This is a genomic window from Nocardia sp. NRRL S-836, from assembly GCF_001279525.1.
In the GTDB taxonomy this organism is placed as follows: Bacteria; Actinomycetota; Actinomycetes; order Mycobacteriales; family Pseudonocardiaceae; genus Lentzea.
The window spans coordinates 57672-115342 of record NZ_LGDY01000150.1 but is presented as its reverse complement, the minus strand read 5'-3'; the positions used below and the strand labels follow the sequence as shown (position 1 = coordinate 115342).

The window sequence follows — 57671 nt, the reverse complement described above, 5'->3', positions numbered from 1 at the left end:
TAGATGCCGGGGGTGGTGCCGAGGTCGGTGGGCCAGACCAGCCGGGCGACCTTGCGCGGGTGGCAGAAGACGTCGTCGCCGATCAGCGCCCGCATCACCGCGGTGAGAGCGGGCTGGTGCGGCAACGCGTGCAGGTACTCGATTTTCTGCGTCTCGACGTATCCGGGGAAGAAGTTACCGTTCTTGAAGTCGCGTGCCGGCGGCACCAACGGCGCGGTGCCCGGATCGGTTCCGGCACCGATCCACCCTTCTCGCTGCAGAGCGGACCTGATGTTCGCGGCGAGCTGGTCGATAGGAGCACGGTCGAGCAGGCCGCGGAAGAAGACATATCCGTGCTCGGCGATTCGGGCGCGCAACGCGGCGCCGTCGTTCGCGATGGGCGTGGAATCCACTAGCTCGCGCATGCTCGCTCCAGTTCGATCACAAATCGTCCGGCGATGTCGTTCGAAGAATTCGATTCGATGGGCCCGTGGCACCCCGCGCCGGTCAAATGAACCCAGGCCGCACCCGGAAAAGTTCCTGCTGGCCCGGCGCCCACTGTAGGGTCGTTCAGGGATCGTCTGGCAAGTTAGGGAAATCCCTGATGTGGTCGAAGTCTCAACAACATGTCGTCACGGTCCGTGGGACGGCTCGCCTGATCGGGTGATTTGTCTGCCGGTGCTTGCGTAAACGCCGGGTACAAACGGTAGACAGGTATCAATTGGGATGATGCTGCAATGGGGGAGAGTGTTAATGTTGATCGACGTGTGCGCACCGCCCTGCCCTGGCAAGGGAAATTCGGGAACCGCGTCGGTGTCCACGCCGACACGAGTACGCCAACGATGAGGGCGGGCGACGCCACCACCCGCACGATCTTCGGGCGGAGCAAGGAGCTGCGAGCGATCTCGCAGGTGGTCAAGGAGGTCAGCCGCGGTCTCAGCCGGGTCGTCGAGGTGGTGGGTGAGCCGGGCATCGGCAAGACCCGCCTGCTCGTCGAGTTGCACCGGGACGCGGCCGCCTCGCGGATGACGGTGCTCGCCGGCCGCAGCAGCGAGGCGGACCGGCACGTGCCGTTCGCGTTGTTCACCGACGCCATCGACCAGCACCTGGCCGGACTGCCCCCGGCGGAACGCGAGCGGCTGGCGGCGGACCCCGCCCTGGGCGCGGTGTTCCCGCACCTCACCGGCGGTCCCGCGCACCGGCCGGTCGACCGGCGGGAGTTCTTCCGCGCGGTGCGGGACATGCTGTCCGCACTGGCGGGTGGCACCGGGCTCGCGCTGGTGCTGGACGACGTCCACTGGGCCGACCAGGAGTCGGCGGAGCTGCTGGCCCACCTGGTGTGGCATCCACCGGCCGGTCCGGTGCTGCTCGCGCTGGCCCACCGGCCGAAGCAGGCGGTCCCGGCGCTGTCGGCGGCGTTGTCGCTGCTGGCCAGGCAGGGCCTGGTGCAGACGCTCGACCTCAAGCCGCTGGAACCCTGCGCGTCCGACGAGATGCTGGACGCGCTGGCCCCCTCGGCCGGACCCGGCCTGCGGGCCGCGCTGCACCGGGCGAGCGGCGGCAACCCGTTCTACCTGGAGGTGCTCGCCAGCCGGTGGAACGGCGACCAGCAGCAGCACGAGCCGGACGGGCCGTGCCCCCGGCTCACCGCGACGCTGCACGCCGAGCTGTGCGCGTTGCCCGAGCAGACCCGCACCGCCGCGCAGGCCGCCGCGGTGCTCGGCGACCCGTTCGACGTGGACCTCGTCGGTGAGGTCACCGGACTCCCGCTGGCCGCCGTGTTCACCGCCATGGACGAGCTCGCCGCGCGGGACGTGGTGCGTCAGCTCGGCACGTCGTCGCGGTTCGCGTTCCGGCACCCGGTGGTGCGGCACGTGACCTACCGGACGATGGGTGCGGGCGCGCGGATCGCCGCGCACGCCAAGGCCACGGCCGTGCTGGGCCGGCGCGGTGCGTCGAGCCGGCTGCTCGCGCCGCACCTCGACCGCACCGCCTCGGTGGGCGACGTGGCCGCGGTGGCGGTGCTGGTGGAGGCCGCCGAGTCGGCCGTGCACCGCGATCCGGGCATCGCGGCCCAGTGGCTGCGCACGGCGGCCCGGCTGCTGCCGGACCGGCGGGAGCACGTGGCGGACCGCCGCCGGGTGCTGCTGGCGTTGTCCGAGGCGCTGGCCCGTGACGGCAAGCTGGTGGAGAGCGAGTCGGTCGCCGCCGAGGTGGCGCCGTTGCTCGACGAGAGCGACCTGCAGGCGCGCGGCAGGCTGGCCCGGTTGCGCGCGGCCAACAGCAGGCTGCTCGGCGGACCGGCCCCGAACGCCGAGGCGGAGAAGCTCATCGCGGCGGTGGACGAGAGCGCGGTGGGCGTGGCCCTGCGGGTCGAGATCGCGATCGACGAGCTGCTGTCCGGTGCGCGGGTGGACCCCGCCGCGCTGGTGCACGTGCTCGACGCGACCGAACGCCTGGGCGACCAGGGCCAGCGCGCCACCGCGCTGGCGGCGGCCGGTCTCGCGGCCATCGGCGCGTCGATGTTCGACGAGGCGGAGCAGTTCGCCACGACCGCCTCCGAGCTGTTCGAGCAGCTGCCCGACGGCGAGCTGCTCACCTGGCTCGACGGCGTGGTCTGGCTGTGCTGGTGCCTGGTCTACCTGGGCGATCCCGTTGTCGCGCAACGCCTCGCCGACCGCGTCGTCGGCCTGGCCCGCACCTCGGGCCGCACCCCCGACCTGCCCCGGCTGTTCACCACGGCCTCGTCCGCGCACCTGGCCGCGGGTGCGGTGGGCACGGCGGCACGGCTCGCGGACGAGGGTGCCGAACGCGGTACGCAGCTTCCCGGCACCCGGCTCGGTGCCATGACGCTGACCGCCCAGTGCCGGGCGCTGACCTGGCAGGGCAAGTCGGAACGTGCCCTGGAGGCCGGTCTGGCCGCCACCCGGTCCGCGGGGTCGGTGCGCGAGCTGTGGCGGTCGTTCGCGTGGATGGCACTGGCGGAGGCACGGCTGCTCGCCGGTGACGCGCAGGGCTGCGCGGACGCGATCGACGCGGCCGGCTTCGCCCAGCTGTACCCGGCGCTGCGCGCGGAGGCCGCCGAGATGATGGTGCGCGCCTGCCTCCTGCTGGGCGACACGCACGCCGCACGCGAGTGGTCGGAGACCATGCGCGACAACGACGAGCGGTACGCGGGCCTGTTCGCGCTGGCGCAGGCCCAGGTGCTCGTGGACACCGACCCGAACGCCGCCGCGGCCCGCGCGGCCGCCGCGGAACAGGCGTTCCTGTGCCGCGGCAGCCGGCTGCTCGCCGGACGCGCCCGCCTGGTGGCGGCGAACGCGCTCGCCGCGGCGGGCAAACGCGCCAAGGCGGCGGCGGAGCTGTTCCGCGCCGAGCAGCTGCTGATCGAGTGCGGCGCGCTGCCGCTGCTCGACCAGGTGGCCGCCGACCAGCGCCGGCTCGCCCGCATCCGGCCCGCACCCGAGGCCGCCGGCCTGGACGCCCTGACCACCAGGGAGAAGCAGGTCGCCGGGCTGGTGACGAACGGTCACACCAACCGCCAGATCGCCCAGCGGCTCGGCGTGAGCGACAAGACGGTCGAGGCGCACCTGGCGCGGGTGTTCTCGAAGCTCGGCGTCGGGTCGCGAGCCGCCGTGGCCAGTGCCGTCGCGCGGTTGCGCGCGGTCGGCGGGCTGCTGGGCGAGGGCGCCTGAGCCGCCTGCCGCGGCCGTTCCCGTGTCATCCGAGGGGAGAGATGTGTCTTGAACGCGCTCGAAATGGCGCGCTGGCTCGCGCTGGGGTCGGGCGCACTGGCGCTCACCCTGGCCATCGCGAAGCTCGGTGACGTGGTCGCCAGGGCGGTCGGCCAGCCCGGTGTGGTCGGGGAGATCGCCTTCGGCCTGCTGGCCGGGCCGCTGCTGGTGTGGTGGGGCGGCGAGGGGCTGCGGTCGTTGCTGTTCGGCGAAGGCCGCCTGGACGTGTTGTCGCTGCTGTCGCACGCCGGCCTCGTGCTGTACCTCGTCGGCGTCGGCCACGAGCTCAAACGCGGTGCGCACGCTCCCCGCGCCCGGCCGCTGGTGTGGACGACGCTCGGCACCCTCGTGGTACCGGCGCTGACCGGACTGGCGATGGCCCTATGGGTGTCCACACAGGACTCTTATCTGCGCGGCACCGCGCCCACGACGTCGTTCGTGCTCGTGATGGTGGTGGCGCTGTCGGTCACGGCGGTGCCGGTGCTCGCCCGCATCCTCGCGGAGAACGGCAGGCTGGAGGGCCGCGTGCCCCGGCTCGCGCTCGGGTCCGCGTCGCTGGTGGACGTGATCGCGTGGATCCTGCTGGTGGTCGCGATCTCGTCCGGGTCGCTGCTCAACCGGCTGCTGGTGCTGGCCGGCGTCGTCGCGCTCGTGCTGGTGGCACGACAGGGACTGCGGCTGGAACCGGTGCGGCGGGCGGCGGCGGCCCGGCCGCTGGTGACGACGGTCCTCGCGGCCGCGGCCGCGCTGGGCGTGGCCGCGCTGGCGAAGACCATGGGCGTCAACGAGGTCGTGCTCGCGATCGCCATCGGTCTCGCGCTGCCCGCGGACCCGGTGTGGAGCCCGGTGGCCGAACGCGTCTCGCTCGCCGGCCGGCGGCTCGTGCCGGTGTTCTTCTTCGTCACCGGTCTCGGGGTGTTCGCCGCACGGCTCACCGGCGTGCCGTGGGCGGCGATCGCGCTCGTGCTGGTGCTGGCGATCGTGGGCAAGGTCGGCGGCAGCTACCTCGGCGCCCGGCTGGGCGGGTGCTCCCACCGCGACGCGCTGGAGCTGGGCGTGCTGCTCAACACCCGTGGCCTGACGGAGCTGGTGGTGCTGCAGGCCGCGTTCACCGCGAAGCTGCTGACCCCCGCGCTGTACCTGGTGATGGTGGTGATGACGCTGGTGACCACCGCGATGACCGGGCCACTGCAGAAACTCCTGGACCGGCGCGTTCCGGTTCCGGACGGAGAGAGGACCTCATGACGCAGGCAGCCGACTTCTTCGCCGCACGGGTGCGACTCGAACCGGTGGAAACCGCGCTCGCCGGCGTGCCACCGACCGGCGAGCTGACCGACTACTCACCGGAGGGCTTCGCGGCACGGACCGAGCTGATCCGCCGGTTCCTGCCGGGCGCCGGGCCGGCGCTGGCCGAACGCCTCGAAGCCGAGCTCGCCTACCACGAGGCCGGTTTCGCCGCGTCGCTCAACGTCGTGACGAGCCCGCCGGTGCTGCTGCGCGAACACCTCGCCCTGCTGCGCGGCGACGCACGCCGAATCGCCCTCGAAGGCCTCGGCGACGCGCTGGGCGGGTACCTGAAGACGTTGCGGGAGAACAGGTCCACGCGCCGGCAGGCCGAGTCGGTCATGTGGGCGGCACGCACGTGGGCCACGACCGAGGAGGGCATGGCACCGTACGGTCCGTTCGCGGACGCCCTGGAGACCGAGATCCTGCCGCAGGCCGTCGAGGACGACGCCGTCGGCACGGACCGCTACCGCGTCGCGGCCCGCTACCAGTTGGGCGTGGACGTCGACCCGGCGGAGTGCTTCGCGGTGCTGACCGACGAGCTGCGCGAGCTCACCGCGGCCGCCGACGAGCTGGGCGGCAAGCAGGCGTGCACCGACTACGACAACGATCCGTTGTGGAAGGTCGACCGCGCCGACCTGAAGATGTGGGCCGAGGAGAAGCTGGCCGCGGCACAGGACAGGGTCGGTGTCCCCGTCGGCCCGCTGGAGGTGGTGGTCCCCGCCGAGCACGGCCCGGTCCGCTACCGCCCCGCCGCCACCGACGGCTCGCGCGCCGCCCAGGTGGTGTGGCCGGTGGCGGCGCCGGAGCCGGTCGCGGTGTGGAGCCAGACCACGATGCTGCACCACGAGGGCGTCCCCGGCCACCACCTGCAACTGGGCCTGGGCGGCGGCGCCGACGCGTGGACGCGCCACACCGTCGTGGCCGGCAACTCCGAGGGCTGGGCGGTCTACGCCGAGGGCCTGATGCTGGACGACATGGCCGCACCCGAACGCCTCGGCTACGTCATGGGCCTGCGGCTGAACACCGCGATGGCACTCACGGACCTGGCTCTGCACAACGGTTTCCCGCTCGACGGCGCACCGTGGACACCCGACCGCGCGGCGGAGTTCATGGCCGCCCACTCGGTGTTCCCCGCGTCCGGGCTGTACTTCAGCGTGCTGCGGTCGGCGGCCTGGCCCGCCCAGGCGATCACCTACAGCTGGGGCGCACGCGTGTGGCGGGAGCTGCGCGCGCGGGCCGACCGGGCCGGTGAACGGCCGGCCGACTTCCACCGCCGGATGCTGGCGCTCGGCCCGTGCGGGTTGGCGGTGCTCACCGATCCCGCGGCTTCCGCGTGAGCTTGCGCTGGGTCCGGCGGCCCTGCGCCACCATGAACGGGATCGCGCGCAGCCCGAAGCGCGGAAACGTGTCGGCGAGCCGAGCCAGTGCGCCGCGCCACCGCGGAATGGTGACGACCGGTCTCGGCCGGTCGAGCACCGCGGCGACGGCGGCGGCGACGTCGGCGGGCTGCAGCAGCGTGCCGGAGAACGACAGCGCGGCCGCCGGGTCGTCGAGCTTGTCGTGCAGCATCGGGGTCCAGATGCCGTCCGGGCAGACGCACGAGATGTCGATGTCCCGGACGCCCGCCTGCCGGAGGTCGGCGAGGGTGCTGAGGCTGAAACCGACCGCCGCGTGCTTGGAGGCGGCGTAGACCGCTTCGCCCGCGACGGCCGTGATGCCCGCCAGCGACACGATGTTGACGACGTGCCCGCCGCCGCGGCCGCGCATGGCGTGGATCGCGGCGACGGTTCCGTTGATCGTCCCGAGGGCGTTGACCTCGACCATCAGCCTGCGGGTGGCGGCGTCCTGCTGCCACGCGGGCCCGGTGGCCAGCACCCCGGCGTTGTTGACCCAGACCTCGAGCCGCCCCGCACGGGCGACGATGTCGTCACGCGCCGCTGCCACGGCCGCCTCGTCCCGCACGTCGAGCACTCGCGCGATCGCGCCGATCTCGGCGGCCGTCGCGGTCGCGGTCGCCTCGTCGACGTCGGTGACCAGCACCGTGTAGCCGCGTTCCACCAGCATCCGCGCGACCAGCTTGCCCACACCGCGTCCGGCGCCGGTCACCACCGCGCCTGCTCTCGCCGTCATGACGGGAGTATCGCGCCCTGCTCGTTCAGGTGTCGCGCTGGTCCAGCGCTTCCAGCCCGTCCTGCCAGCGCTCCCGCCGCTGGCTCGCCGTCTGCTCCCACCACGGGGTGCCGCGCTCGCCGAGGGCGGTCTTCGCGAGGTGGACCCGTGCGCGGGCGTCCCGCTCCGCCTCGGCGTCGTGGGCGCGGAGGGCGGCACCGACGTCGCGGCGGGCCGCCATCAGCAGGCTGCGCAGCCGTGCCGCGGGCTCGGGCGGGATCTCGGGATCGGTGGCCCGCCACCGCCGCCCGTTGATCACCACGAAACGCCCGTCTGGCGTGTGCTCCGGCTCCACCACATCAGAATCGCACCGATCGGAAGACGGCGCCGGTCCCGGTCTGCCGTGCCGGTCGGTGGGGGTGATGATGGAGTGATGGCGGAGGGCGACAGCGTGGCGCGGATCGCGGCGCGGCTCGACACCGCCACCGCCGGCTCGTTGATCGTCCACAGTGACGTCCGGCACCCGCGCTTCGCCACCGTCGACCTGGCCGGGCAACGCATCCTCGAATGGCGTGCGCGGGGCAAACACCTGTTGTCCCGCACCGACGCCGGCCTGACGGTGCACTCCCACCTCAGGATGACCGGCTCCTGGTCCGTGCTGCGTCCGCACAGGAGGTTGCCCGCGCGGGTCATGCCGCAGCTGCGGATCGCGTTGGGCCTCGACGACGGCCGCACGGTCGTCGGGGTCGCGCTTCCGGTGCTGACCGTGCTGCGGACACGCGACGAGCACACGGTCGTGGGACACCTCGGCCCGGACCTGCTCGCCGACGACAGCATCGCCGCGGCGGCCGAGCGGGTCGCGGCAGCCGGCGAAGAGGCGATCATCGCGGCACTGCTCGACCAGCGCCGGGTGGCGGGGCTGGGCAACATGTGGGCGCAGGAGCTGCTCTTCCTGCACGGCATCAGTCCCTGGCGGACCGCCGCCACCGCCCCAGGTCTCGACGCGTTGCTCACCGACGCCCGGCGGCGGCTGCGGCACGCGGTCCACACGAACCCGGCGCAGAACACGACCGGCAGACCCACGCCCCGGCACTGGGTCTACGGTCGGGCACGACGACCGTGCTTGCGTTGTGCCACACCGATCGCGTTCCGCCCGGCCGAGCTCACCGCCCACGGCCGGGAGACGTGGTGGTGCCCGGTCTGCCAGGCGTGACGACTGCGCGACCACCCGTTGTCGGGCCGCGGCGGCCGGCCTGGGAGTGGTCGATTGGGAGGTTGGCGAAGCCCTTGGACCTGAACAACGCCTTGCCGTCCTCCTTGAACGGGTTGCCGCAGTTGACGAACGTGCTGCTCGCCAGTGCCGGGCAGTCGAGCAGCGCCTCGACGTTGACGATCCTCTTCGAGTTCAGGACGGTCAGCTGGACCAGGCCGGGCAGCGCCTGGAACACCGCGCAGTCGAGCTCGGCACGAATCCCGTTGAGGCGCACCGCCTCCAGCGCCGGGATCGCGGCGAGCCGCGCCACCGGGAAGTCGCGTCCGGTGCCCGCGATCTCCAGCACGCGCAGCGGCGCCACCAGGTGGTCGACGACATCGGTGTTCTTCACGTCCTCCAGCTCCAGGTGCCGCAGCGTCGGCAGCTCCGCGAGCTGACGCAGCACCGCGTCGTCCCCGGTCACGTTGGTGCGCAGGAACTCCAGCGGCGGCAGCGGATCGACCACCCGGGGCAGCCGCGGCGTGGTGTAGGAGGTGACCCACAGCAGCGCCCGCAGCCCCGGCACGGCGGTGCCGGCGAGCGGGGCCGAGGGGGGCCTGACCGTCGACGTTGCAGACCACGAGCGAGGTCAGCGTGGGGGCCGTCAGGTGCGTCACGAGCGGTGCGGGCAGGGTCAGCGACTCCAGGTTCACCAGGTCCGGCAGGTAGGCGGGCAGCACCGCCCTGCGCAGCTGGGCGGGCGTCGGGCACAGGGCCAGGCCGCGGATCCGCGTCAGGTCCTCGGGGCGCGGCAAGCGTCCCCACGGAATGCGGACGGCGCCGTCCTCCGTGTAGTGGTCGCACTCGTCGGCGTTGCCGACGCAGAAGATTCCGTCACTGTCGAGCGGGCCGAGGTACCGCTCGCGGCTCGTACCGAAGAGGTCGACACCCGTCATGCCGGCATCATCCAGCCTCGGCCGGCGCGTGCGGCACGGGGCCCGCTCAGGCGCGTGGTGACCGGAGCTCGCGGACCTTGTCCCTGACCAGGCCGGCGACGCGGGGCCAGTGGTCGGCCAGGTAGAAGTGACCGCCCGGAAGCACGTGCAGCTCGGTCGTCCCGGTGGTGTGCCGCTGCCAGGCGTGCGCCTCGTCGAGCGTCACCATCGGGTCGTCGTCGCCCACGACCACGGAGATGGAGCTGGTGATGTCGGGTCCCTCGGCGTACCGGTAGGTCTCCGCGGCCCGGTAGTCGGCGCGGACCGCGGGGAGCACCATGCGGAGGATCTTCTCGTTCTGCAGCAACGCGGAGCCCGTTCCGTTCAACGCCTGCATCTCGGCGATCAGGCCCTGGTCGTCCCGCTGGTGGACGCGTTCGTCACGCCAGCACGACGGCGCACGTCTGCCGGAGGCGAAGAGGTGTGCCGCGGAGGTGCGGCGGGCCACCTCGAACGCGAGCGTCGCGCCCATGCTGTGTCCGAAGAGGATGGTCCGGCGGTCCAGGTGGGGGGTGAGGGCCTCGGCCACCCGGTTCGCCAGCGTGCCGAGGTCGTCGATGCACGGCTCGTGCCTGCGGTCCTGCCGGCCCGGGTACTGGACGGCCAGCACGTCGGCGACCGGTGCCAGCTCCTCGGCGAACGGCACGTAGAAGCTCGCCGAACCACCGGCGTGCGGCATGCAGACGACCTGGATCTCGCTGTCGGGGTTGGGCGCGAAGCTGCGCAGCCAGGTGTCCTGGTCGAACCGGGTCATCGCTCGGCACCGCCCGTGGTCGCGGTTTCCTTGGCGGTCACGCGGGTGTCCGCGATGCGGCGTTTCAGGACGATGATGACCGGTGCCGCCATGAAGGTGGTGGCCAGGGCCATCAGGACCATGATCGTGAACAGGGCGGACGAGACCACGCCCAGCTGCACGCCCACGGTCAGGATCACCACCTCGGTCAGGCCGCGCGTGTTCATCAGGACGCCGATCAGCAGCGACTCCGTCCACCGGTCGCCGGTCAGGCGTGCGGCGAGCGAGGCGCCGCCGAGCTTGCCGGCGGTGGCGACGACGACGACCAGCAGCGCGGTCAGCCAGAGAGCGGCGGTGGTGAGCTGGTCGATCCGGGTCGAGAGGCCCACCAGGCCGAAGAACATCGGCAGCAGGAGCACGGAGATCATGCTCTCCAGCTTCACCTCCACACCGCGCTGCCACTCACGGTCGCGCGGCATCACGGCGCCGGCCAGGAAGCCGCCGAAGATCGCGTGGATGCCGATCTGGTCGGTCGTCCACGCGCTCAGGATCGCCACCGCGATCATCACCCACATCGACGGGTGGCCGAGCCGCCGCAGCAGGGGGCGGACGACGGCGAACATCACGACGAGGTAGCCGATCGACAGCACGAGCGTCCGCAGCACGTCCTCGGGGCCCGCCGACTTGGCCACCGCGACCACGACCGCCAGCATGATCCACGCGTAGACGTCGTTGATCGCCGCGCACACCAGGCTGATGACGCCCACGCGGGTGTTCAGCAGGTCGGACTCCTGCAACAGCCTGGAGAGCACCGGGAACGCGGTGATCGCCATGGCCGCGGCGAAGAACAGGCAGAACGCCAGCCGATCGGTCTGCGTTCCGAACCGGGGGTACAGCCAGAAGGCCAGTGGTACCGCGAGGGCGATCGGGACGAGCAACGACGCGTGGCTGATCAACGTGACCTTGCGTCCCTGCCCGCGCAACGACCTGAGATCGATCTCCAGGCCGATCAGGAACATGAACATCACCAGGCCGGTCTGGGCCAGGACGTTCAGCCCCGCGATCACCTGCTGCGGGAACAGGTAGGTCATCAGCCCCGGCCACACCAGGCCCAGCGCGCTGGGGCCCAGCAGGATCCCGGCGACGATCTCGCCGAGCACCCTCGGCTGGCCGATCTTGCTCACCGCCCAGCCGACCACCCGCACCGCCACCGTGAGCACGGCCATGGCGAGCAGCAGGCGGCCACTGACCGTCGCGGCGTCCAAGTTTCCCATGTGTCCACTCCTCATCGCCCCGACTCGAAGATCAAGTCACGCATGAGCTCACTCGCGCCGGCCGCGATGGTTCCCGCCATGGCGTCGCGGTACAGGCGGGCGGGCACGGAGTCGTCGAGATAGCCCCGTGCCCCGTGGTACTGCACGCACGCCTGTGCGGCGCTGACCGCCAGTTCGGTCGCCGTCAGCTTGAGCACGGTCGCGGCTTTGGTGTCCAGCCGGCCGGCGCAGTGGTCCTCCACCAGTCGGTGGGCGAACGTCCGCACGAGCTCGAACTGGGCGTCCAGGTCGGCGAGGCGGTGCCGCACCGCCTGGTTGGCGCTCAGCACGTCGCCGTGCACCCGGTGCGAGCGCACGAAGGCCCGCACCAGGTCGAGGCAGTGCCGGACGCCGCCGACCGCCAGCAGGCCCGCGACCAGCCGTTCGAAGTCCAGCGCCGGCATCAGGTACATCAGCGCCCGGTCGGGCCGGCCGATCACCCCGGCCGCGGCCACGCCGTCGAACGACACCCGGCACGTGTCCGAAGCGCGCCAGCCGAGCATGGGTTGCCGGTGCCGGGTGATGCCGGGGGAGTGACCGTCCACGACGAACAGACTCGCGCCGGACAGCACGCGGGTGGTGCCGCCGTCACGGGTCTTGGCCAGCACGACGAAGTAGTCCGCCGCGGAACCGTTGGCCACGTAGAACTTCTCACCCGTCAACCGGTAGGTGTCGCCGTCCGGTCTGGCCACAGTGGACAGTGACGACAGGTCTGTTCCCGCGTTCTGCTCGGTGATGGCCAGCGCGGCGATCTTGTCCGGCGCGAGCCAGGCCGCCCGCTGCGCCTCGGTGCCGTACCTGCGCAGGTAGGAGGGTGCCATGTAGGCGTGGACGCCGATGGCCGCGCGGACACCGGCGTACCCGGTGTTGCCGAGCTCCTCCAGGAACACAGCGCTGCGCCGGAACCCGGGACCCACGTGCGGCAGGGACAGCAGGCCGGACTCGGCCAGTGCGCGCCACCCGTCGGCCGAGATGCGCCCCTGCTGCTCCCACACCTCGGCGTGCGGCAGCACGACCGCGTCCAGGACGGACCGGATCTCCTGACGGACGTCGTCGGTCACGGCACGGTCCGCAGGGAGGACAGGAGGGCCTCGCGGTCCACTTTCCCGTGCGCGGACAGGGGGAGCGACTCGCGGACCTCGATCACGGCCGGAACCATGTACGGCGGCAGGCGGCGTTTCAGGTGGTCCCGCAGGACCTCGCTCGTGCCGTCCGACACGGCGAACGCCATGAGCACCCGTTCGCCGGTGCCGGTGACGTGCACGGTGACGAAGGCCTGGCGCACGTCCGGGTGCCCGGTCAGGACGTGCTGGACCTCGCCGAGCTCGATGCGATGACCGTTGATCTTGACCTGGTCGTCGTCACGGCCCTGGAACACGAGGACCCCGTCCGCCTCGAAGTAGGCCAGGTCACCGGTGTGGTAGAGGCGTTCGGTGACACCGTCGAGCACGTGGTCCACGAACCGGCGCGCGGTCTCCTCGGGCATTCCGGCGTAGCCGGGGGACAGGCCGGGACCCGACAGGCACACCTCACCCGTCTCTCCCGGCTCGCACAGCCGGTCGTCGCGGACGACGTGCACGCGGGTGTTCTGGATCGGCCGTCCGATGGGCAGCGGCCGGTCTTCCGGCTGCGGCCCGGTCAACGGGTAGTAGGTGGCGAACGTGGTGCACTCGGTCGGGCCGTACACGCTGACGATCCGTCCCGCGCCGTAGTGGGCCAGCGCCTTGTCCACGTGGGGCAGCGAATGCGCTTCGCCGCCGGTGAGGACGGTGTCGACGGTGCCGAGGGCGTCGACGTCCTCGTCGACCATCGTGTTGAACAACGCCGTGGTCAGGAAGACCGTGCTGACCGAATGCTGCCGGACCACCCGGCGCAGTTCGGAGAGCCGGATGAAACCTCCCGGGTAGAGCACGCACGTGCCGCCGTTGAGCAGTGCTCCCCAGATCTCGAACGTGGCCGCGTCGAACGTGACCGGTGCGAGGAACAGGGTGACAGTCTTTTCGTCGAGCCGGGTGTAGCGGGCGTCGTGGACCAGCCGGACGACCGACCGGTGCTGGATCGGCACGCCCTTGGGCCGCCCGGTCGACCCCGAGGTGAAGTTGATGTACGCGATGTCCGTGGCGAGCACGGTCACCGCGGGGTTCGCGGAGCCGTCACCGTCCGATGTGGACACGTCGATGACCCGGCGCCCCGGTAATCGGGGCGTCAGGTCGTCCGGCCTGTCGGTGACCACCCGGTCGCAGCCGGCGATGCCGAACATCACGTGCAGGCGCTCGTCCGGCCAGGACGGGTCGAACGGCAGGTACACCGCGCCACATTTGACGATGGCGAGCAGTGCGACGACGAGCTCGCACGACCGCCGCACGCACACGCCGACCACGTCGCCACGCCGGCAGCCCTGCCGGAGGAGGTGACCGGCCAGCCGGTTGGCCGCCGCGTTGAGCTGCGCGTAGGTCATCCGCCGGTCACCGTGCACGAGCGCGGTCGTCCCGCCGGCCCTCCTGGCACGGTGTTCGAACAGCTCCTTCATGCTGCTGTCCGCCGGAAAGGGCACCGACGTGTCCGCATTGGCCAGAGCGTGCACGGCGCGTGCTCTGGGACCGGCTGTGAGCCGTTTCATGCGCTTCCCCTCGACATCTGGCCCGCGGGTGGACGGCGCCGAGGGGTGACCCGGACGAACGCGCTGGGGTCACCCCTCGGCTCGGCGCACCTACGCGGGTGACGCGTCGACCTGCTGCCTGTTGCGGACGATGCTCTCCGCGATCTCACGGACAGCGCTGTTGCTGAACAGGTCCTCCGGCGGCAGCGCGTCCTCGCCGAAGCTCTCCTCGGCCCTGGCGATCAGCTTGACCGCGGTCAGCGACGAACCGCCGGCCCGGAAGAAGTCGGAGTCGTCGTCCACGCTCAGCCCGAGGTCCTGGCACGTGGCCACGACCCACGCCTGGATGGTGTCGATGTCGTCGTTCGCCATCAGGCCGGCACCCCGTCCCTGACGGGGAAGCGGTACCCGTTGACGGTGGTCTGGACGAACCTGTTGTGCCCGAAGTTGTCCCGGCCGGAGGTCAGCACGTTGCCGAACTTCTCCAGGCTGGCCGCGCCACCGAACTCGGCGAGCGCGTCGGAGTGCGGGTAGACCCGCACGGAGGTCGGCAGGTAGCGGCCCGCGAAGCCGAGTCGCATCTGGTCGGTCTTGCCCGCGTGCGGGTGCGACGCGTGCATGAGCGTGGACCAGAAGATGATGAACTGGCCCTGGCGCATCACCTGTGACACCGCTTTGGACTCGTCGGGAGACCAGTTGGGATCCTTCTGCAGCTGCCGGTAGTCGTAGCCGAAGAACCCGCGCCGCACCCCGGACTTCTCCTGGTTGTTGATCAGGTCCGGGTTGTAGTCCATGACCTTCGACTCGTCGTAGTTCATCGACTTGTGAGAGCCCGGAATGAACTGCAGGCAGCCCATGTCGATCGACGCATCGGTGAACGCCGTCCACACCGTGATGGTGCCGCCGAAGTCGGCGTCCTCCGGCCACACGATCTGGGGGTGCTTCGAGCCGGCCACGTTGGAGAAGTTGTCGGCCTGGTGCCAGTCCGTGCCCTCGTCACCGGGGTACTTGGGGAAGAACTCCGAGCGCCAGCACAGCGTGTCCGGACCGAGGATGCTGGACACCCGGTCCACGATCTCCGGCCGGGTGATGTGCTCGGCCAGGAAGTCGATGTCGAGGTGCCGGTCGTAGTTCGACAGGTTCGTCACGCCGGAGACGGTCTTGCCGCCGCCGTACACGGCCTTTTTCGTGTTGATCAGTTTCGGCCGCAACGCCTGCAAATGTGCGGCCATCTCCTCGGCCTCGTAGAGGTCGAATGGACCTATGTATCCGTTGCGGTGGAACTGTGCGAGTTCCTCGTCGCTCAGTGTGAACGCCTTGCCTTCGGATACCATGATTACCCCTGTCGTTCCGAAATTTGCACGCCGAATTTGCACGGAAGTGGCCGTGCTCGGGAAGAACCAATCGCACGCGGACAGCACGAATGAGGCCGGCCGGGACGGCTCGGCGTCAACTGTCGGTTACCGGAAGATCAACGGTCGCGTGCTACTCTGCCAGCGACGATCGGCTCAGGCCGAGGCTCTGCCGGTGGCGGGCCTGCGCGGATGTCTGGTATTTCCAGTTCGCGACAAAGTCAACCCCCCGGTCGGCCCCCAGAGCCTATTTACTGGGTGCAGCCCCCATGACGCTGAACCCGAAGCGAACGTAACCAAATCGGCGCAGGCGTGTCAAGGTTCCTCCTGACGTGCGCCGGATTAGCGAGGCTTGCCGCCCGTGTCGCGCGGCGGTAATACTGACAGGCGGGTACTGGGGTCTATTCGTGCAGTTCATACACGCACGGGTGTATGCCGATGCGCACATGAGTGTGTAGGCGTGCGTCCACAGGTGCGCGCGTACAGGTGTATGCGTGCACAGCTGTATGTGACCGCCGAGGAGGGAGCCGTCAATGCTCGGGGGCGGGCTTGGCAGGCCGGGAGAGTTGACCGGGCAGTCGGTCTTGAGGGGCAGAACGCGGGAGCTCGAGCTGTTCGACCACCTGCTGGGAACCCTCGGCGGGAGCTCCGCCAGGGTGCTGGAACTGGCCGGTGAACCCGGTATGGGCAAGACCCGCCTGCTGGCCGCTCTGCGGGAGCGGGCCGAACGCGCCGGCGCCCTGGTGGCGCACGGCGAGACCGTGGGCAAACCGCTGATGACGGAGTTCGCGGTGTTCGCCGACGCCCTCGACGACCTCCTCGCCGCGGGCGGTACCGGTCTTCTGTCCGGGATGGACCCGCGGGTGGCACTGCGGCTGCCCGAGATGTTCCCGGTCCTGCACGCGTCAGGAGCGACCCGGACACAGCCGCAGGAACGGCGTTACTGGGCCTGTCAGGGCATCCGCGCGTTGCTCGGGAAGCTCAGCGAGGAGAAACCCCTCGTGCTGCTGCTCGACGACGTGCACAACGCGCAGCAGAGCTCCATCGAGATGATCCTCAACCTGGTGCGCCGCCCGCTGGCCGCACCGGTGCTGCTGCTGCTGACCCACCGTCCCCGGCAGACGCCGGTGGACCTGGTCAGCGCGCTGGGCACGGCGGCCGAGACCGGCACGGCGCGGCGGGTCGAGCTGGGACCGCTGGGCCTGGCCGACTCGGCGCGGCTGCTCCCCGCCACCACGCGGCCGGGGCGGCGCAGGCTGCTGCACCGGCTCAGCGGTGGGCAACCCGGTCTGCTGAGCGCGCTGGCCGCCGGTGCGCACGACGACACGGCGGTCATCGACGACATCCCGTCGCCCCACCCGGTCGCGGCGGCCGTGGGCATGGACCTGCGGGCGCTGGGACCGGCCGGGCGGCTGTTCGCCCAGGCCGCCGCCGTCGTCGGTGACACGATCGACCCGGCGCTGGTGGCGGAGGTCGCGGAGCTCGAACACGACCGCGCGCTGGCCGGGTTGGACGAACTGATCGCGCAGGACCTGGTGCGCACCAGGGACAACCGGCTCGGCTTCCGCGACGGGGTGGTCAGGGCGATCTGCTACCAGCACGCGGGCGGCGGGTGGCGGATCGGCGCTCACGCCAGGGCGTACGAGGCGCTCTGGAAACGTGGCGCACCCCTCGCCGAGCAGGCGCACCACCTCGAACGGTCCGGGAAACCGGCGACCGAGCGGGACGCGGAGACCCTGCTGGCCGCGGTCAGGAGCACCGGTGACCGCATGCCCGGCGCGGTGTCGCGCTGGCTGCGGGCGTTGCTGGAGCGGCACGACCTGCACCGCGGGGAACTGGTCACCCGGCTCGCGAGGGCCACCGCACTCTCCGGGCGGCTGGCCGAGAGCCTTCCCGACCACCGGCTGGCGTGGCGGCACCACGACGAGCTGGATCCGGAGATGCTCACCGGCCTGGCCGAGTCCCACGTCCGGGTGCTGCGCCTGCTCGGCAGGTTCGACGACGCGGCGGAGGTGGTGCGCACGGCCGTCCGGCACGTCGAGGTGCCGCTCGCCCTCGCCGAGATCGCACTGGACAGCGGCGGTGACGTGGCCGGCCTGCTGGACACCGTCGCGGCGCTGGCGCAAGACGATCTCCGGGCGTCGGCCGTGCACAGCGCGATGCTCGCCACGCTGGGCCGGGGCACCGAGGCGGCGGCGGTGGCCGACCGCACGGCCGAGGCGCTGGACCAACCGGGTGACGACATCGCTTCGACGTGTGAGGCGTTCGACTGGCTGGGCTGGGCGAACATCTGGTCAGGACGCACCGAGCAGGCGCTGTTCCAGTTCACCCGCGGCCTGGAGCTCGCCGAGCGGCACCAGCAGGTCCACGTCCTGGGCCGGCTCAACCTGGGCCTGGCCACGGCGCACCTGCGCGACGGTGCGCTGGAACCGGCGGTGGAACACGCCGAGGACGCCAGCGCGCTCGCGGCCTCGACCGGGTCGGCCGGGCTGGCGGTGCGCACGAAACGGCTGTGCGCCGAGGTCCGGCATGTGATCACGAGCGGTGGCACGGCGTTGTCGGGTTCGTTGTGCGCGGTGCTGGCCGGACTCGGTGCGGCGGTGGGCCAGGCCGACGAGGCACGCTTCTGGTACGCGCTGGAGGACGAGCTGCTCTCGCGGCGAGATCCGGCCGACCAGCTGGGGCTCACCCTGCTGGCCGTGGCGTGCCTGGAGTCGGTGACCGAGCAGAAACCGGCACGGCAGCTGCTGCGTGCGGCAGTCGCCGTGCTGTCCGCTCGGTCGCACTGGGTGTTGCTCGCCGTGCTGCGGCTGGGCGGAGCGCCCGCGTGCGATGCCGGGGAAGCCGAGTCCGAGGACCTGGAGAAGGTCGTCGTGGAGCGGCTGAGCCTGTTGAGCGTGCGCGAGAACCAGGTGGCGGAGCTGGTGGCGAGGGGACGGACCAACCAGCAGATCGCGCGGGCGTTGACGCTGAGCCACAAGACGGTGGAGACCTATCTGCGCCGGATCTTCGACAAGCTGGAGGTCTCGTCACGCTCGGAGGTCGCGGCCATGACCGGCACCATGCGCCGGATCGCGTAGTCCTGTTGTCCTCCGGCCGGCGACCACCGCCGGCCGGAGGACGACAGTGTTCTAAGCGAGGGTGATGCGGGTGCCGGCGCCGTCGAGCGCCCGGCTCACGGGCGAGTCCGCCCTGCCGTCGGCGATGAGCACCGTCCGGACACCACTTTGCAGGGCCTCACGCGCGCCGATCAGCTTCACCGACATGCCGCCGGTCACGGTGGCCGCGCTGTCGCCGGTGAGCGCGCACGTGCTCAGCAGCGACGCGGGATCGCCCGGATCACGGAGCAGACCGGGTGCGGCGGTGAGGAACACCAGCGTGTCCGCCTTGAGCTCGGCAGCCACCGCGGCGGCCACCCGGTCGGCGTTGACGTTCACCGGACGGCCGTCCTCGGCGATCGCGGGCGGTGAGATGACCGGTGTGACACCGTTGTCCAGCAACAGGTCGAGCAGGGTTCCGGCCACGGACGTGATCCGTCCACTGTGGTCGTCGCGGACCAGGACCCGTTTGCCGTCCACCAGGGCGCGGATCGCGGTGCGGCGTTCGGCCCGCAGCAGACCGGCGTCCAGGCCGGACAGGCCGACCGCGCGGACGCCGCGCTCGCCCAGCGCACCGAGCACCGCCGGGCGGACCTGGCCGAGCAGCGCCAACTGCAGCACCTCCAGGGTGCCCGCGTCGGTGTGGCGGGTGGTGACGCCGCTGGCGGACGTGAGATGGCGTTGTGGCACGCCGAGCCGGTCCGCGAGGGAGTTGACCGTCGCCGAGCCGCCGTGCACCAGCACGACCCGCCGGCCGGCGTGGACCAAGGCCGCCACGTCGGCGCAGACCCCGGTGGCGTCGACGCCGGCCGCCCCGCCGACCTTGACCACGAGCACCCCGTCCATACCTCTCCTGCCTGTGTCAGATCGGGTGCAGCCCGACGAAGCCGAGTCCGGTGCGCTCGGGCCAGCCCATGCGGATGTTCAGGCACTGCACGGCGTTGCCCGCGCCGCCCTTGCCGAGGTTGTCCAGCGCCGCGACGGCCAGCACGCGGTCGCCGTCCACGGCGAACCCGACGTCGCAGAAGTTGGTGCCCGCCAGGATCTTCGGTTCGGGCAGCCGGTACAGGCCACGCCGCTGCGCCACGATCCGCACGAACGGTTCGTCCTGGTAGGCGGCGCGGTAGGCGCGGCGCAGGTCGTTCTCGGTGACACCGCTCGCCGTGGCGTGGCACAGGACCTGGGCCCCGCGCACCGCCTCGACGCCGGTCGCCGTCATCCGCGCCCGCAGGCCGGTCTCCTGCCCGACCTCGGCCTCGTGCCGGTGCCGGACCGGCGCGAAGACGCGCATCGCCCCGCTGCGCTCGGAGTGCAGGTTCATCCCGGTCGCGGTCGCGCCGGAACCGCTGGAGCCGATCTTGGCGTCGATGGTGACGTCCGGGTCAACCAGCCCGGCCAACGGCGCCAGCGCCAGGATCGCCGCGTTGGCCATGCACCCCGGCACGCTGATCCGCGACGCGGTCCGCAGCGCGTCCCGGTGGCGTTCCGGCAGTCCCGGGGTGAACCCGGCCAGCAGGTCCGCGGCCGGGTGCGCCGAGTCGTAGTAGGTCTCGTAGACCGCGGGGTCCCTCAGCCGGAAGTCCGCGGTGAGGTCGATGACGAGCGGTGCCGCCGGGCCGACGGCCTGGATCAGCTCGGCCGCCTTCCCGTGCGACACGGCGACGAACAGCACGTCGTGGGAGCCGAGGTCGTCCGGGTGCGTGAAGGTCAGCGAGGTGTGGCCGCGCAGGTTGGGGTGCAGGCTGTCCACCCGCTTGCCCTGCTGGCTCGCGGAGTACGCCCGCGTCACCTCGACCTCCGGATGACCGGTGAGCAGCCGGAGCAGCTCACCGCCGATGTACCCGGCCGCGCCGACGACGCCGGCGGAGATCGGCGCCACCTACTCGCCCCAGTCCTCGTCCATCTCGGGAGCCAGCGCCAGCACCAGCGGCTCGGCGGTGACCACCTCCAGCTCGACCATGCAGTCGGGGCACTCCACGATCTCGTTCTGCGTCAACGAGTTCGTGATCTCGATCGCGCCTTCACACTCGGGGCACGCCGTCGCGGTGGTCATGGCTTCTCCTCTGGTGTCCAGCCGATCATGTGGTCAGTGCACTGCCCCGAAGTAGTCCGGAGAGTCCCCTACAGCAGGTCCCGCGCCGCCGCGACGACGGCGTCCGGGCTCACCCCGGCGGCGGCCAGCAGTTCCAGCTCGTCGCCGACCAGGTCGAGGAACGACGTCGGGACGCCGACGCGCCGGACCCGGCACGGCACGGTCTCGGCGAGCACCTCGCAGACCGCGCTGCTCATCCCGCCCGCCAGCACGTGGTCCTCGACGGTGACGATGCCGCCGGTCTGCTCGGCCGCCGCCACGATCGCGTCCCGGTCGATGGGCTTGACGGTGTGCATGTCCAGCACCCGTGCGCGGATGCCCGCTGTGGCGAGCAGATCGTGTGCCTGTAGCGCCATCACGGCCGGGTACGGCCCGGTGGCGATGATCGTCACGTCGTCGCCGTCGCGCAGCCTGGTTGCCTTCCCGAGGACGAAGTCGGTGGCCGACTCGTGCACGAGCGGGGTGGCCGCCCTGCCCAGCCGCAGGAACAGCGGGCCGGGCAGGTCCGCGGTGGCCCACACCGCGGCCTCGGTCGACACCGAGTCCGAGGGCACGACGACCGTCATGTTCGGCATGGTGCGGGCGATGGCGATGTCCTCCAGCGCGTGGTGCGTGGGGCCGTAGTGGCCCGCGGAGAACCCGGCGTGCGTGACGACGATCCGCACCGGCAGGTTGTTGCCCGCGACGTCGATCTTCATCTGCTCGCACGCGCGGCACGCGGCGAAGGTGCTGATGGTGTTGGCGTACGGCAGGAATCCCGCGGAGGCCAGGCCGGCGCTGACGCCCATCATGTTCGCCTCGGCGATGCCGACGTTGGTGTACCGCTCGGGGAACCGCTCACCGAAACCGGTCTCCAGCCCGCCCATGTCGGAGTCGACGCAGAACACCCGCGGATCCCGCTCGGCCAGCTCACCGAGGACCCGGCGGTAGACCTCGCGGGTGGGCACCAGCACGCCGGGTGCGGTCTCGACGCTCACGGTGTCCTCCTCGCCCTCGCCCGCAGACCCGCCTGCGCCCTGGTGAGCAGGGCCGGCGTCAACGTGACGTGGTGGCTCTTCTTCTTGTCCTCGAACAGCGGCACGCCCTTGCCCTTGACCGTGCGCGCGATGACCGCCGTGGGACGGCCCGGTTCCAGCGACGTGAACACCTCGCGCAGCGCGTCGAGGTCGTGGCCGTCCACCTCGACCGCGGTCCAGCCGAAGCTGCGCCACCGGTCGGCGAGCGGTTCGAGGCCCAGGTCCTCGGTGCGGCCGGTGATCTGCCAGCCGTTGCGGTCCACGACGGCCACCAGGTTGTCCAAGCCCGCCGCGGGGGCGAACTGGGCCGCCTCCCACACCGAGCCCTCCTGCAGTTCGCCGTCGCCCATCAGGACGAACGCCCGGTACGCGTGCCCCGCCCGTTTGGCGGCCAGCGCGATGCCCGCGCCGAGGGACAACCCGTGCCCCAGCGAACCGCTGGGGAACTCGACCCCCGGCAGGCGGCGCAGCGGGTGGCCCGCGAGCCGGCCGCCGGTGGCGGCGTAGGTGTCCAGTTCGGACTCGGGCAGGAAACCGGCGGAGGCCAGCACGGCGTAGAGGGCCGCGCTGGCGTGGCCCTTGCTGAGGATGAACCGGTCCCGCTCCGGCCAGTCCGGCTCGTCCGGCCGCAGGGTGAGGACCTCGTTGTACAGCACGGTGAGCACGTCGACGCAGGAAAGGCTGCCGCCGACGTGCGTGCCGGACGGCGAGGAGCCCATCCGCAGGATCTGCTCCCGGTTGTGCAGCGCCTTGGCGGCGAGTGGGGTGGTCATACGGCCGCCTTCGACTGGTGATCCGCGGAACGGGCGATCGGGATCAGCGTGTCCAGGTGGTCCCACACCTTGCGGACCGCCTCGGCGCACCGCAGCAGCACCGGGCCGCTGTTCGGGTTGAGGTGCCAGCGTTGCAGCGTCAGCGACGACTCGATGACCGCCGTGGTCTCCGGGTACTCCCCGTCCCGGACGTCCCCGCCGAGCTTCCACGGGTACCCGCCGAACCCGGCGCGGGTGCGGAAGGCCTCCTGCATGGGCAGCGGAACCAGCTGGTAGGGCTGGACCGGGACGCCCTCGGCGCGCAGTGCGCGGTGCAGGATCGCCCGCAGCGCACCGGGGCGGACGTCCGGATGTCCCATCGCCGCCGGGTCGAAGCGGAACCGCAGGATGTGCCAGGCGTGGGTTCGGTCGGCGGGCACCTCCGGCAGCACGAGTCCCGGCAGCTCGGCCAGTGCGGCGAGCATCGCCTCGACGTTGCGCTTCCTGGCCGCGTCGTACTCCGGCAGGCGCGCGAGCTGCGCGCGGGTGAACGCCGCCTGGATGGCGCTGAGCTTCGCGTTCCCGGCCAGCACGCGCGAGACGTAGTCCCGTTCCCGGCCGCCCCGCAGGTCCTCGCCGAACTGCCGGCGCAGCACGACGTTGTGGTGCAGGTCGGGATCGGCCGTGGTGATCAGACCGCCCTCACCGCACGTGGGCAGGTTCTTGACCACGTTGAGGCTGAACGTGGCGATGTCGCCGAGCGTGCCCGTGCGCCGGCCCTGGTAGGTGGCGCCGTGCGACTGGGCGGCGTCCTCGACCAGCAGCAGGTCGTGCCGGTCGGCCAGCGCCCGCAGCGCGGTCATGTCCGCGGGCAGGCCGTGCAGGTGCACCACGAGGATCGCGCGGGTGCGTGGCGTGATCGCCGCCGCGGCCGCCTCCGGTGACATGTTGTACGTGACCGGGTCGATGTCGACGAACACCGGTACGAGCATCCGCTGCACGGCGCCCACCGCGCTGGCGATGAAGCTCAGCGCGGGCACCAGGACCTCCGCGCCCGGCTCGATCCCGGCCGCGGCGAGGGCCAGCTCGATGGCCGCTGTCCCGTTGACCACCGCCGCGCAGTGCGGGGCACCCACGAACTCGGCCCATTCCGCCTCCAGCGCGGCCACCTCGCCGCCGCCGGTGCTGTTGGACGTGAACTGCCCGCTGTCCAGCACCCGCCGGGTGGCCTCGTGTTCGGCGTCCGTGATCACCGGCCACCGGATCTGCTCGGGCGGGACGCTGCCCTTCCCGATCACCCTGGTGCCGCCGAACATCGCCAGCTTGTCGCTCATGCCGCGGCACCGAGGCCGAGCTTGCGGGCCACGAAGTCCACGTAGGCTCCGACCAGGTCGACCGACAGCACTTCGAGGGCGCCGTGGAACTCCGGCGTGTGGTTGACCTCGTTGACGAGGTAGCCGTCGTGCTCGGACTCCAGCACGTCGATGCCGAGGATGCCGTCACCCACCGCGTCGGCGGTCGCCCGCAGGAGCTTGGTGAGCTCCTCGTCCGGGTCGCAGCGCTTCGTCGTCCCGCCGCGGGCGGTGTTCGTGCGCCACTCGCTGGACATCTTGTAGATGACGCCGACGACCTCGCCGCCCATGACGTAGGCCTTGATGTCGCGGCCGGGTTTGTCGACGTACTCCTGCACGTACACGACCTGGTGCTGCGGGCTGGGCAGCGCGCTGCGGTGCTCCAGCATGATCTCGGCGGAGTTGCGGTCGGTGGGCCGTGCGGCCAGGTGCCCCCACGACCCGTTCACCGGCTTGGACACCAGCGGGAACCCGAAGCTCTCCAGGTGCTCCAGCGCGTGCTCCGGCGACAGGCTCACGGCCGCACGCGGCACCGGCAGCCCGGCGGCGTGCAGGGTGAGGGTGGTGAGCAGCTTGTCACCGCACAGCGCGACGACGTCGGCGCTGTTCACCACGGTCAGTCCGGAGTGCTCCAGCAACCGGGCCGCGTAGACGTTGCGGGTGTGGGAGATCTCGCGGCTGATGACGCCCGCGTAGCCCGGTTTCGGTGCTTGCACCTCGAACAGCACCCGGCGGGTGTCGATCACTTCGACCGGCACCCCGCGCCGGGCCAGCTCTGCGAGGATCAGCTTCTCCTCGAGACGGATGCGCGATGCCAGAACGGCGACAGGCAGGTCCATCAGGTCATCCCCTGGTCAGCTCGGTGACATCAGTTCGGTGGCGAGCCGGTCGACGGCGTCGGTCAGGATCGCCACCGCCAGCAGGTACTCGGGCAGGTCGACGTGCTCGGTGGGCGTGTGGTCCAGGTGCGGGTCACCGGGTCCGTACGTGGCGATCGGCACCTGCCACGCCGGGCCCAGGACGTTCATGTCGGACGTGCCGAGCTTCAGCTTGAACTCGGCGTCGCCGGTGTGCTCCCGCACCGCGGCGGCCAGCGCCCTGGCCACCGGATCGGCGCGGGACCTGCGGATCGCGGGCGTGGTTTCGAGCACCCGGAGCTGTGCGTCGCCGGCGAGCTGACGCACGTCGGCGAGGAACGCGGCGGTGTCGAAGTTCAGCGGTGTCCGGCAGGAGATGACGAGGTCGGCCCGGACGAGGTCGCCGCTCGTGCTGACGAGGGTGGGGGACAGCTGGTCGAAGACCCGGCCGCCGTCCACCGCGTACCGCGACCGCAGCGACTCCCAGAACGCCGCGGCGACCTCGCTCGCGTTGGGTTCCGGCGAGCTGGTGTGCGCCTGCGGCCGGTCGACGCTGTAGGTGAACCGCAGCACGCCCTTGTAGCCGACGACGATCGTGCCCACGCCACTCGGTTCGCCGATCACCACGGCGTCCGCGTGCTGGGTGACCGCGATGTAGTGCGCGCCGACGGAGTCGCGTTCCTCGTCGACGGCGCCAACGACCACGATCCGCGCACCCGCCGCTCTGGCCCGTGCAGCGGCGACGATCATGGTTGCGAGCGGGCCCTTCGCGTCCACGGAACCACGGCCGTACAGCTTGTCGCCCTCCAGCCGGACCGGTGGCCCGCCGGGCACCGTGTCCAGGTGGCCGAGGAGCATGATCGTGGGGGCACCGGCGGGGCCGATCACGCCGATGGCGTTGCCGACGTCGTCGACGTGTGCGTCGAAACCCAGCTCGGTCATGGCGCTCACGACGAACCGGGCCAGTTCGTGCTCCTGGCCGGACACCGACGGGATCGCGACCATCCGGTGCAGCAGGTCGACCGCCGTGCTGTCGGACACCGTTGCGGCGGGGGAGGTGCGTGTCATCAGCCCCGCCCTTCCGGGGCCAGCTCGGCGAGCTCCTCGATGGTGTGCCGGCCCAGCAGGACCTGCAGGGGGAAGTCCAAGCCGAGCTCACGGGTGCGCTGTAACAGGTTCACCGCGCGCAGCGAGTCGCCCCCGAGCTCGTAGAAGTCGTCCCGGATGCCGACCTCCGGTACCCCGAGCACGTCGGCCCACAGCTTCACCAGCAGCGTCTCCACGGGAGTCCTGGGTGGCACGCGGACCGACTCCGCCAGGTCCGCCGGTGGCAGCGGCAGCGCGGCCTGGTCGACCTTTCCGTTGGCGTTCACCGGGAACGACGGCACGGTCACGAACCGGCCAGGCACCATGGCGGCGGGCAGCCGATCGGCGAGGTGGCGCCTCAGCTCGTCCAGTGCCACGTCACCGTCCGCCACGAGGTAGCCGATGAGGCGCGGGGTGCCGTGGTGGTCCGGCCGCACGACCACGACCGCGTCGGTGACGGCGGGGTGCGAGCGCATCGTGCTCGCGATCTCCGCCGGTTCGACGCGCTGGCCGCGGATCTTGACCTGGTGGTCGGTGCGGCCGAGGAAGGTCAGCTGCCCGTGCGAGTTCCAGTAGGCCCGGTCGCCAGTCCTGTAGACACGCGTGCCGTTCTCGTGCGGGAGGAACGCGGCCGCCGTCGCCCGCGCCCGGCCGAGGTAGGCGCGCGCGGTCTGCACGCCCGCGATGTGCAGCTCGCCGGGGACGCCGACGGGCACGGGCTGTCCGTGCGCGTCGAGCAGCAGCAGCCGGACGCCGGGCAGCGGGTCGCCGATCGGGATCCGGCGGCCGGTCATGGACGGCTCGACGCGGCAGTGCGTCACCTCGACCGCGGCTTCGGCCGGGCCGTACATGTTGTGCAGCTCGACGCCCGGGAACGCGGCCAGGAAGTCCGCCGCCAGCCTGGCCGGCAGCTCCTCACCGCTGCACAGCACGCGCCTGAGCTGAGGCACGTCCGCGCCCGTGACGCCCTGGTCGAGGAACTGGCGCAGCATGGACGGCACGAAGTGCGTCTGGGTGACGCCGTGCCGGGCGAAGAACTCCCCGAGGTACCGGGGATCGCGATGACCGGCCGGTGCGGCGAACACCAGCCGCGCGCCCGCGAGCAGCGGCCCGAGGATCTCGGGCACGGCCACGTCGAAACCGATCGGCGTCTTCTGCGCGACGACGTCCGCCGCGCCGAGCGGGATCCGCGCCTGCGCCGCGCGCAGCCGGTTGGCCAGGCCGGCGACGGTGTTGACGGCCCCCTTCGGCTCGCCCGTCGAGCCGGACGTGAAGACCACGTAGGACGCGCTGTCGCCGGGAACCTCCACCGGCGCAACCGGTTCGCCGGTCACCTCACCGATGTCCGCGACACGGGGGCCGCCGGTGATGCGGGCGCGGGTCGTGGCCGAGGTGAGCACGATGCCCGGCCGGCCGACGGACAACACGGCCGCCAGCCGTCCATCGGGGTGGTCCGGGTCCAGCGGCAGGTACGCACCGCCCGCCTTCAGCACCGCCAGCACCGCGACAGCGAGGTCGACGCCGCGTTCGAGGCACACACCGACGCAGTCGCCCACCTGGACACCGTTGGCCCGCAACCACGACGCCACCTCCGCGGCGCGGGTGTCGAGCTCGCGGTAGGTCACCGAATCGCCGGTGGCGTCCGCGACCACCGCGACCGCGTCCGGTGCGCGCCCGGCGGCCTGCCCGAACCACTCCGTGATCGACGGCAGCGGTTCGGTGAGCTCGGTCGAGCCGGACATGGCCACGACCTGGTCGCGTTCGGCGGCGGACAGCACCGGAATAGTCCACAGTGGAGCGTCCAGGTGGTCGGTGAACTCGGTCAGCACGGTCACGAACGCGTCCAGCACGCGCCGTGCGGAGGCTTCCTCGAACAGGCCGGTGGAGTACGTCAGCTCCGCGGCCAGACAGTCGTCGCCGGGGGCGAGGTACAGGCCGACGTCGAACTGCGCTCCGCCGCTGTGCACCTCGACCGGCTGCACCTGCACGCCGGGGAGGCTGAGGCTGCCGCTCGGGGTGTTCTGCAGCGCCAGGAGGGTCTGCGGGATCTTCGGGCCGTCGCCCCGCTCCTGGCTGATCCACTCGAACGGCACGTCCTGGTGGGCCAGCGCGGCCAGGCAGACCGAACGGCACCGCCCCAGCGCCTGCCGGAGCGTCTCGTGCGGGTCGAGCCGCAGTCGCAACGGCACCGTGTTGACGAAGAACCCGACCACACCGTCGAGCTCGTCGCTGGGCCGGCCGGCGACCGGCGTGCCGATGACGAGGTCGTCCTGGCCGCTCCACCGCGACAGCACCACCGACCACGCGGTCACGAACACCATGAACTCGGTGGCGTTCTCGGCCTGCGCGGCCGTGGCCAGCCGTTTCACCAGGACGTCCGGCAGGACCGCCCGGACCGTGCCGCCCCGGTAGCCGGTGGCCGCGCCACGCGGGTGGTCGGTCACCAGGTCGAGCGCGGTCGCTCCGGACAGGGTGGTCCGCCAGAACTCGAGCTGACCGGCGACCTCGTCACCGGTGAGGAAGTCCCGTTGCCACATCGCGAAGTCCGCGTACTGCATCTCCGGTTCCGGCCACCGCGGCGGTGTGCCGCCCACCAGCGACGAGTACGCGGCGCCCAGCTCGGCCACGAGGATGCCCAGCGACCAGCCGTCGACCACGATGTGGTGCACGCACAGCACGAGCACCCACTGCGGCTCCGGGGCGTCGGTGATCCGCAGCAGCCGCGCCCGCAGCAGCGGGGGGGCCGACAGGGTGAACGGGGGCTCGACGACGGCGCGGATCGCGTCGTCGAGCCCGGCCTCCGCCGTGTCACCGGTGGTGAACGGGACGGTCAGCTCGGAGATCGCGACCTGCGTGACCGCGCCGCCCTCACCGATCTCGACACCGGTGCGCAGCGCCTCGTGCCGGTCGACCAGCAGCTGCAGCGCCTGCCGCAGGCAGTCGGCGTCGAGCTCGCCGGTCAGCCGCAGCGCGCCGCTGACGTGGTAGGCGCTGCCCGCGCCCATCTCGTGCAGCATCCACAGCCGTTCCTGGCCGAAGGACGCCGGGAAGACGTACGTGTCGGTCACCGGGGGCCTCCCGTGGTGCTCAGGTCGGGCCGGCCGGCGACGACACCGGTGGTGCCGGGCTGCCGCACCGGTCCCCGGTCCGCGGTGAACGATTCCACGACACCTCCCCAATCCTGATCTGCAGACGTTGCCGGTCCCGCGGTGTCCTGGACAGTCGGTGATCTCCCCGGCTCACCGCCGCCCCCCGTCGTCGGGAGCCGTCGCGGTGGTCTCCGCGGCGAGCCCGGCCACGGCCGGTGCGGGCAGCGCGGCCCTGTCGAGCTTCCCGCTGGGCAACAGGGGCAGCCGGTCGAGCACCACGTACACCGACGGCACCATGTGGTCGGGCAGCAGCGCGGCCAGGTACCCGCGCAGCTCGGCGGTGGACGGGCGGTGCTTGCCGCGCAGCGTCACGTAGGCGGCCAGCCTGCGTTCGCCCTGACCGTCGTCGAACGCGATCACCACCGGTTCGCGCACCGCCGGGTGCGTCGCCAGCTCGGCCTCGACCTCACCGGGCTCGACCAGGAACCCGCGGATCTTGATCTGCTGGTCGAGCCGGCCGAGGAACTCGACGTCCCCGTTGGCCAGGAACCGCGCGCGGTCGCCGGTGGCGTACATCCGGCCGCCCGGCTCCGTGCTGTACGGGTCGGGCCTGAACCGGTCCGCCGTCAGCCCCGGCCGCCGCCAGTAGCCGCGGCCCGGCCCCGATCCGCCGATGAACAGCTCACCCGGCACACCCACGGGTGCGGGCCGGCCGTGCCGGTCGAGGACGTAGATGCGGTGGTTGGCGAACGGCCTGCCCCACGGCACGCCACCGGCGTAGGTGCGGCGCGTCAGGCGGTGGGCGAGGCTGCAGTACGACGTCTCGGTCATGCCGGCCAGGTTCAGCAGCCGGATGCCGGGGAACAGCTCCGCGAGCTGCCGGGGCAGCGTGGGCGGCATCCGGTCGCCGCCCAGCCCCACCACGCGCAGCCGCACACCGGGCCTGCCGCCGCGCCGGCGGACGTGACCGACGAGCGCGTCCAGCAGGGCCGGCGCCGAGCTCCACGCCGTGACCTCCTGGCGGACCAGCAGGGTCAGCAGCCGGTCGAGGTCCGCGGTCTCGGCGTCGCTGGGCACGACGACGGTCGCGCCCGCCGCGAGCGTGCCGAAGACCTCGTAGACCGACATGTCGTAGTTCAGCGACGAGACCGCCAGCACGCGGTCTTCCGGCGTGAGGTCGTAGACGTTGTCGACCCCGTGCAGCGTGTTGACCACGCGGGCGTGCTCGTTGGCCGAGCCCTTGGGCTGGCCGGTCGACCCCGACGTGTAGACCACGTAGGCGAGGCCGGCGCCGTGCACGGGCAGGTCCGGCCGGGAGACGGGCTGCTCGGCGGGCCACTCGGTGTCCAGGCGGACGACCCGGACGGCGTCGCCGAACGCCTCGGTGTCGACCGAGGAGTGCGTGAGGATCACGGACGCGTCCGCGTCCTGCACCATGTGCGCCACCCTCGACCGCGGGTAGCCGGGGTCGAGGGGCAGGTATCCCGCGCCCGCCTTGAGGATGCCGAGCACCGCGACGACCATCAGCTCCGACCGCGGCAGCGACACCCCGACGAGCTGCTCGGACCCCACTCCCAGCTCGCGCAGCCGGTGCGCGACCTGGTTGGCGCGTGCGTCCAGCTCGGCGTAGGTGAGCGCGTGCTGCCCGAACACGACGGCGGTGGCGTCCGGAGTCCGGTCGGCCCACCGCTCGAACAGCCCGTGGACGGTCAGCGGGCCCTCGAACGGCACGGTGGAGCTGTGGCCGCTGAGCTCGCCGGTGATCCGGGTGCTCTCGGGCTGCGCGATCAACGGCAGCGCCGACACGGCCTCGTCCGGCCGGGCCACGGCGTGCCGCAGCAGCCAGACGAACGCGTCGGCCATCCGGGCCGCGGTGTCGCGGGTGAACAGGTCCGCGCTGAACTCCAGGTGCCCGTCGATGCCGCCGTCCTCGGCAGTCACGAGGTCCAGTGCCAGGTCGAGCTTCGTGGACACCGACCGGACCGGCACCTCCTCGACCACCAGCCCACCGGACCTCACGGGCGCTGGCGGTGCGTCGCGCACCGCCAGCGCCACCCGGACCAGCGGCGCCAGGCCGTCGGTGCGGTCCGCGCCGACGTCGGTGACCATCAGGTCGAACGGGTAGTCCTGGTTCGCGAGCGCCGCGACGTGCGCCTCGCGTGCCGCGGCGACCAGCTCGGCGAACGCCGGGTCGCCGGACAGGTCCAGGCGCAGCGGCAGGAGGTTGACGAGGTGCCCGATCACCGGCTCGGTCCCGGTCGCGCACCGGCCGGTGACGGGGGAGCCGATCACCACGTCGTCCTGGCCGCTCCACCGCGACAGCACGGCCGCGAACGCGGCCAGCAGCACCACGAACCGGGTCGTCCCGGCCCCGGCCGCCACACCGCCGACGGACGCGACGAGGTCCGGCGACAACCGGAACGCCATGGTGTCACCGCGGGAAGTCCTTGCCGCGGAACGGGAGTTGTCCGCCGGCAGCAGCAGCTCACCCGCACCGGCCAGCGCCGTCCGCCAGTGCTCCCGCTGCGCGTCCAGCTCGCCGCTGTCGAGCCGGGCGCGCTGCCACACCGCGACGTCGCCGTACTGCACCGGCAGCTCCGGCAACGGGGACGGCCGGCCACAGCGGAACGCCTCGTACAACGCCGCCAGCTCCGTGCGGACCACACCGGCCGACCAGTCGTCGCACGCGACGTGGTGCACGCTCAGCAGCAGCACGTGGGCGCGGTCGTCGACGCGCAGCAGGCTCGCGCGCAACACCGGGGCCGTCGCCAGGTCGAACGCGGTGGCGGCCTCGCGCAGGACCGCCCGCTCGACGTCGGGCGCGTCCCTGATGTCCCGCACCGGCAACGGCACGGGCGCCGGTGGGCTCACCACCTGGCACGGGGTGCCGGCCCGCTCGACGACGTTGGTGCGCAACACCTCGTGGCGCCGCACGAGCTCGTCCAGGCACCGGCTCAGCACGGGGACGTCGAGCTCGCCGGTGAACCGCACCGCGATCGGGACCACGTGCGCCGGTGAGCCGGGGTCCACCTGTTCGAGGAACCACAGCCGTTCCTGCGCCGGTGAACAGGGCAGCCGGCCGTCGCCGCGACCGGCCCGCGGCACCCGCTGGCGCGGTGCCGGTGCCGCCCGCTCGTCTACTGTGGACTCAAGTCGCATGCGGCCGCCCTCCGACGATCGACCCCGAGAATCGCGGCCGGAAAGCGGCACCCTCAAGTCGGGGACATACCTGACTTATCCCGCCCGCGCGGCCTGGGAGACCGTGAGCACCCCAGGTAAGGAGCGACATGATCATCGCCTTGTGGGCGGCCCCGCGATCCCGGTCGACCGCGCTCTTCCGCTCGATGGTCGAGCACGACGGGCTCCTCGCCCTGCACGAGCCGTTCTGCAACATCTCCGACTACGGCTCCACGACCGTCGGCTCCCGCGAGGTGCGCACCCACACGGACCTGATCGCGGCGCTGCGGGAGGAGTCGGCGACCCGCACGGTGTTCTTCAAGGACACCACGGACCTGCGCTACGACGCGGTGCTCGCCGACCGCCGGTTCCTGGCCGAGGCGAGGCACACGTTCCTGATCCGCCGCCCTGACGAGATCGCGGCGTCGTTCTACGCGCTCAAGCCGGACATGGTGTGCTCGGACATCGGCATCGAGGGCCTGTACGAGCTCCACCAGGCCGTGCTCGACGCGGGCGGGCGGACGCCCGTGGTGCTCGACGCCGCCGACCTGGTCACCGCGCCGGCCGAGGTGCTCCGGGAGTACTGCGACCGCGTGGGGATCGCCTACCGCCCCTCGGCGACCACGTGGTCCTCCGGGGACCGGTCAGAATGGGCGCGGTCCGCGCGCTGGCACACCGCGGTCAGCGAGAGCACCGGGTTCACCGCCACGTCCACGGCGTACGCGGACACGGTGGACAACAACGCGGCGCTCGCGGCGTTCAGCGAGCACCACGAGCCCTTCTACCGGCTGCTCGCCGCTAAGCGCCTAGTGCCGTGAGCAGTTCGGCACGCAGGTCGGCCGCGGTTCCGTACCACTGGGCGTCGACCGCGGCCCGCCGGTAGAACAGCTGGGCGTCGCTGTGCTCGGTCATGCCGCGGGCGCCGTGCAGGTGCACCGCCTCCTCCGCGCTCTGCCGGGCGACCGCACCGGCGAGCAACACGGCCTGCGCCGCCGTCTTCGGGCTCGGCTCCGTGCCGATCAGGGCGCGCACGGCCTCGGCTTCGGCGTGCAGCGCCGCCAGCCGGTACGCCAGTGCCGTGGACCTGGCCAGCGGTTCACCGAAGACCCTGCGTTCCCTCAGGTGCGCCGCGGTCAGCCGGAGCGCCGCCTGCGCCGCGCCGACCAGGTACGCGGCGTGCCGCATCCGGGCTCGGGCCAGCACCGCCGGGTAGTCGGCCGTGACGTCCCGCACCTGTGCCACCGCGTTCTCGATCTCGACGGTGTACAGGTCGCCGCGCCCGACGTCGTCCTGCCGGCGGATCCGCACGCCGGGCTGCCCGACGGCGACCAGCGCGGCCACGTTGCCGCCGACGACGAGCAGGTCGTCCACGTCGGGTGCGAAGGCGACGAACCTCCGCACGGCCGTGACCCGGCCGTCCCGGACGAGGACGGGTGCGGGGTGCGCGGGGTTGTCGGTGCCCTTCTCCCGCAACGCCAGGCCGGTCGTGCGGCCGGGGGAGGCGGGGAAGATCTCCGCTGCCGCCACGGTGTCCAGGAACGGGCTCTGGTACAGCGCGGCGCCCATCAGCTCCGCGGCCCGCAGCACCTCCGCCGGGGACCGGCCGGAGTCCACGAGTGCGGCCAGCACCTGCCGCCGGGTCTCCTCGTCGGCCGGCTCGCCGCCACCCCGTGGCCGTTCGCCCAGCCTGCGCAGCAGCGGGATCGTGTCGTCGTCGAACAGCTCGGTCAGCATCACAGCAGTCCCAGTTCGCCGGTCGCGATGAGGTACAGCATGACTTCGGAGGTGCCGGAGGCGAGGCGCAGGCTCGGCCCGGTCCGGTAGGCCGACTCGACGATCCCGTCCGCGGGTGCCTCGGCGTCCCAGGAGGTGAGCACGGAGTCCAGCCCGTCGACCTCCGCCGCGGCCCGCAGGATCGGGCGGAAGTGCTCGGAGGCGTACCACTTGGCCATGGCCGAGCCGCCGGGTGAGGGCCGGTCCGCCGCGAGGTTGTGCACCTGCTGCCACGCCAGCGCGTGTGCGGCGGCCAGCCGCGCGTCGAGCTCGGCCAGCTCCGGCGACAGGCGGCCGGTGGCCCGGGCGCGCCGGATGACGGTGTCCAGCAGCACGCGTGCCTTGGCGTGGAAGTCGATGCCGGTGCGTTCCAGCAGCAGCAACGAGTTCATCAGCGTCCAGCCGTCGTGCACCGCGCCGACCACGGCGTCCTCGGTGAGCAGCAGACCGTCGATGACCACCTGGGTGAACCGGTCGTTGCCCATCGACCCAACGGTGGACACGTGCACGCCCGCGGAGTCGAGGGGAACGAGGAACAGCGTGATGCCGTCCATCCCGACACCGCTGGAACGGGTGCGTGCCGCGCACAGGGCCATGTCGGCGAACTGCGACTTCTGGTTGTAGATCTTCGTGCCGTACAGGCGCCAGCCGGAACCGTCCTGCCGCGCCTCGGTGCGCAGGGCGGCCAGGTCGGAGCCGCACGTGGGCTCGGTGAACAGCACCGTGGCCATCCGGTCCCCGCTCGCCAGCGCGGGCAGGTGCTCCCGCCTCTGCGCCTCCGTTCCGCTGTGCAGCAGGAACGTGCCCACGATGCCGATGCTCAGCGTGTGCAGGTCGTCCGGGACGCCCGCGTACAGCATCTCCTCGGTGAGCGCCGCCGCCTCGGCGGGACCGAGGCCGAGGCCGCCGTAGCGCTCCGGCCAGTGCGGGGCGAGCCAGCCGCGGTCGCCCAGCCAGGAGTAGACCGCCAGCCGGCCGGTTTCCGCCTCGGGCGGCAGGGCGCGGATCTCGGCGACCGTGTCCTGGACGCGTCGCGAGGCGAAGAAGGCGCGGATCTCCTCCCGGAAGTTCACGACGACCGCCCGTCGACGGCGTCCAGCAGGGCGGCCAGCTCGTCCGGGGAGACGGCCGCCAGCTCCCGTTCCTCCACCAGCGACGCGAGGCCGCCGAGCGTGGCGTGCAGGAAGAGGTCACGCAGCTCCAGCTGCACGCCGAAGCGCTCCTGGATCCGGGTGGCGACCTGGGTGACCTTCAGCGAGGTGCCGCCGATCGCGAAGAAGTTGTCCTGCACCGTGACCGACTCGGCGCCGAGCAGCTCCTGCCAGATCCCGGCGAGGGCGATCTCCGTCGCCGTCGTGGGCGGAGACGCCACCGGCTCGTGCGCCGCACCCGGCTTGGGCAGCTGGTTGCGGTCGAGCTTGCCGCTCGCCGCACGGGGCAACGACGGCAGCACGACGAACGTCGACGGCACCAGGTAGACCGGGAGCGACTCGCTCAGCTCGGTCCGCAACGCCGCCGTGTCGACCACCGCGCCGGGCGCGGCCTCGACGTACGCCACGAGCTGGGCGTCGCTGCCGCTGCCGGACACCACCACGGCCGCGTCCTCGATCTGGCGCAGCGCCAGGACGGCGTGCTCGATCTCGGCAGGTTCGACCCGCAGGCCGCGGATCTTGACCTGGTTGTCGATCCGGCCGACGAACTCGATGTTGCCGTCCGCGCGGCGGCGGACCAGGTCGCCCGTGCGGTACAACCGGCCGCCGGGCGCGCCGAACGGGTCCGGCACGAACTTCTCCGCGGTCAGGTCCGGCCGGCCCGCGTACCCGCGCGCCACCCCCACACCGCCGATCAGCAGCTCACCCGGCACGCCGACCGGCACCGGCTCGCCGAAACGGTCGACGACGTACGCCTGGTAGTTCGCCATCGGCACGCCGATCGGCGGCATCTCGTCGTGGTGCTCGTGCGGGCACAGGTAGTCGACGCACGCCACGGTCGCCTCGGTGGGGCCGTAGCCGTTGTGGAACATCCGGTTTCCGGTGTTCCAGGCGTTGACGAGCTCGCCGGGGAACGACTCCAGGCCGACGAACAACGCCCGCAGGTCCGGCAGGGCGGCCGGGTCGAGCAGCCGCAGCACGGCCGGTGGCAGGTCGGTGACGGTGACCCGCTCGGACCGCATCAGCTCGGTCAGCCGCACCGGGTCCAGGAGGTCAGCGCGGGGTGCCTGCACGAGTGTCGCGCCACTGCACAACGCGCCGAAGAAGTCGAAGAGGCTCACGTCGAACGCCGGGTTGGCGAACTGCAGCACGCGGTCGCCGACGTCCAGGCCGAACAGCTCGATCACGGCGGGGGTGAAGCCCGCGATCGACCGGTGGGAGACCTGCACGCCCTTCGGCCGTCCCGTGGAGCCGGAGGTGAAGATCACGTACGCGAGGTTGTCCTGGTGCACATGAACATCCGGCCGCGAGTCGTCCAGCGCCGTGATCGCCGGGTCGTCCAGGCACACCGCCCGCACGCCCTCCGGCACGCCCCCGGCGAGGTCCGCGGTCGTGACGACCACCGCCGCACCGGCGTCGCCGAGCACCAGTTCGCGCCGGGCGACGGGGTGGTCGGGGTCCAACGGCAGGTAGGCACCGCCCGCCTTCAGCACACCCAGGAACGCCGTCGGTAGCGCGGGGCCGCGCTCCAGCAGCACGCCGACCACCGACTCCGGTCCCACCCCGAGCGCGGACAGGTGCCGGGCGAGCTGGTTGGCCCGCCGGTCGAGCTCCCCGTACGTCAGCGACGCACCCGCGAACCGGCTGGCGACGGCGGTCGGTGCTCTGTCCACAACGGACTCGAACAGGTGGTGCAGGCACCGTTCCTCAGGCCCGTACGACCGCTCCGTCCGGTTGGCCTCGACCACCACCGCGTCGTACTCGGCGTCCGTGAGCAGCCTCAGCTGCCCCAGCCGCGTCTCGGGGTTGTCGAGCACCAGTTCGAGCACGCGCTGGTAGTGCGCGAACAGCCGGCGGACGCGTGCGGCGTCGAACAGCTCCGTGGAGTACTCCGCCCACAGCCGCAGGCCGCTCCCGGCCACCTGGGTGACCTGGAACGCCAGGTCGAAGCGGGCGGTGCCGATGTCGGGCGAGTACACCTCGGCGGTCAGGTCGCCGACCGTCGCGGACTCCACGGACGCGTGCTGCAGGGTGAACGACACCTGGAACAGCGGGTTGCGGCTCGGGTCGCGCTCGGGGCTCAGCTCGTCGACCAGCCGGCCGAAGGGCAGGTCTTGGTTGAGGTGCGCGTCGATCACGGTCTTTCCCGTGCGCGCCACCAGCTCGCGGAACGTCGGGTTGCCCGCGGTGGACGTGCGCAGCACCAGGGTGTTGGCGAAGAACCCGATCAGCGGCTCGATCTCGGGCCGGGTGCGGCCGGAGAAGATCGAGCCCACCACGATGTCGTCCTGGCCGCTGTAGCGCGACAGCACCAGGTTGAACGCGGCGAGCGCGACCGTCAGCACGGTGGCCCGTTCGGCGATGGCGAACGCCGACAGCTTCTCCGCGAGCGGGCCCGGCAGCATGACCTCCTCGATCGACCCCGCCTGCGTGCGTTGCGCGGGCCGCGGCCGGTCGGTCGGCAGGTCGAGCGCGGGCAGGTCGCGCAGCTGCTCCCGCCAGTACCGCAACTGGTCCTGCGGCGCCTCGCCGGCCAGCCAGTCGCGCTGCCAGACGGCGTAGTCGGCGAACTGCACGGCCAGCGGGACGGCGTCGACGGGCGCGCCGATCGCCCGCTGGTAGCTCGTGATCAGCTCGCGCAGCATGATCTCGACGGACCAGCCGTCGGTGGCGATGTGGTGCATGGCCAGCACCAGGACGTACTCGGTGGCGCTCACCCGGCCCAGCGCGGGCCTGAGCACCGGCCCGCTGCTCAGGTCGAACGGCGCCCGCACGAGGCCGTCGACGAACGAGTCCACGTCGGCGGCGGCGATGTCGGTGACCGGCAACGGGATCCGGTCGGGAGCGGGCTCGACCTCCTGGTACGGCACGCCGTTCTCGCTCGGGTAGCGCGTGCGCAGCACCTCGTGCCGGATCACGACCTCGGTGAGCGCGCGTTGCAGCGCGTCCACGTCCAGGTCGGCCTTCAGCCGCAGCACCATCGGCGCGTTGTAGACCGGCTGGCCCGGTGCCCACTGGTCGAGGAACCACAGCCGTTGCTGGGCGAACGACAACGGCAACCGCCGGTCCCGCGCGGCGGGTTCGATCCGGGTGCCGCCGCCGTGGCTCGCGGTGTGCTGCCGGTTGCGCAGGGCCAGTACCGCCTTGCGCGCTTCGGCGAGTCCACTCGCGGCCGGTCGGGATGGCGGGTTCGGCATGCTCGGCTCCTCGACTGCGCGTCCTCGGCTGCCCGTAGGCCGGTTCCCACCCTGTCCAGCGCGCCGGAGCCGGACGAGTCCGGCAATACCCCTACAGGTCCGGGCCGCCCCTCGCGTGCCACCCTGCGCCGGGGGGAGGTGTGGTGTGTCCACATCAGACACTGTGACCGTCGATCAGGCCTTCGTGCTGACCGATCGGCTGGCCGAGGACGTCGCCGCCGTGACCAGGCGTGCCTACCGCGCGGGTGACCTCGTGCCGGGGCTGCCGGTGGCGGACGGCGCCAAGGAGACCGCGCAGGACGTGCGGGCCGACCTGGCCGCCGGGTACCACCTGTGGACCGCAACGGCCGGCGGCCGGCTCGTCGGCGCGGTGCGCGCGCACAGCCGTGACTGGTGCGTGCGCCGGCTCGCCGTGTCGCCGGACACCCGCGGCCTCGGCGTGGGCAAGCTGCTGTTGCGCGCACTCGAAGCCGGCGCACGGGCGGAGGGAGCGGCACGCGTGGTGCTCGACGCCGTGGTCGAACGCGGCAACCCGGCGTTCTACGCCCGTGCGGGCTACCGGACGGTGCACCACTTCCCGGCAGACGACAAGCCGTTGTCCGAGGTGCACATGGAGCTCCTGCTCGGTGAACCGGTGACACCGCGCGCCTACCCGGAGCTCGACCGCACGCCGGGAACGGTCCGGTCCTGGTGGTCGGTCGACGGCGGCACGGTGTGCGCGACGTCGCCGGCGCCGGACGGGATCTCCGCCGAGGTGCGCAGGAACCGGCACCTGGGCGTGCTGCGCGGTGTGGACCTCGCCCCGCTGTCGGACGGCACGCCGGTGCGGCGGCGCTGGCCGCTGCCCGCCGCGGTGATCAGCTCGTTCGCCCTGCCGCGGCTGGACGAGCCGGAGTTTCTGGCGTGGTGGCGGGTAGGGGAATCCCCGGACTGGCCGAGCCCTCCGGCGGGCGGACAGGCTGCCGGGGTGAGGCGGCCGAGCTGCGAGGAGCGCGATGCACGAGAGCACTGAGAAGCGGCTGGGCAACCTGACGGCTCAGCAGCGTGCCGCGCTCGTGGCCGAGCTCCGCGCCAAGCGCGCCGCCGACCGCGAGACCGGCCGGATCCCCGCCGTGGGACGTGACGAGCCGCTGCCGCTGTCGTTCGCGCAGCAGCGGTTGTGGTTCATGCACCAGTGGGCCGACGGGAAGCCGATCTACAACACGCCGCTGGCCATGCGCCTGCGCGGCGAGCTGGACGTGGCCCTGCTGCGCGACGCGGTCTCCGGGCTGGTCGCCCGGCACGAGAGCCTGCGCACCCGCTACGTCAACACGCCCGACGGCCCGCGCCAGGTCATCGGCCCGCCGGGGGCGGACCTGTTCACCGTGACGGACCTGCGGGAGTTCGAGGACCGCGAACGCCGGGCCGGCGACCTGCTGGCCGCGGCCGGGCGCCGCCGGTTCGACCTGGAACGCGACCCGCTGCTGCGCGCCGACCTCGTGCGGCTGGCGGACGACGACCACCTGCTCGTCCTCGCCCTGCACCACATCGCCACCGACGCCTGGTCCACCGAGATCCTCACCGGGGAACTGATCGAGCTCTACAGTGCCGCCCGTGCGGGCCGGCCCGCCGTCCTGCCGGAGCTGCCGATCCAGTACGCCGACTTCGCCGTCTGGCAGCACGGCCCGGAGGCCGCCGCGCGGCGCTCGGCGTCACTGGAGCACTGGCGGGAGACGCTGGCGGGCCTGGAAACCCTGCGGTTCCCGGCCGACCGGCCGCGACCGGGCGCTCCCACCTGGGCGGGCGACACCGTCCACCACGTCCTGCCGGCCCGGTTGCACCGCGAGCTCCAGGCCCTGGGCGGCCCGCAGCCGACCAGGGTGCTTCCGCTGATGCTGGCCGCGCTGGCGGCGGTGTCCTCCCGCTACACCGGTCAGGACGACGTCGTCGCCGGAACGGCGTTCTCCGGCCGCACCAGGCCGGAGCTGGAGCGGCTGATCGGGTACTTCGCCAACACGGTCGTGCTGCGGGTGTCCACCGCGGGTGACCCGAACTTCCGCGAACTGCTGGCGCGGGCCGAGGACACCGTCTACTCCGCGCACCCGCACCAGGACATGCCGTTCGACCAGCTGGTCAACGAGCTGCGGCCGAACCGGGACGCGGGCGCCAACCCGCTGTTCCAGGTGGCGTTGCTGCAGGTCGACGAGCAGCTCAAGTCGGTGCGGATGGGTGATGTGGAGGTCGAGGGCGTCGCGCTGCACACCGGCACCGCGCGCTTCGACTTCACCCTCAGCGTCGCCGAACGGGCCGCGGGAGGCGTCGAGCTCGGCCTGGAGTACGCCACCGAGCTCTTCGACCGCGATCGGATGGACCGCTTCCTGCAGCACACCCGTCAGCTCCTGGAGTCCGCGGTGTCCCGGCCGGACGCCCGGATCTCCGAGCTGGACCTGCTGCCGCTGTCGGAACGCCTCCGGCTGACCGTGCACTGGAACGACACGAAGGCACCCGTCGCGCCGGGCACCGTGCACGAGGCGTTCGACGCGCAGGCCGGGCGCACCCCGGACGCGACCGCCGTGGTGAGCGGGGACGCCTCGCTGACCTACGCGCAGCTGTGGCAGCGGGCGAACCAGGTCGCGCACCGGCTGGCCGCCGCCGGCGCCGGGCCGGGCAGCCTGGTCGGCGTCGCCGTGGGGCGGTCGGTGGACACCGTCGCCGCCCTGCTCGGCGTGCTCAAGGCCGGTGCGGCGTACGTGCCGCTCGATCCGAAGTACCCGGCCGCACGGCTCGGGTTCGTCCTCCGGGACGCGGCTCCCGCGGCGGTCGTCGTCGACGCGGACAGCAGGACCGCGATGGCGGAGCACGGCGTCACGCTGATCGACGTCGCGGAGGTGAGCGGGGAACCGGCCACGGCACCGGCGACCGCCGGCGCGCCGGAGATGCTGGCGTACGTCTGCTACACCTCCGGCTCGACCGGCCAGCCCAAGGGCGTGATGGTCGACCACCGCGAGGTCATGACCCTGTACACCGAGCTGGACCGGCGGATCGGCACCGGTGATCCCGGCGTCTGGCTGGCGGTCAGCAGCATCTCGTTCGACATCTCCGTGGTCGAGCTGCTGTGGACGCTGGCCAGGGGGTTCACCGTCGTGGTCGCCGAAGCGAACACCGAGACCATGCTCGGCGGACGTGCCACGCGGCCCACGCGCAAGCTCGACTTCGGCCTGTTCTACTTCGCCAGCGACGACTCCAGCACGCCCGGCAGCGACCGGTACCGGCTCCTGCTGGACGGCGCCAGGTACGCCGACCGGCACGGGTTCAGCTCGGTCTGGACGCCCGAACGGCACTTCCACGCCTTCGGCGGGCTCTACCCGGCGCCGTCGGTCATGGCGGCGGCGCTGGCCGTGGCGACCGACCGGATCTCGATCCGCGCGGGCAGCGTGGTGCTGCCGCTGCACAACCCGGTGCGGGTGGCCGAGGAGTGGTCCGTCGTGGACAACCTGTCTGACGGCCGCGTGGGCATCTCGGTGGCCTCCGGGTGGCACCGCAACGACTTCGTGTTCGCGCCGGACAACTACGGCGAACGCAAGAAGGTCATGCTGGAGGGCGTCGAGACCGTGCGGTCGCTGTGGCGCGGGGAGAGCGTCCGCATGCCCGCCGGTGAGGGCGCCGAGGTCGACGTCCGCATCCGGCCCGCTCCCGTGCAGGCCGAGCTGCCGATGTGGCTGAGCGCCGCCGGCAGCCCGGAGACGTTCCGGGCCGCCGGGCACGCCGGGCTCGGTCTGCTCACCCACATGCTCGGCCAGGACCTCGACGCGCTCGCCGCGAAGATCGCCGTCTACCGCGAGGCCTGGCGGGAACGCCACGGCACCGACGGCGGGCACGTGGCGCTGATGCTGCACACGTTCATCGACCCGGACGGCGACCGTGCGCGTGAGGTGGCCCGCGGCCCGTTCACGCAGTACCTGAGCACCTCGCTGGACCTGCTGCGCGGCCTGGCCAAGCAGATGGGCCTGGAGTTCGACACGCTCAGCGAGGACGACCGGCAGGCGTTGCTGGAACACGCCGCCGACCGGTACATGGAGACCGGTGGCCTGTTCGGCACGCCCGAGCAGTGCGTGCGGTTCGCCGAGCGGCTCGCGGAGCTGGGCGTCGACGAGATCGCGTGCCTGATCGACTTCGGTGTCGGCACCGACGACGTCCTCGCCGCGCTGCCGCACGTCGACGCCGTCCGCCAGGCCTTCACCGCCGCCCGGCACGACGACAGCCTCGCGGCACTGATCCGCGCGCACGACGTGTCGCACATGCAGTGCACCCCGACGCTGGCCGGCCTGCTCGCCGGAGCACCCGACGCGGCCGATGCGTTGGCGTCGCTGAAGGTGCTGCTCGTCGGCGGTGAGGCGCTGACCGCCGACCTGGCCCGCAGGCTGCGCGAGATCACCCCCGCCGAGTTGCACAACATGTACGGCCCGACGGAGACCACGGTGTGGTCGACCGCGGACCGCGTCGTCGGCGACGTGACCATCGGGACGCCGCTGGCGAACGAGGCCGCCTACGTGCTCGACCACCGGCTGCAGCCGCAACCCATCGGCGTGGCGGGGGAGCTGTTCATCGGCGGGGACGGCGTCACGGCCGGCTACCACCGCAGGCCCGGCCTCACCGCCGACCGGTTCGTCCCCGACCCCTTCGCCGGCGGTGGCCGGCGCCTCTACCGGACCGGTGACCTGGCCCGCCGCCGCGCTGACGGCAGGCTGGAGTTCCTGGGCCGCGTGGACGACCAGGTGAAGATCCGGGGACACCGGCTGGAGCTCGGCGAGGTCGAAGCCGCGCTGCTCTCCCACCCCGGCGTCCGCTCGGCCGCCGTCGCCGCCTGGGGCGAGGCGGGCGGCCAGTACCTCGCGGCCTACCTGGTGCCCGAGAACGGCACCCGGCCCGGTGACGCGCAGGTGCGGCGGCACCTGCGGGACCTGCTGCCCGACCACATGGTCCCGGCGCGGTTCACCTGGCTGGACGCGTTCCCCCTGACGCCCAACGGCAAGGTCGACCGCAAGCGGCTGCCCGAACCCGGCGCGGCCGGACAGGACGTGCGGTACGAGCCGCCCGCCACCCCGGCCGAGGAGGTCCTCGCCGAGGTCTGGCAGGAGGTGCTCGGCGGGGGACCGGTCGGTGTCCGGACCGGCTTCTTCGACCTCGGCGGCAACTCGATCTCCGTGGTCCTGGTGGTGGACAAGGCGAACCGGCGTGGCGTGCCGATCACCGCCCGCCAGCTGTTCCAGCACCAGACCATCCGCGAGCTCGCCGGCGTCGCCACCGGCACCACCGCTGACGGCGGTGGCGCTGCGGAGCTGATCGTGCCGCTGACCGAGTCCGGAACGCTGCCGCCGTTGATCTGCCTGCACGCGAGCACCGGTTCCTCGCTGCCGTACCTGCCGTTGAGCAAACATGTCGACGACCGGCCGTGCTACGCGATCGAGCTGCCCGCGGACGCCCGGCCGGACGTACCGGAACTGGCGCGCAGGTACGCGGCGGCGATCCGGCAGCGGTGGCCGGAGGGCCCGTACCACCTCGTCGGCTGGTCGCTGGGCGGGAGCCTGGCCGTGGCCGTCGCGGCCGAGCTCGGTGACGTCGGGCTGCTCGCGCTGCTCGACACGGTCGTCCCCGCGGGCCCCCGCTTCCCGGTTCCCCTGCCGCTCGCGGTCGACGGGTTCGTGCGCAGCGTGGTGGCGGCGTCGGGCGCCGACGTGACCCTGGACGTCGCGGAGCTGAACGCCCTCGACCCCGGTGCCCAGTACGAGCTGGCCTTGGACGCCCTGGCGGAAGCAGGGTTGCTGCCCGCCGGGCAACGCGCCGAGATGCTGGCCAAGGCGAAGACGTTCACGGACCTGACCACGGCCGTGTCGGTGTGGCAGCCCGCACGCCTCCGCGGCGTCGTGGACCTGGTGGTCCCGCGTGCCTCCACCACCACGGCGGGCTGGGAGTCCGTTGTGGACGGTGAGGTCCGGACCACGGTCGTGCGGGGCGACCACTTCAGCATGATGCACGCCGCCAACGCCGGTGACCTGGCGGCGGTCCTGTGCTCACTGGCGGTACAGCGTGAAACCGAGATGGAGGATGGACATGCGTGACGAGGACGAGGACGGCACCCGCTTCACCGTGGTGGTCAACCACGAGGAGCAGTACTCGATCTGGCCGACGTACCGCGACGTGCCGTCCGGGTGGCGCGAGGTCGGCGTCACCGGGACCAAGAGCGAGTGCCTCGCGCACGTGGAGACCGTCTGGACGGACATGCGGCCGTTGAGCCTGCGCCGCGCGATGGGGGTGTAGTGGCCGTCGCGGAGGACTACGTGCTGTCGCACCTGGACGCGGTCGAAGCCGAGGCGGTGCACGTCCTGCGCGAGGTGGTCGCGACCGTCGAGCGGCCGGCGCTGCTGTTCTCCGGCGGCAAGGACTCCATGGTGATGCTGCACGTGGCGGTCAAGGCGTTCTGGCCGGCGCCGCCACCGTTCCCCGTGGTGCACATCGACACCGGGCACAACTTCGACGAGGTGGTCGAGTTCCGCGACGAGGTCGTGCGCCGGACCGGCGTGCGGCTCGTGGTGGGCCGGGTCCAGGACGACATCGACGCCGGTCGCGTGGTGGAGGGGCCGGGCGGCCGCAACCGCCTGCAGACCACGACCCTGCTGCGGACGACCGCGGAACACCGGTTCGGCGCGCTGTTCGGCGGTGCCCGCCGCGACGAGGAGAAGGCGCGTGCCAAGGAACGCGTCTTCAGCCTGCGTGACGACCACGGCCAGTGGGACCCCCGCAACCAGCGGCCCGAGCTGTGGAACCTCTACAACGCCCGCCACCGCAGGGGCGAGCACCTGCGGGTGTTCCCGCTGTCGAACTGGACCGAGCTGGACATCTGGTCCTACATCGCCCGCGAGGGCATCGACCTGCCGTCGCTCTACTACGCCCACCGCCGCACGGTGGTCGAACGCGACGGGATGCTGCTGGCGCAGAGCAGGTTCCTGCGGCTGGAAGCGGGGGAGCGGCCGTACGAGGCCACGGTCCGGTTCCGCACGGTCGGCGACGCCACCTGCACCGGCTGCGTGGAATCCACAGCGGACACTCCGGCCGCGGTGGTCGCGGAGACCGAGGTCAGCCGCGTGACCGAGCGCGGCGCGACGCGGGCCGACGACCGGATCTCCGAAGCGGGCATGGAGGATCGCAAACGGGAGGGGTACTTCTGATGGACCCCCAGCTGTTGCGGCTGGCCACGGCAGGCAGCGTGGACGACGGCAAGTCGACCCTGATCGGGCGGCTGCTCTACGACGTGAAGGCGATCTTCGCCGACCAGCTGGCGTCGATCGAACGCGCCAGCGAGGCCCGCGGCACGGTCATGGACCTGGCCCTGCTGACCGACGGCCTGCGCGCCGAACGCGAGCAGGGCATCACCATCGACGTGGCCTACCGGCACTTCGCCACGCCCCGGCGCCGGTTCATCATCGCCGACACCCCCGGTCACCTGCAGTACACGCGCAACATGGTCACGGGCGCGTCCACGGCGGACCTCGCGCTGGTCCTGGTGGACGCGCGCAAGGGCCTGCTCGACCAGTCCCGCAGGCACGCGTTCATCGCCGGTCTGCTGGGCATCCCGCACCTGGTGGTGTGCGTGAACAAGATGGACCTGGTCGACTGGTCGGCGGAGCGGTTCGCGCGGATCCGCGCGGAGTTCGAGCAGTTCGCGTCCAGGCTCGACGTCCGGGACGTCACGTTCATCCCGGTCTCGGCGCTGCACGGCGACAACGTCGTGCAGCGGAGCACGCAGATGCCCTGGTACGAGGGCACTCCGCTGCTGCACCACCTGGAGAACGTGCACATCGCGTCCGACCGCAACCTGGTCGACGCCCGGCTGCCCGTGCAGTACGTGGTGCGCCACGGCGAGTTCCGCGGCTACGCGGGCACCGTCAGCGGCGGCACCTTTCGGCCCGGCGACGAGGTCGTCGTGCTGCCCTCCGGCGTCACCTCGACCATCTCGGCCATCCACCGGCCCGGCGGTGAGCCGTCGCCGTACGCGTTCGCGCCCCAGGCGGTCACCGTGCGGCTGGCCGACGACGTGGACGTGCGGCGCGGCGACCTGATCTGCAAGCCTGGCAACCGGCCAGAGGTCGGCAGGGACGTCGAGGCCATGGTCTGCTGGCTCGGCGACCGGTCCGCGCTCTCGCTCGGCTCACGGCTGCTCGTCCAGCACACCACGCAGGAGGTCCGCGCCACGGTGCAGGTCCTGCGCTACCGGCTGGACATCACCACCCTGCACCGCGACGAGTCCGCGGCGTCGTTGTCCCTCAACGAGATCGGCCGCGTCACGCTGCACACCCACGCCCCGCTGGCCTACGACGTCTACCGGCACAACCGGGCGACCGGCAGCTTCGTGCTGATCGACGAGGCCACGAACGACACCGTCGGCGCCGGCATGATCCTGCGCCCCGCCGCACCCACCGTCGTGTGGCACCGGACCGAGGTGGCGCGTGCGACGCCGGGCTGCACGGTCTGGCTGACCGGGCTGTCGGCCGCGGGCAAGTCCACGATCGCGGCGGAGGTCGAGCGCCTGCTGGTCGCGGCCGGCCGGCCCGCCTACCTGCTCGACGGCGACAACCTGCGGCACGGCCTGAACTCGGACCTCGGGTTCAGCGCGCAGGACCGGGCGGAGAACGTCCGCAGGGTCGGCGAGGTGGCCCGGCTGTTCGCCGACGCGGGCGTGGTCGCGATCGTCGCGCTGATCAGCCCGTACCGGGCCGACCGCGACCGGGTGCGGGCCAGGCACGCCGACACCGGGCTGTCGTTCCGGGAGGTGCACGTCGACACCCCAGTCGAGGTGTGCGAGTCCCGCGACCCCAAGGGCATGTACGCGCGCGCCCGCCGTGGCGAGATCACCGGGTTCACCGGCGTGGACGACCCGTACGAGCCGCCTGAGCACCCCGAGCTGGTGCTGCGGCCCGACGACGGCGACGTCCGGGCGCTGGCCGCACGCGTGGTCGCCCTGCTCACCTGACGAAGAAGGACGGACCTGCATGTCGTTCGCCAACGAACCGGTACCGCTGCTGCGGGACCTGATCAGGATCGACACCACCAACCCGCCCGGCGCGGAGACCGCCGTCGTCGACCACCTGCGTCGGCTGCTCGCAGGCGTGGACGTGGACCTGAAGGTGCTCGGCCCGGACCCGGAGCGGCTGAACCTGGTCGCGCGGTTCCCCGGCCGCGGCGAGGCACCGCCGTTGCTGCTGCACGCGCACTCCGACGTCGTGCCGGTGGACGGCCAGCAGTGGACGCACCCGCCGTTCGAGGCGCGGATCGTCGACGGGCACGTCTGGGGCCGGGGCGCGATCGACATGAAGGGCGGGCTGGCGATGATGCTGTCCGCCCTGTCGCGGCTGGCGGCCGCGGGGGAGCGCCCCGCGGGTGACGTCGTGCTGGCCGTGGTCGCCGACGAGGAAGCGGGCAGCGCGGTCGGCGCGCGGTACCTCGTCAACGAGCACCCGGAGCTGTTCGACGGCGTCGAGTACGCGATCGGTGAGGAGGGCGGGGCCGGCATCGACCTGCCCGGTCACCGGTTCCACCCGATCGTGGTCGCCGAGAAACGCGCCTGCTGGCTGCGCGTGACGCTGCGCGGTCCGGGCGGTCACGGCTCGCGGCTGGCGCCGCCGGACTCGCCGATGGCGCGGCTGGGCCGGCTGCTCGGCACGCTGACCGGAACCCGGATGCCACGGCACCAGACCTCGGCCGCGGACCGCATGCTGGAGGTCCTCGCGGGCGCGTTGCCGGCCCCGCTGTCCGAGCAGGTGACCCGCTACCGGGAGGACCAGACCGGTGACCCCCGCCCGGACGGCCTCCCGCAGCGGGAGGCACTGCGGCTGGACTCCGTGCTGCGGCACACCGCGAACCCCACGATCGTCCGCACGACCGAGAAGATCAACGTCGTGCCCAGCGAGATCACCGTCGACCTGGACGGCCGGATCCTGCCGGGCGGGTACACCGTCGAGGACTTCGTCGGCGAGCTCCGGCACCTCGTGGGCGAGGACTTCGAGCACGAGCTGCTGCTGGAGGGCTCGATGGTCCGGCCGGAGCGGATCCGCCAGCCGGAGTTCGGCGGTTTCTACGACACCATGGCGGACATCCTCGCCAAGGCCGACCCGGACGCGGTTCCGCTGCCCATGGTTTCGCCGGCCTCGACCGACGCACGCCTGTTCGCCCAGCTCGGGATCCGCTGCTACGGCTGGCTCCCGCTGAAGCTCCCGGCGGGCACCGACTACCGCGGCCTGCTGCACACGGTCGACGAACGCGTTCCGCTCGACGCCCTGGAGTTCGGCACGGGCTGCCTCACCGAGCTGCTGCGTTCCTACCGCTGATCGTGACGGGAGGGCGGCCCGGTGCGCCGGGCCGCCCTCCCGTCAGTCCAGGTGGCGGATCGTGCGGATCGGCCGGCTGGCCGCGGGGAGCGCGGAGACCAGCAGCAGCGCGGGCGCGATGACCAGCGTGGTGCGTGCGCCGACCCCGTCGACCAGGAAGCCCGCGACCACGGAACCCAGCGACAGCATGCCGAACGCGAACAGCCGGTAGCTGGCGTTCATCCGCGCGAGCAGCTCGGGCGGTGTGGTCTTCTGCCGCACGGTCAACGCGACGACGGTCCCGCCCGCGGCCCCGGCCGAGCCGAGGAAGTAGGCCAGGCCGCACTGCGCCACGTCCAGCTGACCACCACCGGCCAGCGGCAGCAGGAAGTACGGCCACGTGGAGAACACGAGCACGACCAGCATCGAGCGCCCGTAGCCGAGCCGCCTGATCAGCGCGGGAGCGGTCAGCGCGCCGCAGATGCCGCCGAGCCCGCCGCACAGCATGATCAGTCCGTACGCGGCCGGGCTGTGCCCGAGCTCGCGCACGAAGTAGATCAGGAACGCCACGGTCGTCATCGCGGTGGCCGCGTTGTAGATCCCGGCGTGGACGGCGAACGCCCGCACCGGCGGGTTGTCCAGCACCGCCCGCAGCCCTTCGGCCACCTCACGCCGGAGGTTGCGCCGCGACCGGGGCGGGACCTGCTCGCGGTGGCGGATCAGCAGCAACGCGTTCGCCGAGGTCAGGTACGACAACCCGTCGAACACGAGGGTCGCGGCCGGGCCGAACAGGCCGCTGAGCCAGCCCGCGAGTCCTGGCCCACCGGTCGCGCCCGCGGCCTGGCCCGCCAGGACCCTGCTGTTGGCCGACGCGAGCGCCTCGCCTTGGACGAGCAGGGGCAGGTAGCTGGTCGCCGCGATGTCGTAGAGGACCGTCATGGCGCCGCCGAGCACCGCGATCACGTACAGCAGCGGCAACGTCAGCATGCCGAGCAGGGCCAGCACCGGCACGGCCATGACGAGCACGAACCGGACGAGGTCCGCGGCGATCATGACCGGCCGCTTCGTGCGCCGCTCCAGCCAGACACCCGCCAGCAGCGGCAACAGGAAGAACGGGCACAGGTACAGGCCCTGCAACAGGCCGACCTGCGTGCCCGACCCGTCCAAGGTGGTCACGACCAGCAGCGGCAGCACGAACTCGGTGATCCGGGAGCCGAACTGGGAGACCACGTCGCCGGTCCAGAACCGGCGGAAGTCGCGGCCGGTTCCTGGGCGCACTGCGGTGTCGGTGACCACGCCGCGAGCGTGTCAGCAGCGCGGACACCGGTGAAGTCGGGAGAACCCCTCACTTTGCCCGGCGCGCGAACACGGCGATGCTCCACGGGTGGTAGATGTGTCGAGCACCCCGGGCACCGTGACCGAAGCCGTCCCGCGCGCGCGGCCGAGATCGAAGTGGCTGCGCTGGCTGCGCGTCACCGCGTGGTGCCTCGTGGTCGTCCTGGTCGTGGTGGCCTCCGCGGCCGGCCTGTTCGTCACGTGGACGGTCCGCAACTCGTTCCCGACGACCGACGGCGAGCTGGCCGTGCCGGGTCTGCGCGCGCCCGTCGAGGTGCTGCGCGACCGGTACGGCGTGCCGCAGGTCTACGCCGACAACTCCCACGACCTGTTCCTGGCGCAGGGCTACACGCACGCGCAGGACCGGTTCTGGGAGATGGACGTCCGCCGCCACATCACCGCGGGGCGGCTGTCCGAGCTGTTCGGCGCGGACCAGGTGACCGTCGACGCGACCGTGCGGACGATGGGCTGGCGCCGGGTCGCCGAGCAGGAGTACGGGATGCTCTCGGCGAGCACGCGCGAGCACCTGCAGGCCTACGCCGACGGCGTGAACGCCTACCTGGCCGGCCACACCGGGTCGGAGCTCAGCGTCGAGTACGCGGTCCTCGGGCTGATCACACCGGGCTACACGCCGGAGCAGTGGACACCGGTCGACTCGGTGTCCTGGCTCAAGGCGATGGCCTGGGACCTCAGCGGCACGGTCACCTACCAGACCAGGCGCGCGATGCTGTCCGCGAGCCTGCCTCCGGACACCGTGGCGCGGCTGTTCCCGGAGTACGACTTCAGCCGCTGGGAACCCAGCGTGCCCGCCGCCTCCGACGCGACCGTGCCGCAGAGCGCCGGACGTGCCGAGAAGGCGGCCTTCACGGCGGCACTGGACAGCGCGGCCGACGCCGCGAGCTCGCTGGACGGCGTCCTCGGGCCACGTGGCCAGGGCATCGGGTCCAACGCGTGGGTGGTGTCCGGCAAGCTGACCAAGTCGGGCAAGCCGTTGCTGGCCAACGATCCCCACCTCGGGCCGGCGATGCCGAGCATCTGGTACCAGATGGGCCTGCACTGCCGTTCGGTCGGCCAGGAGTGCCCGTTCGACGTCAGCGGCTTCACGTTCTCCGGCATGCCCGGTGTGGTCATCGGGCACAACCGGGACGTCTCGTGGGGGCTGACGAACCTCGACCCGGCGGTCACCGACCTGTACCTGGAACGCGTCACCGGCTCGACCTACGAGTACGACGGCGTGCAGAAGCCCCTGGAGACCAGGCAGGAGGTCATCAAGGTCGCGGGCGGTGAACCCCGCACCATCACGGTCCGGTCCACCGGGCACGGCCCGTTGCTGTCGGACGTGGTGGAGCGGCTGAAGAACGCGGGCGCGCAGGGCCGGGTGCCCGGGGTCGAGGCCGGTGAGCACGCCGTCGCGATCAAGTGGACCGCGCTGCAACCGGCCAGGACCCTGGACGCGGTGTTCCAGCTGGCGCTCGCCCGCGACTGGAGCTCCTTCCGCGAGGCCGCGTCCCTGTTCGCGGCACCGGCGCAGAACATGCTCTACGCCGACCGGGAGGGGCACATCGGCTACCAGGTGCCCGGTCTCATCCCGGTCCGCAAGCAGGGCGACGGGCGGTTCCCGGTGCCCGGCTGGACCAGCGCGACCGAATGGGCCGGCTATCTCCCGTTCGAGCAGCTGCCCAGCGCGCTGGACCCCGCGGCCGGGTACTTCGTGAACGCCAACAACGCCGTGACCGACCCGTCGTACCCGCACCTGATCACCAAGGACTGGGGTGACGGCAACCGCAGCCAGCGGATCACCGACCTGATCAAGCAGGGCGGGAAGCTCGACGCGGCGGCGATGCAGCGGATCCAGCTCGACACCCGCAACGCCAACGCCGCCAACCTCACCCCGTACCTGCTCGCGGTGCCCGTCGAGGGGGACACGACCAAGGCGCGGGACCTGCTGCGCGGCTGGGACTTCGCGCAACCCGCCGACTCCGCCCCGGCCGCCTACTTCAACGCCGTGTGGCGCAACCTGCTGCAGCTGATGTTCGTGGACAAGCTGACGAACGGCGCGCCCAAGGTCGACGTGGACGGCGGTGGCCAGTGGTTCGAGGTCGTCCGCACTCTGCTGGAACGCCCCGACGACGACTTCTGGCACAACACCAAGCGCTCCCTCAACGGCCGCGACGCCGTGCTGCGCGCGGCCATGGACGACGCGAACCAGGAGCTCCGCGACCGCCTCGGCGCCGACCCGGCCGCGTGGAAGTGGGGCGACCTGCACCAGCTGACGGTGCGGAACCAGACGCTGGGCAGCGGACCCGCGCCGATCCAGTGGCTGCTCAACCGCGAGCCGGGCGGCGTCGCGGGCGGACCGGCCACGGTGAACGCGACCGGCTGGAACGCCAAGAAGACCTACCAGGTGAACTGGGTGCCGTCCATGCGGATGGTCGTGGACTGGGCCGATGTCGACGCGTCGCGGTGGGTCAACCTCACCGGCGCGTCCGGCCACGCGTTCGACGAGCACTACGACGACCAGCTGCCGCTGTGGCAGCGCGGTGAGACCACCGCGTGGCCGTTCAGCCGGGAGGCCGTGACGGCGGCCGCGCAACAGCACCTCACCCTGAAACCGGCCTGAGCTCTGTGGGACAGTGTTCGAGCTCAAAGGACATCGACGGACAAGGGCGTGGTACATGACGAGCAGGCTGGAATGGGCGACGATCGACAGCGTGGACCCGCGGCGGCTGGCCGAGTTCTGGTGCGGTGTCCTGGGTTACGTCGTCTACGAGGACAAGAACGGCACCGTGGTCGAGATCGGCCCCGATCCCGAGGCGCCGGGCGCGGAACGCCTCGCCGACCTGCGCCGCGGGCCCGCCGTGCCGAGCATGTCCTTCGTCCAGGTGCCCGAGGGCAAGAACAGCAAGAACCGGGTGCACTTCGAGATCGCCCCGATCGACAGCGACCAGCGGACCGAGCTGGACCGGCTGCTCGCGCTCGGCGCGTCCACTGTGGACGTCGGGCAGGGCGAAGGCCGTTCCTGGGTGGTGCTGGCCGACCCGGAGGGCAACGAGTTCTGCCTCGCCCGCAGCCTCGCGCCGGGGGAGTTCGAGCTGTAGCAGCGGTCCTGTCGGGAACGTCACCGACTTGTCCGGGCATCCGGACCGGATGAGTCTCGACACGTGACGGAATGGCTGCAGCGCTTCTCGCCACCTGGGCGGGCAAAGGCGAGGTTGTTGTGCTTACCGCCCGGTGGCGGGTCCGCTCAGCTCTACCAGCGGTGGCCCGCCCTCCTGGGACCTGAGGTCGAGGTCGTCGCGGTGGAGCTGCCCGGCCGCGGCGCGCGGAGCCTGCAGCCACCGCTGACGGACATGGCCACCCTGGTGCCGGTCCTGGTCGCCGAGCTCGCGCGGCTCGACGACCTGCCGCTGGTGGTGTTCGGCCACAGCATGGGCGGCATCGTCGGCTGGGAGCTGTGCCGCAGGCTGCCGCGGGAACCGCGGGGCCTGGTCGTGGCAGCGGCCGCGGCGCCGACCCGCCTGCGCTCGCCGCGGTGGTACAGCGAGACCACCGACGAAGGCCTGCGCGAGCTGATCACGCGCTCCGAGGGCCTTCCCTCGGCGACCGCGCTCGATCCGCTGTTCCTGGAGTACTTCCTGCCGATGCTGCGCGCGGACCTCACGCTGGTCAACTCCTTCGAACCGGAACCGCTGCCACCGCTGCGCTGCCCGCTGCGGGTGTACCGCGGGGCGGCGGATCCGCTGGTGGGAGACGACGAAGCGAACGCGTGGCTGGCGGAGACCCAAGGGGACGCGCGGGTCCACACCTTCGACGGCGGACATTTCTTCCCCCGCGACCTCCCCGAGGTGGTGCTCCCGCAGCTGCGCGCGGACGTCCTGGCGGCCGTGGAGGTGCCGTCGCTGTGACGCCCCCAGCAGTGCTCGCCGCAGCACGGTTCGCCACAGCATTCTTCGCCGCAGCACGGTTCGCGGCACCGCCAGCAGGACTGTCCGAGGCGTCCCACCGCGCCCGGATCCGGGTCGACCACTGAGGAGGGCCAGTGCCCGAGAACGTTCGCACATCCGGGCCGGCCACGGCGGAGCTCGTCGCGGGCTTGGCCGGTGAGGGTTTCGTCCGGCTGTCCGGCAGGGACTTCCCGGTCGACACGGGCAGTGCCGTGTTCGCGGAGTTCCGCGCCGGGTGGGAGGACCTCGTCCGGGACAACGCGCTGGTCGACGGCGGCAGCTACCGCTACCGCCGGTACGGCCGGCTGGCGGCGGTACCCGCCGGTGCGGGCTTCGAGCTGACCCCGTTGCCGCACCGGGCGTTCCGCCAGGACAGCATCCCGATGTGGCGGTCGAACGAGCGCCTGTTCGCCCCGATCGTGCCCGCGTTCCTGGGCAACCCCTGCCTGCACGACCTGATCTCGACCGACCTCGCGCTCGCGGCACGGGTCCGGTCCTGTCCGGAGTGGACGGTGGGCCTGCACATGATCCGGATCGTGGCCGTTCCTGGCGAACCCGGACAGCCCACACCCGAGGGCCGGCACCGCGACGGGCACTCGTTCGTCGGCATGCACCTGGTGCGCCGGGAGAACAGCGCGGGCGGGGAGTCCACGATCTACCGGGACGGCCTGCCGGACGTGCGCTTCACCCTGCGGGACCCACTGGAGTCCGTGCTGGTCGACGACACCGCCATCTGGCACGAGGCGTCGCCGATCTCGATCCTCGACCCGGCGGGCGGGCGCACCGTGCGGGACATGCTCCTCGTCGACGTGAACCCGGCATGACCGCCTTCCGGCTCACGTTCAGCCCGTGCGACCTCCCGCTGGACGGCAGGCTCGTCGAGGTCGTGCCCGGCCGGTACGACTGGGTCCACCTCGACCTGTCGGCGCCCGTCGGCGAGGCGACCGTGTGGCTGCATTACCGCGACGCCGTCGATCCTGAGTTCCTGCGCTCGCTGCCCGGCACGTCGATCGCCAGGATCGGCGTCCCGCGGCGCGAGGAGCTGGTCGCCGTGGAACTGCCGGCGCTCCCGGGCGTCCGCCTGCTGGGGACGGCACTGACGTGATGCGACCGATTCCTCTTGCGCCGCACCTGAACAACACCGGGCTGACCGGTGCGGACGGGCTCGACGGCGGCGGCTTCAACATCTGGGGCAACACCTTCCCCGCGGGCGAGCTCCCGCCCTCCGGCAGCACGACGGTGGTCCACGACGTGCCGTTCCTGTTCCCCGCCGCCGGAGCGGACAACGTCCGGTGCCGCGGCCAGCGCGTCGAGGTCCCGCCGGGCCGGTGGGACTGGGTGCACGTGCTCGGGGCCGCCGAACGCCGCACCGAGGACCTGCTGGAGGTCCACTACTCGGACGGCTCGGTGCGCGGGCAGTGGCTGCGGATGTCCGACTTCTGGCCGCAGACCGAGCCCCGCTTCGGCGAGCTGCTCGCGTTCCGCTGCCGGCACATGCACTACCCCCGGCACGTGCAGCGGACGATGTCCCCCAGCATCTGGGCGCAGCGCGTCCCGGTGACGGTCCCGTCGGACGTCGTCGCGCTCGTGCTGCCGGACAACCCCGCGTTGCACGTGTTCGCCCTCACCCTGCAGGAGGTCGGGTGAAAGCCTCGCTGCCGGGCATCACGCACTGGCGTCACGACCTCGGCCACTGCCTGCACGCCACCGCGGGCGTGCTGCTGGGCTTCCACGGCGCGGACCCGCTGGACCTGCTCGGCGCGGCCTGGGGGTTCGACTACCCCGCGGGCGACATGCGCCGCGAGGAGTACTACTTCCCCTGCCGGGACCGGTCGTTGTTCGCCAGCCTCGCACCGCACCACAATGTGGAGTCGACCTGGCACACGCCGTCCTCGCCCGAGCAGGGCTGGGAGGATGTCCGGGCCCGGTTGCTGGCGGGCACACCCGTGGCGGTGGCCGCGGACAACTACTTCCTGCCGTTCCGCCCGGCCTACCAGGACGTCCACACCAACCACCTGCTCGTGGTGCACGGCTTCGACGAGGACCGCGGCACGGTGTCGGTGTGCGACCCGGTGCCCCCCAGGTTCCTGGGCGAGATCCGGATCGAGGAGCTGACCGCGGCACGCGACTCGGCCAACCCGGTACGGCACAGCCGCGACATGTTCTTCACCGCCAACCCCATCGGCAACCGCTGGCTGGACGTGACCGTGTCGGGCCACACCGGCCCCGCGTCCCGCGAGCGCCTGCGCGAGATCGTGGCCGCCAACGTGAGCGGGTGGGAGGGCGCGGCCGACGGGTCGTCCGACTACCGCGGTCTCCCCGGCCTGGAACGGTTCCTGCGCGAGGCGGCCACCCGCCTCGCCGATGGTGACCCGTCCGTCGTGGACGAGGTGTTCGTCGTGGCCGGTGTCGCTCTGGCCGTGACCGGGCTGCACGGCGACTACCTCGCGGCGGCCGCTCGCCGCCTCGGTGAGCCGCCGCTGCTCAAGCTCGCCCGCGAGGTAGAACGGATCGCCCACCACTGGTCCGCCGTCCGCATCATCGTGGCCACCGGCCGCGACGACCCGGCCACCGCGGGCCGGACCCTGGCCGTCCGCACGACCGCGCTGCTGGCGGACCAACTGACCACAGTGGACCGGATGACCGCGGTGGCCGCGTCGATCTGACCGGCAGTCGGGAGAATCCCCGTCTTCCCCGCACGGCCGCGCGAACCCGATCCTGCGTGAATGGCAGATGTGGTGGGCGAGCACGACGCGGCGGACATCGACCTGGAGGAGGTCCTGCGCGGCCTGACGCCGGAGAAGCGGCTGCTGGTGGGTGCGGAGCTGGCGCGCAGGGCCGCGTCGGCGGCGGCCGTTCCCGTCGTCGCGCGGACCGGTGATCCGCTGCCGTGCTCGTTCGCGCAGGAACGGCTGTGGTACCTGGACCAGGCCGATCCCGGCTCGGTGGCGTACGTCGTGCCGGCGGCGGTGCGGTTCACGGGGCGGCTGGACCTCGGCGCGCTGCGCCGGTCGCTCGACGAGATCGTGCGCAGGCACGAGGTGTTGCGGACGACGTTCGCCGAGAGGGACGGCCTGCCGCACCAGGTGGTGCGGCCCGCCGAGCCGATGACGATTCCGCTGGTGCACCTGGACGCGCTGTCCGGCGAGGCCGCCGAGGCCGAGGTGCGCGAGCGCTACCAGCAGGAGGTCCGGCTGCCGTTCGACCTCGCGCGGGGGCCGCTGATCAGGGCCAGCGTGCTGCGGGTCGCCGACGACGAGCACGTGCTGCTGCTGAGCATGCACCACATAGTGTCGGACGGCTGGTCGCTCGGCGTCCTGCAGCACGAGCTGACGACGCTCTACCAGGCGTACGCGGCCGGCGAGCCGTCGCCGTTGCCGGAACTGGCCGTGCAGTACGCGGACTTCGCGGTCTGGCAGCGCGGCCGGTCGGACGCCGGTCAGCTGGAGCACTGGCGTGCGGTGCTCGCGGGCGCGCCCGTTCTGGAACTGCCCGCGGACAAGCCCCGTCCCGCCGAGCGGACCTCCCGCGGCGCGTCGGTGCCCCTCCTGCTGGACGCGGAGACCATCCGTGCCGTGGACCAGCTGGCCGAGGCCGAGCAGGCGACGCAGTACATGGTGCTGCTCGCCGCGTACGCCCTGCTGCTGCGGCGGTGGAGCGGTCAGCCCGAGATGATCATCGGCTCGCCGGTCGCCAACCGCGTGCACGTCGACGTCGAGCCACTGGTCGGGTTCTTCGTGAACACCCTGCCGCTGCGCGTGGACACCTCGGGCGACCCGACCTTCCGCGAGCTGGTCAGGACCGCCCGCGAGATCTGCCTCGCCGCGTACGCCAACCAGGACTTGCCGTTCGAGCGGATGGTCGCCGAAACCGTCGCCGACCGGTCGGCGGGCACGGTTCCGCTCGTGCAGACCCTGCTGGTGCTGCGCAACGTGCCCATGTCCGCGCTCGAACTGCCCGGCGTCCGGGTGGACGTGCTGGACCTGCACACCGAGTCGACCAAGTTCGACCTGTCCCTCGACCTCGTGCCGGCCGCGGACGGCGGCATCGCCGGTCGCGCCGAGTTCAGCCTCGACCTCTTCGAGGCCGGCACCGTGCGGCGGATGATGACGGCGTTCA

General features: G+C 72.3%; 44 protein-coding genes (2 of these 44 cut by a window edge). 20 read left to right on the top strand and 24 right to left on the bottom strand.

The window, feature by feature from the left end; translation table 11 throughout:
• Positions 1 to 404, bottom strand: the 5' end (the start) of a protein-coding gene (locus ADL03_RS40915) for a phytanoyl-CoA dioxygenase family protein (RefSeq protein WP_082373936.1). 820 nt of this gene lie to the left of the window's left edge; the window shows 404 of its 1224 coding nt (coding positions 1-404); its start codon is at positions 402 to 404; the stop codon falls past the left edge of the window.
• A gap of 417 nt (positions 405 to 821) precedes the next feature.
• Between ADL03_RS40915 and ADL03_RS40910 the strand changes: the two genes are divergently transcribed.
• Genes ADL03_RS40910 through ADL03_RS40900 form a run of 3 tightly spaced genes read left to right on the top strand, consistent with a single transcriptional unit; the run spans position 822 to position 6337 of the window.
• On the top strand, positions 822 to 3674 hold the full coding sequence (locus tag ADL03_RS40910) for an AAA family ATPase (RefSeq protein ID WP_053739033.1): 2853 nt from the start codon (positions 822 to 824) through the stop codon (positions 3672 to 3674).
• A gap of 48 nt (positions 3675 to 3722) precedes the next feature.
• Positions 3723 to 4958 (top strand): cation:proton antiporter, encoded by a 1236-nt coding sequence (locus ADL03_RS40905; protein ID WP_197289101.1) that lies wholly within the window; start codon positions 3723 to 3725, stop codon positions 4956 to 4958.
• A complete protein-coding gene (locus ADL03_RS40900; protein WP_053739031.1) occupies positions 4955 to 6337 on the top strand; it encodes a DUF885 domain-containing protein in 1383 nt (460 codons plus the stop codon). Before ADL03_RS40905 ends, ADL03_RS40900 begins: the two co-directional genes overlap by 4 nt.
• Here the strand turns inward: ADL03_RS40900 and ADL03_RS40895 are convergent.
• Complete coding sequence (locus ADL03_RS40895) at positions 6312 to 7130, bottom strand: SDR family oxidoreductase (protein ID WP_053739030.1); 819 nt, start codon at positions 7128 to 7130, stop codon at positions 6312 to 6314. The genes ADL03_RS40900 and ADL03_RS40895 overlap by 26 nt on opposite strands.
• Positions 7131 to 7155: 25 nt before the next feature.
• On the bottom strand, positions 7156 to 7467 hold the full coding sequence (locus ADL03_RS40890) for a hypothetical protein (protein ID WP_053739029.1): 312 nt from the start codon (positions 7465 to 7467) through the stop codon (positions 7156 to 7158).
• Positions 7468 to 7542: 75 nt separating this feature from the next.
• Between ADL03_RS40890 and ADL03_RS40885 the strand changes: the two genes are divergently transcribed.
• Positions 7543 to 8322, top strand: coding sequence for a DNA-formamidopyrimidine glycosylase family protein (locus tag ADL03_RS40885; protein WP_053739028.1), 780 nt, complete (start codon positions 7543 to 7545; stop codon positions 8320 to 8322).
• On the opposite strand, the gene ADL03_RS40880 is transcribed toward ADL03_RS40885, so the two are convergent.
• The 7 genes from ADL03_RS40880 to ADL03_RS40850 form a co-directional block, all read right to left on the bottom strand.
• Complete coding sequence (locus ADL03_RS40880) at positions 8273 to 8887, bottom strand: hypothetical protein (RefSeq protein ID WP_053739027.1); 615 nt, start codon at positions 8885 to 8887, stop codon at positions 8273 to 8275. The two genes, ADL03_RS40885 and ADL03_RS40880, sit on opposite strands and share 50 nt — an antisense overlap.
• Before the next feature lie 416 nt (positions 8888 to 9303).
• On the bottom strand, positions 9304 to 10050 hold the full coding sequence (locus ADL03_RS40875; RefSeq protein ID WP_053739026.1) for a thioesterase II family protein: 747 nt from the start codon (positions 10048 to 10050) through the stop codon (positions 9304 to 9306).
• A complete protein-coding gene (locus ADL03_RS40870) occupies positions 10047 to 11303 on the bottom strand; it encodes a cation:proton antiporter (RefSeq protein WP_053739025.1) in 1257 nt (418 codons plus the stop codon). Before ADL03_RS40870 ends, ADL03_RS40875 begins: the two co-directional genes overlap by 4 nt.
• 11 nt (positions 11304 to 11314) lie before the next feature.
• On the bottom strand, positions 11315 to 12403 hold the full coding sequence (locus ADL03_RS40865; protein ID WP_053739024.1) for an acyl-CoA dehydrogenase family protein: 1089 nt from the start codon (positions 12401 to 12403) through the stop codon (positions 11315 to 11317).
• Positions 12400 to 13872, bottom strand: coding sequence for an amino acid adenylation domain-containing protein (locus ADL03_RS40860; RefSeq protein ID WP_197289100.1), 1473 nt, complete (start codon positions 13870 to 13872; stop codon positions 12400 to 12402). The genes ADL03_RS40865 and ADL03_RS40860 overlap by 4 nt, the downstream gene beginning before the upstream one ends.
• A 180-nt stretch (positions 13873 to 14052) precedes the next feature.
• Complete coding sequence (locus ADL03_RS40855) at positions 14053 to 14313, bottom strand: acyl carrier protein (protein WP_053739022.1); 261 nt, start codon at positions 14311 to 14313, stop codon at positions 14053 to 14055.
• Entirely contained in the window at positions 14313 to 15275 is a 963-nt protein-coding gene (locus tag ADL03_RS40850; protein WP_053739021.1) for a chlorinating enzyme, read from the bottom strand. The genes ADL03_RS40855 and ADL03_RS40850 overlap by 1 nt, the downstream gene beginning before the upstream one ends.
• A gap of 602 nt (positions 15276 to 15877) precedes the next feature.
• On the opposite strand from ADL03_RS40850, the gene ADL03_RS40845 reads away from it, so the two are divergent.
• Positions 15878 to 18373, top strand: coding sequence for a LuxR family transcriptional regulator (locus ADL03_RS40845; protein ID WP_053739020.1), 2496 nt, complete (start codon positions 15878 to 15880; stop codon positions 18371 to 18373).
• A 51-nt stretch (positions 18374 to 18424) separates the two neighbouring features.
• On the opposite strand, the gene ADL03_RS40840 is transcribed toward ADL03_RS40845, so the two are convergent.
• The 10 genes from ADL03_RS40840 to ADL03_RS40795 form a co-directional block, all read right to left on the bottom strand.
• Positions 18425 to 19237 (bottom strand): [LysW]-aminoadipate kinase, encoded by an 813-nt coding sequence (locus ADL03_RS40840; protein WP_053739019.1) that lies wholly within the window; start codon positions 19235 to 19237, stop codon positions 18425 to 18427.
• A 16-nt stretch (positions 19238 to 19253) separates the two neighbouring features.
• Positions 19254 to 20270: an N-acetyl-gamma-glutamyl-phosphate reductase gene (argC, locus tag ADL03_RS40835; RefSeq protein ID WP_231642823.1), complete on the bottom strand. Its 1017-nt coding sequence runs from the start codon at positions 20268 to 20270 to the stop codon at positions 19254 to 19256.
• On the bottom strand, positions 20271 to 20444 hold the full coding sequence (gene lysW, locus ADL03_RS40830) for a lysine biosynthesis protein LysW (protein WP_053739018.1): 174 nt from the start codon (positions 20442 to 20444) through the stop codon (positions 20271 to 20273).
• A gap of 68 nt (positions 20445 to 20512) precedes the next feature.
• Positions 20513 to 21460: a transketolase family protein gene (locus tag ADL03_RS40825; protein ID WP_053739017.1), complete on the bottom strand. Its 948-nt coding sequence runs from the start codon at positions 21458 to 21460 to the stop codon at positions 20513 to 20515.
• A complete protein-coding gene (locus tag ADL03_RS40820) occupies positions 21457 to 22272 on the bottom strand; it encodes a transketolase (RefSeq protein ID WP_053739016.1) in 816 nt (271 codons plus the stop codon). The genes ADL03_RS40825 and ADL03_RS40820 overlap by 4 nt, the downstream gene beginning before the upstream one ends.
• The gene (locus ADL03_RS40815; RefSeq protein WP_082373930.1) at positions 22269 to 23585 is read right to left on the bottom strand and encodes a DegT/DnrJ/EryC1/StrS aminotransferase family protein; all 1317 of its coding nucleotides are present in this window, start codon (positions 23583 to 23585) and stop codon (positions 22269 to 22271) included. The genes ADL03_RS40820 and ADL03_RS40815 overlap by 4 nt, the downstream gene beginning before the upstream one ends.
• Positions 23582 to 24442, bottom strand: a complete 861-nt coding sequence (lysX, locus tag ADL03_RS40810) for a lysine biosynthesis protein LysX (RefSeq protein WP_157529708.1) — start codon at positions 24440 to 24442, stop codon at positions 23582 to 23584. The genes ADL03_RS40815 and lysX overlap by 4 nt, the downstream gene beginning before the upstream one ends.
• A gap of 15 nt (positions 24443 to 24457) precedes the next feature.
• Complete coding sequence (locus tag ADL03_RS40805) at positions 24458 to 25528, bottom strand: [LysW]-lysine hydrolase (protein ID WP_053739015.1); 1071 nt, start codon at positions 25526 to 25528, stop codon at positions 24458 to 24460.
• The gene (locus ADL03_RS40800; protein WP_053739014.1) at positions 25528 to 28614 is read right to left on the bottom strand and encodes a non-ribosomal peptide synthetase; all 3087 of its coding nucleotides are present in this window, start codon (positions 28612 to 28614) and stop codon (positions 25528 to 25530) included. The genes ADL03_RS40805 and ADL03_RS40800 overlap by 1 nt, the downstream gene beginning before the upstream one ends.
• Positions 28615 to 28785: 171 nt before the next feature.
• Positions 28786 to 31794 (bottom strand): amino acid adenylation domain-containing protein, encoded by a 3009-nt coding sequence (locus ADL03_RS40795; RefSeq protein ID WP_082373928.1) that lies wholly within the window; start codon positions 31792 to 31794, stop codon positions 28786 to 28788.
• 128 nt (positions 31795 to 31922) lie between these two features.
• On the opposite strand from ADL03_RS40795, the gene ADL03_RS40790 reads away from it, so the two are divergent.
• The gene (locus tag ADL03_RS40790; protein WP_053739012.1) at positions 31923 to 32630 is read left to right on the top strand and encodes a hypothetical protein; all 708 of its coding nucleotides are present in this window, start codon (positions 31923 to 31925) and stop codon (positions 32628 to 32630) included.
• Here ADL03_RS40790 and ADL03_RS40785 read toward each other — a convergent pair.
• Genes ADL03_RS40785 through ADL03_RS40775 form a run of 3 tightly spaced genes read right to left on the bottom strand, consistent with a single transcriptional unit; the run spans position 32611 to position 37933 of the window.
• Positions 32611 to 33546: an acyl-CoA dehydrogenase family protein gene (locus ADL03_RS40785; RefSeq protein ID WP_157529707.1), complete on the bottom strand. Its 936-nt coding sequence runs from the start codon at positions 33544 to 33546 to the stop codon at positions 32611 to 32613. The genes ADL03_RS40790 and ADL03_RS40785 overlap by 20 nt on opposite strands.
• Positions 33546 to 34658 (bottom strand): acyl-CoA dehydrogenase family protein, encoded by a 1113-nt coding sequence (locus ADL03_RS40780; protein WP_053739010.1) that lies wholly within the window; start codon positions 34656 to 34658, stop codon positions 33546 to 33548. Before ADL03_RS40780 ends, ADL03_RS40785 begins: the two co-directional genes overlap by 1 nt.
• A complete protein-coding gene (locus ADL03_RS40775; protein WP_053739009.1) occupies positions 34655 to 37933 on the bottom strand; it encodes a non-ribosomal peptide synthetase in 3279 nt (1092 codons plus the stop codon). The genes ADL03_RS40780 and ADL03_RS40775 overlap by 4 nt, the downstream gene beginning before the upstream one ends.
• 163 nt (positions 37934 to 38096) lie before the next feature.
• On the opposite strand from ADL03_RS40775, the gene ADL03_RS49100 reads away from it, so the two are divergent.
• From ADL03_RS49100 to ADL03_RS40745, 6 genes are read left to right on the top strand one after another with little or no spacing between them, the layout of a single operon-like run.
• Complete coding sequence (locus tag ADL03_RS49100; RefSeq protein ID WP_053739008.1) at positions 38097 to 38945, top strand: GNAT family N-acetyltransferase; 849 nt, start codon at positions 38097 to 38099, stop codon at positions 38943 to 38945.
• The gene (locus ADL03_RS40765) at positions 38929 to 44031 is read left to right on the top strand and encodes a MupA/Atu3671 family FMN-dependent luciferase-like monooxygenase (RefSeq protein WP_053739007.1); all 5103 of its coding nucleotides are present in this window, start codon (positions 38929 to 38931) and stop codon (positions 44029 to 44031) included. Before ADL03_RS49100 ends, ADL03_RS40765 begins: the two co-directional genes overlap by 17 nt.
• Complete coding sequence (locus tag ADL03_RS40760) at positions 44024 to 44230, top strand: MbtH family NRPS accessory protein (RefSeq protein ID WP_053739006.1); 207 nt, start codon at positions 44024 to 44026, stop codon at positions 44228 to 44230. Before ADL03_RS40765 ends, ADL03_RS40760 begins: the two co-directional genes overlap by 8 nt.
• A complete protein-coding gene (gene cysD, locus ADL03_RS40755) occupies positions 44230 to 45138 on the top strand; it encodes a sulfate adenylyltransferase subunit CysD (RefSeq protein WP_053739005.1) in 909 nt (302 codons plus the stop codon). Before ADL03_RS40760 ends, cysD begins: the two co-directional genes overlap by 1 nt.
• Positions 45138 to 46940, top strand: a complete 1803-nt coding sequence (gene cysC / locus ADL03_RS40750) for an adenylyl-sulfate kinase (RefSeq protein WP_053739004.1) — start codon at positions 45138 to 45140, stop codon at positions 46938 to 46940. The genes cysD and cysC overlap by 1 nt, the downstream gene beginning before the upstream one ends.
• A gap of 19 nt (positions 46941 to 46959) precedes the next feature.
• The gene (locus tag ADL03_RS40745; RefSeq protein WP_053739003.1) at positions 46960 to 48294 is read left to right on the top strand and encodes a M20/M25/M40 family metallo-hydrolase; all 1335 of its coding nucleotides are present in this window, start codon (positions 46960 to 46962) and stop codon (positions 48292 to 48294) included.
• Positions 48295 to 48336: 42 nt separating this feature from the next.
• On the opposite strand, the gene ADL03_RS40740 is transcribed toward ADL03_RS40745, so the two are convergent.
• Positions 48337 to 49569, bottom strand: coding sequence for an MFS transporter (locus tag ADL03_RS40740; protein WP_053739002.1), 1233 nt, complete (start codon positions 49567 to 49569; stop codon positions 48337 to 48339).
• Positions 49570 to 49687: 118 nt separating this feature from the next.
• Between ADL03_RS40740 and ADL03_RS40735 the strand changes: the two genes are divergently transcribed.
• From ADL03_RS40735 to ADL03_RS40700, 8 genes are all read left to right on the top strand, one after another.
• Positions 49688 to 52228, top strand: coding sequence for a penicillin acylase family protein (locus ADL03_RS40735; protein ID WP_082373947.1), 2541 nt, complete (start codon positions 49688 to 49690; stop codon positions 52226 to 52228).
• 55 nt (positions 52229 to 52283) lie between these two features.
• Positions 52284 to 52706, top strand: a complete 423-nt coding sequence (locus ADL03_RS40730; RefSeq protein WP_053739001.1) for a VOC family protein — start codon at positions 52284 to 52286, stop codon at positions 52704 to 52706.
• A 63-nt stretch (positions 52707 to 52769) separates the two neighbouring features.
• Positions 52770 to 53513, top strand: coding sequence for a thioesterase II family protein (locus ADL03_RS40725; RefSeq protein WP_082373925.1), 744 nt, complete (start codon positions 52770 to 52772; stop codon positions 53511 to 53513).
• A 134-nt stretch (positions 53514 to 53647) separates the two neighbouring features.
• Positions 53648 to 54376, top strand: a complete 729-nt coding sequence (locus tag ADL03_RS40720; RefSeq protein WP_053738999.1) for a 2OG-Fe dioxygenase family protein — start codon at positions 53648 to 53650, stop codon at positions 54374 to 54376.
• Positions 54373 to 54657 carry a hypothetical protein gene (locus tag ADL03_RS40715; protein WP_053738998.1) on the top strand — a complete coding sequence of 95 codons (285 nt, stop codon included), beginning with the start codon at positions 54373 to 54375 and terminating at the stop codon, positions 54655 to 54657. The genes ADL03_RS40720 and ADL03_RS40715 overlap by 4 nt, the downstream gene beginning before the upstream one ends.
• Positions 54657 to 55199, top strand: coding sequence for a hypothetical protein (locus ADL03_RS40710; RefSeq protein ID WP_053738997.1), 543 nt, complete (start codon positions 54657 to 54659; stop codon positions 55197 to 55199). The genes ADL03_RS40715 and ADL03_RS40710 overlap by 1 nt, the downstream gene beginning before the upstream one ends.
• Positions 55196 to 56218 carry a BtrH N-terminal domain-containing protein gene (locus ADL03_RS40705; RefSeq protein WP_053738996.1) on the top strand — a complete coding sequence of 341 codons (1023 nt, stop codon included), beginning with the start codon at positions 55196 to 55198 and terminating at the stop codon, positions 56216 to 56218. Before ADL03_RS40710 ends, ADL03_RS40705 begins: the two co-directional genes overlap by 4 nt.
• A gap of 60 nt (positions 56219 to 56278) precedes the next feature.
• Positions 56279 to 57671 carry the 5' end (the start) of a non-ribosomal peptide synthetase gene (locus ADL03_RS40700; protein WP_063798879.1) on the top strand. Its footprint extends 2021 nt past the window's final position, so only the first 1393 of its 3414 coding nucleotides appear in the window; it begins with the start codon at positions 56279 to 56281; the stop codon falls past the right edge of the window.

What these genes read in the sequence shown, in the direction of transcription:
- lysX (WP_157529708.1), bottom strand. Translation starts at nt 24,442, where the DNA reads ATGGACCTGCCTGTCGCCGTTCTGGCATCGCGCATCCGTCTCGAGGAG.
- ADL03_RS40840 (WP_053739019.1), bottom strand. Translation starts at nt 19,237, where the DNA reads ATGGACGGGGTGCTCGTGGTCAAGGTCGGCGGGGCGGCCGGCGTCGAC.
- ADL03_RS40885 (WP_053739028.1), top strand. Translation starts at nt 7,543, where the DNA reads ATGGCGGAGGGCGACAGCGTGGCGCGGATCGCGGCGCGGCTCGACACC.
- cysC (WP_053739004.1), top strand. Translation starts at nt 45,138, where the DNA reads ATGGACCCCCAGCTGTTGCGGCTGGCCACGGCAGGCAGCGTGGACGAC.
- ADL03_RS40730 (WP_053739001.1), top strand. Translation starts at nt 52,284, where the DNA reads ATGACGAGCAGGCTGGAATGGGCGACGATCGACAGCGTGGACCCGCGG.
- ADL03_RS40785 (WP_157529707.1), bottom strand. Translation starts at nt 33,546, where the DNA reads ATGCTGACCGAGCTGTTCGACGACGACACGATCCCGCTGCTGCGCAGG.
- ADL03_RS40870 (WP_053739025.1), bottom strand. Translation starts at nt 11,303, where the DNA reads ATGGGAAACTTGGACGCCGCGACGGTCAGTGGCCGCCTGCTGCTCGCC.
- ADL03_RS40855 (WP_053739022.1), bottom strand. Translation starts at nt 14,313, where the DNA reads ATGGCGAACGACGACATCGACACCATCCAGGCGTGGGTCGTGGCCACG.
- ADL03_RS40710 (WP_053738997.1), top strand. Translation starts at nt 54,657, where the DNA reads ATGCGACCGATTCCTCTTGCGCCGCACCTGAACAACACCGGGCTGACC.
- ADL03_RS40745 (WP_053739003.1), top strand. Translation starts at nt 46,960, where the DNA reads ATGTCGTTCGCCAACGAACCGGTACCGCTGCTGCGGGACCTGATCAGG.
- ADL03_RS40765 (WP_053739007.1), top strand. Translation starts at nt 38,929, where the DNA reads ATGCACGAGAGCACTGAGAAGCGGCTGGGCAACCTGACGGCTCAGCAG.
- lysW (WP_053739018.1), bottom strand. Translation starts at nt 20,444, where the DNA reads ATGACCACCGCGACGGCGTGCCCCGAGTGTGAAGGCGCGATCGAGATC.
- ADL03_RS40850 (WP_053739021.1), bottom strand. Translation starts at nt 15,275, where the DNA reads ATGGTATCCGAAGGCAAGGCGTTCACACTGAGCGACGAGGAACTCGCA.
- ADL03_RS40910 (WP_053739033.1), top strand. Translation starts at nt 822, where the DNA reads ATGAGGGCGGGCGACGCCACCACCCGCACGATCTTCGGGCGGAGCAAG.
- ADL03_RS40775 (WP_053739009.1), bottom strand. Translation starts at nt 37,933, where the DNA reads ATGCCGAACCCGCCATCCCGACCGGCCGCGAGTGGACTCGCCGAAGCG.
- ADL03_RS40715 (WP_053738998.1), top strand. Translation starts at nt 54,373, where the DNA reads ATGACCGCCTTCCGGCTCACGTTCAGCCCGTGCGACCTCCCGCTGGAC.
- ADL03_RS40875 (WP_053739026.1), bottom strand. Translation starts at nt 10,050, where the DNA reads ATGACCCGGTTCGACCAGGACACCTGGCTGCGCAGCTTCGCGCCCAAC.
- ADL03_RS40805 (WP_053739015.1), bottom strand. Translation starts at nt 25,528, where the DNA reads ATGACACGCACCTCCCCCGCCGCAACGGTGTCCGACAGCACGGCGGTC.
- ADL03_RS40815 (WP_082373930.1), bottom strand. Translation starts at nt 23,585, where the DNA reads ATGAGCGACAAGCTGGCGATGTTCGGCGGCACCAGGGTGATCGGGAAG.
- ADL03_RS40760 (WP_053739006.1), top strand. Translation starts at nt 44,024, where the DNA reads ATGCGTGACGAGGACGAGGACGGCACCCGCTTCACCGTGGTGGTCAAC.
- ADL03_RS40820 (WP_053739016.1), bottom strand. Translation starts at nt 22,272, where the DNA reads ATGACCACCCCACTCGCCGCCAAGGCGCTGCACAACCGGGAGCAGATC.
- ADL03_RS40790 (WP_053739012.1), top strand. Translation starts at nt 31,923, where the DNA reads ATGATCATCGCCTTGTGGGCGGCCCCGCGATCCCGGTCGACCGCGCTC.
- ADL03_RS40860 (WP_197289100.1), bottom strand. Translation starts at nt 13,872, where the DNA reads ATGAAGGAGCTGTTCGAACACCGTGCCAGGAGGGCCGGCGGGACGACC.
- ADL03_RS40795 (WP_082373928.1), bottom strand. Translation starts at nt 31,794, where the DNA reads ATGCGACTTGAGTCCACAGTAGACGAGCGGGCGGCACCGGCACCGCGC.
- ADL03_RS40900 (WP_053739031.1), top strand. Translation starts at nt 4,955, where the DNA reads ATGACGCAGGCAGCCGACTTCTTCGCCGCACGGGTGCGACTCGAACCG.
- ADL03_RS40895 (WP_053739030.1), bottom strand. Translation starts at nt 7,130, where the DNA reads ATGACGGCGAGAGCAGGCGCGGTGGTGACCGGCGCCGGACGCGGTGTG.